At 74.1% G+C, this 57,671-nt stretch carries 48 protein-coding genes (2 of these 48 running past the window's edge); 33 read left to right on the top strand and 15 right to left on the bottom strand.

Annotated elements, in window-relative coordinates:
* A protein-coding gene (locus IF06_RS0103285) for a ribonucleoside-diphosphate reductase subunit alpha (RefSeq protein ID WP_013285789.1) crosses the window boundary here: on the top strand, positions 1 to 1,612 show its 3' portion. It extends 785 nt beyond the left edge of the window; only the last 1,612 of its 2,397 coding nucleotides appear in the window; its start codon lies beyond the left edge, outside the window; it ends in the stop codon at positions 1,610 to 1,612.
* A complete protein-coding gene (locus tag IF06_RS0103280; RefSeq protein ID WP_013285788.1) occupies positions 1,603 to 2,631 on the top strand; it encodes a ribonucleotide-diphosphate reductase subunit beta in 1,029 nt (342 codons plus the stop codon). The genes IF06_RS0103285 and IF06_RS0103280 overlap by 10 nt, the downstream gene beginning before the upstream one ends.
* Positions 2,632 to 2,652: 21 nt before the next feature.
* Here the strand turns inward: IF06_RS0103280 and IF06_RS0103275 are convergent, their stop codons facing one another.
* The 3 genes from IF06_RS0103275 to IF06_RS0103265 are packed head-to-tail and all read right to left on the bottom strand — an operon-like array spanning position 2,653 to position 6,559.
* A complete protein-coding gene (locus IF06_RS0103275) occupies positions 2,653 to 3,888 on the bottom strand; it encodes an MFS transporter (RefSeq protein ID WP_030268872.1) in 1,236 nt (411 codons plus the stop codon).
* A 38-nt stretch (positions 3,889 to 3,926) separates the two neighbouring features.
* Complete coding sequence (locus IF06_RS0103270) at positions 3,927 to 5,366, bottom strand: condensation domain-containing protein (protein ID WP_030268870.1); 1,440 nt, start codon at positions 5,364 to 5,366, stop codon at positions 3,927 to 3,929.
* Between the two features lie 14 nt (positions 5,367 to 5,380).
* Positions 5,381 to 6,559 (bottom strand): glycosyltransferase, encoded by a 1,179-nt coding sequence (locus IF06_RS0103265; protein WP_030268867.1) that lies wholly within the window; start codon positions 6,557 to 6,559, stop codon positions 5,381 to 5,383.
* A gap of 105 nt (positions 6,560 to 6,664) precedes the next feature.
* Between IF06_RS0103265 and IF06_RS0103260 the strand changes: the two genes are divergently transcribed.
* The 13 genes from IF06_RS0103260 to IF06_RS0103200 all read left to right on the top strand — a co-directional run bounded on the left by IF06_RS0103260 (position 6,665) and on the right by IF06_RS0103200 (position 21,626).
* The gene (locus tag IF06_RS0103260) at positions 6,665 to 7,939 is read left to right on the top strand and encodes a DegT/DnrJ/EryC1/StrS family aminotransferase (protein WP_232236609.1); all 1,275 of its coding nucleotides are present in this window, start codon (positions 6,665 to 6,667) and stop codon (positions 7,937 to 7,939) included.
* Between the two features lie 39 nt (positions 7,940 to 7,978).
* On the top strand, positions 7,979 to 9,199 hold the full coding sequence (locus tag IF06_RS0103255) for an inositol-3-phosphate synthase (protein ID WP_013285783.1): 1,221 nt from the start codon (positions 7,979 to 7,981) through the stop codon (positions 9,197 to 9,199).
* 76 nt (positions 9,200 to 9,275) lie between these two features.
* The gene (locus tag IF06_RS0103250) at positions 9,276 to 10,520 is read left to right on the top strand and encodes an acyl carrier protein (RefSeq protein WP_030268862.1); all 1,245 of its coding nucleotides are present in this window, start codon (positions 9,276 to 9,278) and stop codon (positions 10,518 to 10,520) included.
* On the top strand, positions 10,517 to 12,016 hold the full coding sequence (locus IF06_RS0103245) for a class I adenylate-forming enzyme family protein (RefSeq protein WP_013285781.1): 1,500 nt from the start codon (positions 10,517 to 10,519) through the stop codon (positions 12,014 to 12,016). The genes IF06_RS0103250 and IF06_RS0103245 overlap by 4 nt, the downstream gene beginning before the upstream one ends.
* Positions 12,009 to 13,256 carry a decarboxylase gene (locus tag IF06_RS0103240; protein WP_013285780.1) on the top strand — a complete coding sequence of 416 codons (1,248 nt, stop codon included), beginning with the start codon at positions 12,009 to 12,011 and terminating at the stop codon, positions 13,254 to 13,256. The genes IF06_RS0103245 and IF06_RS0103240 overlap by 8 nt, the downstream gene beginning before the upstream one ends.
* A 4-nt stretch (positions 13,257 to 13,260) precedes the next feature.
* Complete coding sequence (locus IF06_RS0103235) at positions 13,261 to 13,515, top strand: phosphopantetheine-binding protein (protein WP_013285779.1); 255 nt, start codon at positions 13,261 to 13,263, stop codon at positions 13,513 to 13,515.
* Positions 13,512 to 14,672, top strand: a complete 1,161-nt coding sequence (locus IF06_RS0103230; RefSeq protein WP_030268858.1) for an acyl-CoA dehydrogenase family protein — start codon at positions 13,512 to 13,514, stop codon at positions 14,670 to 14,672. The genes IF06_RS0103235 and IF06_RS0103230 overlap by 4 nt, the downstream gene beginning before the upstream one ends.
* Positions 14,665 to 15,762 carry an acyl-CoA dehydrogenase family protein gene (locus IF06_RS0103225; RefSeq protein ID WP_030268853.1) on the top strand — a complete coding sequence of 366 codons (1,098 nt, stop codon included), beginning with the start codon at positions 14,665 to 14,667 and terminating at the stop codon, positions 15,760 to 15,762. The genes IF06_RS0103230 and IF06_RS0103225 overlap by 8 nt, the downstream gene beginning before the upstream one ends.
* A 68-nt stretch (positions 15,763 to 15,830) precedes the next feature.
* Positions 15,831 to 17,321, top strand: a complete 1,491-nt coding sequence (locus tag IF06_RS0103220; protein ID WP_030268851.1) for an amino acid adenylation domain-containing protein — start codon at positions 15,831 to 15,833, stop codon at positions 17,319 to 17,321.
* Positions 17,321 to 17,854 (top strand): flavin reductase family protein, encoded by a 534-nt coding sequence (locus IF06_RS0103215; protein ID WP_013285775.1) that lies wholly within the window; start codon positions 17,321 to 17,323, stop codon positions 17,852 to 17,854. The genes IF06_RS0103220 and IF06_RS0103215 overlap by 1 nt, the downstream gene beginning before the upstream one ends.
* A complete protein-coding gene (locus tag IF06_RS0103210) occupies positions 17,851 to 18,732 on the top strand; it encodes an inositol monophosphatase family protein (protein WP_030268849.1) in 882 nt (293 codons plus the stop codon). Before IF06_RS0103215 ends, IF06_RS0103210 begins: the two co-directional genes overlap by 4 nt.
* Positions 18,716 to 19,672 carry a Gfo/Idh/MocA family oxidoreductase gene (locus IF06_RS0103205; RefSeq protein WP_030268846.1) on the top strand — a complete coding sequence of 319 codons (957 nt, stop codon included), beginning with the start codon at positions 18,716 to 18,718 and terminating at the stop codon, positions 19,670 to 19,672. Before IF06_RS0103210 ends, IF06_RS0103205 begins: the two co-directional genes overlap by 17 nt.
* Positions 19,673 to 19,775: 103 nt before the next feature.
* On the top strand, positions 19,776 to 21,626 hold the full coding sequence (locus IF06_RS0103200; protein WP_030268844.1) for an AfsR/SARP family transcriptional regulator: 1,851 nt from the start codon (positions 19,776 to 19,778) through the stop codon (positions 21,624 to 21,626).
* 54 nt (positions 21,627 to 21,680) lie between these two features.
* Here IF06_RS0103200 and IF06_RS0103195 read toward each other — a convergent pair whose 3' ends face one another.
* Entirely contained in the window at positions 21,681 to 22,718 is a 1,038-nt protein-coding gene (locus IF06_RS0103195) for a hypothetical protein (RefSeq protein WP_030268842.1), read from the bottom strand.
* Positions 22,719 to 23,117: 399 nt separating this feature from the next.
* On the opposite strand from IF06_RS0103195, the gene IF06_RS0103190 reads away from it, so the two are divergent.
* On the top strand, positions 23,118 to 24,008 hold the full coding sequence (locus tag IF06_RS0103190; RefSeq protein WP_030268840.1) for an SGNH/GDSL hydrolase family protein: 891 nt from the start codon (positions 23,118 to 23,120) through the stop codon (positions 24,006 to 24,008).
* A 39-nt stretch (positions 24,009 to 24,047) separates the two neighbouring features.
* Here IF06_RS0103190 and IF06_RS0103185 read toward each other — a convergent pair whose 3' ends face one another.
* Both IF06_RS0103185 and IF06_RS0103180 read right to left on the bottom strand, forming a co-directional pair.
* Entirely contained in the window at positions 24,048 to 24,854 is an 807-nt protein-coding gene (locus tag IF06_RS0103185; protein WP_030268837.1) for a cysteine hydrolase family protein, read from the bottom strand.
* A 72-nt stretch (positions 24,855 to 24,926) separates the two neighbouring features.
* Positions 24,927 to 26,210: a glycoside hydrolase domain-containing protein gene (locus tag IF06_RS0103180; protein WP_030268834.1), complete on the bottom strand. Its 1,284-nt coding sequence runs from the start codon at positions 26,208 to 26,210 to the stop codon at positions 24,927 to 24,929.
* Between the two features lie 210 nt (positions 26,211 to 26,420).
* On the opposite strand from IF06_RS0103180, the gene IF06_RS33830 reads away from it, so the two are divergent.
* On the top strand, positions 26,421 to 26,573 hold the full coding sequence (locus IF06_RS33830) for a hypothetical protein (RefSeq protein WP_013285768.1): 153 nt from the start codon (positions 26,421 to 26,423) through the stop codon (positions 26,571 to 26,573).
* Positions 26,573 to 27,538, top strand: a complete 966-nt coding sequence (locus IF06_RS0103170; protein WP_030268833.1) for an N-acetylmuramoyl-L-alanine amidase — start codon at positions 26,573 to 26,575, stop codon at positions 27,536 to 27,538. The genes IF06_RS33830 and IF06_RS0103170 overlap by 1 nt, the downstream gene beginning before the upstream one ends.
* Positions 27,539 to 27,595: 57 nt before the next feature.
* Here IF06_RS0103170 and IF06_RS0103165 read toward each other — a convergent pair whose 3' ends face one another.
* Positions 27,596 to 28,825: an epoxide hydrolase family protein gene (locus IF06_RS0103165; RefSeq protein WP_084588785.1), complete on the bottom strand. Its 1,230-nt coding sequence runs from the start codon at positions 28,823 to 28,825 to the stop codon at positions 27,596 to 27,598.
* 22 nt (positions 28,826 to 28,847) lie between these two features.
* On the bottom strand, positions 28,848 to 29,750 hold the full coding sequence (locus IF06_RS0103160; RefSeq protein WP_013285766.1) for a hypothetical protein: 903 nt from the start codon (positions 29,748 to 29,750) through the stop codon (positions 28,848 to 28,850).
* Positions 29,751 to 29,957: 207 nt separating this feature from the next.
* Between IF06_RS0103160 and IF06_RS0103155 the strand changes: the two genes are divergently transcribed.
* Positions 29,958 to 32,183: a hypothetical protein gene (locus IF06_RS0103155; RefSeq protein WP_030268828.1), complete on the top strand. Its 2,226-nt coding sequence runs from the start codon at positions 29,958 to 29,960 to the stop codon at positions 32,181 to 32,183.
* Positions 32,184 to 32,196: 13 nt separating this feature from the next.
* Here IF06_RS0103155 and IF06_RS0103150 read toward each other — a convergent pair whose 3' ends face one another.
* Both IF06_RS0103150 and IF06_RS0103145 read right to left on the bottom strand, forming a co-directional pair.
* Positions 32,197 to 32,754, bottom strand: a complete 558-nt coding sequence (locus IF06_RS0103150; RefSeq protein WP_030268826.1) for a GNAT family N-acetyltransferase — start codon at positions 32,752 to 32,754, stop codon at positions 32,197 to 32,199.
* Positions 32,751 to 34,793 carry a penicillin acylase family protein gene (locus tag IF06_RS0103145; protein ID WP_030268824.1) on the bottom strand — a complete coding sequence of 681 codons (2,043 nt, stop codon included), beginning with the start codon at positions 34,791 to 34,793 and terminating at the stop codon, positions 32,751 to 32,753. The genes IF06_RS0103150 and IF06_RS0103145 overlap by 4 nt, the downstream gene beginning before the upstream one ends.
* A gap of 229 nt (positions 34,794 to 35,022) precedes the next feature.
* Between IF06_RS0103145 and IF06_RS0103140 the strand changes: the two genes are divergently transcribed.
* From IF06_RS0103140 to IF06_RS0103125, 4 genes are read left to right on the top strand one after another with little or no spacing between them, the layout of a single operon-like run.
* Positions 35,023 to 36,582 (top strand): pyridoxal phosphate-dependent decarboxylase family protein, encoded by a 1,560-nt coding sequence (locus tag IF06_RS0103140; protein WP_030268822.1) that lies wholly within the window; start codon positions 35,023 to 35,025, stop codon positions 36,580 to 36,582.
* 27 nt (positions 36,583 to 36,609) lie between these two features.
* A complete protein-coding gene (locus tag IF06_RS0103135) occupies positions 36,610 to 37,896 on the top strand; it encodes a lysine N(6)-hydroxylase/L-ornithine N(5)-oxygenase family protein (RefSeq protein ID WP_030268820.1) in 1,287 nt (428 codons plus the stop codon).
* A gap of 8 nt (positions 37,897 to 37,904) precedes the next feature.
* Entirely contained in the window at positions 37,905 to 38,489 is a 585-nt protein-coding gene (locus tag IF06_RS0103130) for a GNAT family N-acetyltransferase (RefSeq protein WP_030268817.1), read from the top strand.
* Positions 38,486 to 40,270, top strand: coding sequence for an IucA/IucC family protein (locus IF06_RS0103125; RefSeq protein WP_030268815.1), 1,785 nt, complete (start codon positions 38,486 to 38,488; stop codon positions 40,268 to 40,270). The genes IF06_RS0103130 and IF06_RS0103125 overlap by 4 nt, the downstream gene beginning before the upstream one ends.
* Positions 40,271 to 40,331: 61 nt before the next feature.
* Here the strand turns inward: IF06_RS0103125 and IF06_RS0103120 are convergent, their stop codons facing one another.
* From IF06_RS0103120 to IF06_RS0103100, 5 genes are read right to left on the bottom strand one after another with little or no spacing between them, the layout of a single operon-like run.
* On the bottom strand, positions 40,332 to 41,234 hold the full coding sequence (locus tag IF06_RS0103120; RefSeq protein WP_030268813.1) for a siderophore-interacting protein: 903 nt from the start codon (positions 41,232 to 41,234) through the stop codon (positions 40,332 to 40,334).
* A gap of 45 nt (positions 41,235 to 41,279) precedes the next feature.
* Positions 41,280 to 43,382 (bottom strand): iron ABC transporter permease, encoded by a 2,103-nt coding sequence (locus IF06_RS0103115; protein WP_030268811.1) that lies wholly within the window; start codon positions 43,380 to 43,382, stop codon positions 41,280 to 41,282.
* 5 nt (positions 43,383 to 43,387) lie between these two features.
* On the bottom strand, positions 43,388 to 44,377 hold the full coding sequence (locus IF06_RS0103110) for an iron-siderophore ABC transporter substrate-binding protein (RefSeq protein ID WP_013477211.1): 990 nt from the start codon (positions 44,375 to 44,377) through the stop codon (positions 43,388 to 43,390).
* A 28-nt stretch (positions 44,378 to 44,405) separates the two neighbouring features.
* Entirely contained in the window at positions 44,406 to 45,215 is an 810-nt protein-coding gene (locus IF06_RS0103105; RefSeq protein ID WP_013285755.1) for an ABC transporter ATP-binding protein, read from the bottom strand.
* Positions 45,216 to 45,256: 41 nt separating this feature from the next.
* A complete protein-coding gene (locus IF06_RS0103100) occupies positions 45,257 to 46,711 on the bottom strand; it encodes a PLP-dependent aminotransferase family protein (RefSeq protein WP_030268809.1) in 1,455 nt (484 codons plus the stop codon).
* Between the two features lie 353 nt (positions 46,712 to 47,064).
* Between IF06_RS0103100 and IF06_RS0103095 the strand changes: the two genes are divergently transcribed.
* The 10 genes from IF06_RS0103095 to IF06_RS0103050 all read left to right on the top strand — a co-directional run.
* Positions 47,065 to 48,474 carry an anthranilate synthase component I family protein gene (locus IF06_RS0103095; RefSeq protein WP_232236608.1) on the top strand — a complete coding sequence of 470 codons (1,410 nt, stop codon included), beginning with the start codon at positions 47,065 to 47,067 and terminating at the stop codon, positions 48,472 to 48,474.
* Positions 48,471 to 49,061: an anthranilate synthase component II gene (locus tag IF06_RS0103090; RefSeq protein ID WP_013285753.1), complete on the top strand. Its 591-nt coding sequence runs from the start codon at positions 48,471 to 48,473 to the stop codon at positions 49,059 to 49,061. Before IF06_RS0103095 ends, IF06_RS0103090 begins: the two co-directional genes overlap by 4 nt.
* Before the next feature lie 16 nt (positions 49,062 to 49,077).
* The gene (locus IF06_RS0103085) at positions 49,078 to 49,788 is read left to right on the top strand and encodes an SDR family NAD(P)-dependent oxidoreductase (RefSeq protein ID WP_013285752.1); all 711 of its coding nucleotides are present in this window, start codon (positions 49,078 to 49,080) and stop codon (positions 49,786 to 49,788) included.
* 24 nt (positions 49,789 to 49,812) lie between these two features.
* Positions 49,813 to 51,234 (top strand): phenylacetate--CoA ligase family protein, encoded by a 1,422-nt coding sequence (locus IF06_RS0103080; protein ID WP_030268804.1) that lies wholly within the window; start codon positions 49,813 to 49,815, stop codon positions 51,232 to 51,234.
* A complete protein-coding gene (locus IF06_RS0103075) occupies positions 51,218 to 51,892 on the top strand; it encodes a prephenate dehydratase (RefSeq protein ID WP_225319513.1) in 675 nt (224 codons plus the stop codon). Before IF06_RS0103080 ends, IF06_RS0103075 begins: the two co-directional genes overlap by 17 nt.
* A gap of 5 nt (positions 51,893 to 51,897) precedes the next feature.
* Positions 51,898 to 53,187 (top strand): amidohydrolase family protein, encoded by a 1,290-nt coding sequence (locus IF06_RS0103070; protein WP_232236607.1) that lies wholly within the window; start codon positions 51,898 to 51,900, stop codon positions 53,185 to 53,187.
* A gap of 121 nt (positions 53,188 to 53,308) precedes the next feature.
* Complete coding sequence (locus tag IF06_RS0103065) at positions 53,309 to 54,094, top strand: B3/4 domain-containing protein (RefSeq protein ID WP_013285748.1); 786 nt, start codon at positions 53,309 to 53,311, stop codon at positions 54,092 to 54,094.
* Complete coding sequence (locus IF06_RS0103060) at positions 54,091 to 55,326, top strand: ATP-grasp domain-containing protein (protein ID WP_030268802.1); 1,236 nt, start codon at positions 54,091 to 54,093, stop codon at positions 55,324 to 55,326. The genes IF06_RS0103065 and IF06_RS0103060 overlap by 4 nt, the downstream gene beginning before the upstream one ends.
* On the top strand, positions 55,317 to 56,540 hold the full coding sequence (locus IF06_RS0103055) for an MFS transporter (RefSeq protein WP_013285746.1): 1,224 nt from the start codon (positions 55,317 to 55,319) through the stop codon (positions 56,538 to 56,540). The genes IF06_RS0103060 and IF06_RS0103055 overlap by 10 nt, the downstream gene beginning before the upstream one ends.
* Positions 56,541 to 56,569: 29 nt before the next feature.
* Positions 56,570 to 57,671, top strand: the 5' portion of a protein-coding gene (locus IF06_RS0103050; protein WP_013285745.1) for a TrpB-like pyridoxal phosphate-dependent enzyme. Its footprint extends 203 nt past the window's final position; only the first 1,102 of its 1,305 coding nucleotides appear in the window; its start codon is at positions 56,570 to 56,572; its stop codon lies beyond the right edge, outside the window.

Raw genomic sequence — 57,671 nt, 5'->3', positions numbered from 1 at the left:
CATCGGCATCTCCTGGTCGCGGGTACGCGGCCGGGGCGCGCTGATCCGGGGCACCAACGGGCGCTCCAACGGCATCGTGCCGTTCCTCAAGACGCTCGACGCCGGGGTGGCCGCGGTCAACCAGGGCGGCCGGCGCAAGGGCGCGGCCTGCGTCTACCTGGAGCCGTGGCACCCGGACGTGGAGGAGTTCCTGGAGCTGCGGGACAACACCGGCGAGGAGTCGCGGCGTACGCACAACCTCAACCTGGCCAACTGGATCCCGGACGAGTTCATGCGCCGGGTCGAGGCCGACGGCGAGTGGTCGCTGGTCGACCCGTCGGACGCCCCGGAGCTGCCCGACCTGTACGGCGAGGCGTTCGACGCCGCGTACCGGGCGGCGGAGAAGAACGCGGTCCGCACGGTCCGGGCGCGGGACCTGTACGGGCGGATGATGCGCACGCTCGCGCAGACCGGCAACGGCTGGATGACGTTCAAGGACGCCGCGAACCGGCTGTCCAACCAGACCGGCGAGCCGGGCAACGTGATCCACCTGTCCAACCTGTGCACCGAGATCCTGGAGGTCAACGACGACGCCGAGACGGCGGTGTGCAACCTCGGCTCGGTGAACCTCGGCGCCCACGTCACCGCCGACGGCGTGGACTGGGAGCGGCTGCGCGCCACGGTCCGCACCGCCGTGGTGTTCCTCGACCGGGTGATCGACATCAACTACTACCCGGCCGAGCAGGCGGCGGCGTCGAACCCGCGCTGGCGGCCGGTCGGGCTCGGGCTGATGGGGTTGCAGGACGCGTTCTTCACGCTGCGCCTGCCGTTCGACTCGGCGCAGGCCAAGGAGCTGTCCACCCGCGTGCAGGAGGAGATCCTGCTGACCGCGCTGGAGACCTCCGCCGGGCTGGCCGAGCGGTTCGGGCCGCATCCGGCGTACCCGCAGACCCGGGCCGCGAAGGGTGACCTGCACCCGGACCTGTGGGGCGCGGAGCCGGCGCAGGCCGGACGGTGGGCGGCGCTGCGCGAGCGGATCGCCGTCCACGGGCTGCGCAACTCACTGCTGGTGGCGATCGCGCCGACCGCCACCATCGCCTCCATCGCCGGCTGCTACGAGTGCGTGGAGCCGCAGGTGTCCAACCTGTTCAAGCGCGAGACCATGTCCGGGGAGTTCCTCCAGGTCAACACGTACCTGGTGCGGGAGCTGAAGGCGCGCGGCCTGTGGACACCGCAGGTCCGCGACCGGATCAAGCGGGCCGAGGGCTCGGTGCAGGACATCACCGAGCTGCCCGCGCCGGTGCGGGAGCTGTTCCGCACCGCCTGGGAGCTGCCGCAGCGGGCGCTGATCGACCTGGCCGCCGCGCGGGCGCCCTTCATCGACCAGTCCCAGTCGCTGAACCTGTTCCTGAGCGCGCCGACCATCGGCAAGCTGTCCTCGATGTACCTGTACGCCTGGAAGGCCGGGCTGAAGACCACCTACTACCTGCGTTCCCGTCCCGCCACCCGCATCCAGCAGGCCACCGTCGCGCCGGTGCTCGCCCCGGTCTCCGGCGTGGTCTCCGCCGTGAGCGACGACGAGGCGCTGGCCTGTTCCCTGGAGAACCCCGAGAGCTGCGAGGCATGCCAGTGACCACCACCGCACCGACCCGGCACATGCTGCTCGACCCCGGCATGGACCTGACCCTGCGGCCGATGCGCTACCCGCGCTTCTTCGACCGGTTCAAGGACGCGATCAAGAACACCTGGACGGTCGAGGAGGTGGACCTGCACTCGGACCTCGCCGACCTGGCGAAGCTGTCCCCGGCCGAGCGGCACCTGGTGTCGCGGCTGGTGGCGTTCTTCGCCACCGGCGACACCATCGTCGCCAACAACCTGGTGCTCAACCTCTACCAGCACGTCAACTCCCCGGAGGGCCGGCTCTACCTGTCCCGGCAGCTGTTCGAGGAGGCGGTGCACGTCCAGTTCTACCTGAACCTGCTCGACACGTACGTGCCGGACGAGAAGGAACGGTTCGCCGCGTTCGACGCGGTGGAGAACATCCCGTCGATCGCCCGCAAGGCCGAGTTCTGCTTCCGGTGGATCGACTCGATCTTCGAGCTGCGCGAGCTGCGGACCCGCGCGGACCGGCGGGCGTTCCTGCTCAACCTGATCTGCTTCGCCGCGTGCATCGAGGGCCTGTTCTTCTACGGCGCGTTCGCCTACGTCTACTTCCTGCGCTCCCGGGGACTGCTCAACGGGCTGGCCTCCGGCACCAACTGGGTGTTCCGGGACGAGTCGATGCACATGGCGTTCGCCTTCGACGTGGTGGAGACCGTACGCGCCGAGGAGCCGGACCTGTTCGACGACGAGATGGAGCGGCAGGTGAAGGAGATGCTGGCCGAGGCGGTGGAGTGCGAGGTGAGCTTCGCCGAGGACCTGCTGGGGCAGGGCGTGCCCGGGATGTCACTGGCCGACATGCGCGAATACCTCCAGCATGTGGCCGACCGGCGCCTCGCAGTGCTCGGCATCGCCCCCATGTACGGCAGCGGCAACCCGTTCGCGTTCATGGAGTTGCAGGACGTGCAGGAGCTGTCCAACTTCTTCGAGCGCCGGGTGTCGGCGTACCAGGTCGGGGTGACCGGCTCGGTCACATTCGACGACGACTTCTGAGCGCCGCCCCCGCCCCGGCCGTCACGGCCGGGGCGGGACCGGGCTCTCGCCGGGCAGCGCCGTCGCCCGGACCCGCCCGATCAGCGCCACCACGGCGACCGCCATCACGGCCACCACCACGAACGCGCTGCGCAGGTCCAGGGCGCCGGCGAGCAGGCCGATCACCGGCGCCGCGAGCAACGCGCCCGGCCACTGGCCCATCGCCACCACCGAGACGCCCTCACCCGAGGTGAGGCCGGGCTGCTCGCCGGCGAAGCCGAGCACCGTCGGGGTCACGCACGCCAGGCCGAAGCCGAGCAGTCCGAAGCCGGCCATCACCGCGACCGGATGGGGGTACGCCACCGGCAGCGCCACACCGGCGGTGGCGACGAGCGCGGACAGCCGGACGAAGCGGATCCGCCCGAACCGGCCGGCCAGCCGGTCGCCGAACAGCCGGGCGACGGTGGCGGCCAGCGACAGGCAGGTGTACGTGGCCGCGGCGAGCACCGCGGCAGCGCCCGCGACCTCGGTCGCGTACAGCGCGCTCCACTGTGCGCCGGCCATCTCGATGAACGAGGCGAGGAAAGCGATCACCGCAAGCAGCAGCAGCTGCGGGGTGAACCGGTCACGCAGCCGCCGCCGGTCCTCGCCGTCCTTCGTCTCCTGCCGGGGCGTATCAGGCAGCCAGCGGTGCGTACCGACCAGCAGCGCTCCCAGCAGGACGCTGGTGACAGCCATCTGCGCCGACGGGGACATCCCGATCGCCGCGGCGCCGGTGCCGCAGAGGCCACCGGCCAGCATGCCGATGCTGAAGCCGGCGTGGAAGGTGGACAGGATGGGTCGCCCGTAGCGCTTCTGCACCTCGACCGACTGGGCGTTCATCGGCGTGGCCAGCAGGTTCGCCGCGAAGCCCCAGACCGCCAGCCCGCCGACAAGCGCCACCACTGTGGTGGACGCGGCCAGCAGCGGCGCGTTGACCAGGATCAGCGCGGCCCCGGCCAGCGCCAGCCGGCGGGTGTTGATCCGGCTGATCAGCACCGCCACCACGACCAGGGAGACCAGTTCCCCGGCGTTCGTGGCGATGTTGGCCAGGCCCCAGCCGGTGTTGCCGACGCCTACCGCGTCCCGCACCTCCGGCACGCGGGCCGACCACCCGCCGATGGCCAGGCCCATGATGACGAAGAGCAGCGCCACCGACCAGCGGGCCCGTACGGCCGAGCGTGGCACCGGCGGCGCGGGCTGCTCCGTCGTGTGCTGGTTCGTCGAGGTGTCCGTCATGGTCGTCGTACCTCTCTCCGATCGGTCCGTCGGAACTCCTACCCGATCGCGTGGTCGAGGAAGCACGCACCGTCAGGAAGGTGTACCTCCGCGGGGGTGGTCCCGGGGTCGGTGACGAGTGCCGAGACCACCGCGACGTAGTCGTCGATGAGCCCGCGGACGAGGTCGTCGCCGAAGACACCCCGATTGCGGATCACCACGCCGCCGGCCCGGTCGTCGTCCACCACGACGATCGGTGAGCCCCGCTTGACCCAGACGGGCAGGCATTCGGGCGGCACGTCGGCGGCGACCACCGGCGGCGGTGTGCCGGGCGCGGGCCGGGCGGTGATGTCGACCGGCTCCACCCGCAGCCCCGGGCAGTGCAGCACCGGCGACGCCGACGCGGCGGACTGGAACCAGGCGTCGAACAGGTGGTTGTCCGGCCAGGGGCGGATCGCCGCGAAGTCGGGGCGGACCGCCCGGGCCAGCCGGTGGAACGCGGTGGCGTGCGCGACGGCCTCGGCCAGCGAGGCGTGCGCGGCGTCTACCACCGCGCTCATCGGCGCGTCCGCCGCGACCGCCACGGGCAGGTAGACGTTGTTGGTGAACTGGCCGACGAGTTGCCGCGACAGCGGGCTCTCCCGGCCCAGCGTGGTGGTGCCCAGCACCACCCGGGGCCGGCCGGCCCGCCGCGACAGCAGCACCAGGTAGGCGGCGAGCAACAGCACGTACGGACTGGTGCGGGCCCGCCGGGCGGCCGGGCGCAGCCGCGCGGTGACCTCGGACGGGAACGCGAAGCGGGTGGCCACCTCCGCGCTGAGCGCGACGTCCGGCGCCGGTGGCGACGCCGGGAACAGCTGGTACGGCTCCACCGGCCGCAGCCGGTCCCGCCAGTACGCGGCCCGGGCGGCGGCGTCGACGCCGTTCCCGGCCTGCTCCGCCTCCTGGAGCGCGGCGAGCGCGGTGTGGTCCACGCCCAGCGGCGGCTGCGGATCGGCCGCGCCGAGCCGGGCCGCGTACGCGTGGCACAGGTCCTCCACCACGACGCGGCACGACCAGCCGTCGGAGACCATGTGGAAGAAGCAGAGCGCGAGCACGTGCTCGGTCTCGGAGAGCCGGACCAGGGCGGCCCGCCACAGCGGCGCCCGGCCGGGGTCGAACTCGTCGTTGCGGTGCGCGTACGCGATCCGCTCGACGCGGACCTGCTGCTCGGCCGGCGGCAGGCCGGACAGATCGACGTGCTCCAGCGGCGACTCGACGTGCGGCAGGATCCGCACCTCGGGCTCCACGCCGATGCGGTCGAACCGCATCCGCAGCGCGTCGTGCCGGTCCACCACGTCCTGCATCGCCTGCCGCAGCACGTCGACCCGCAGGCTGCCCCGCAGCCGGCGGAACTCCACCACCACGAGCCGGGCGGCACCGGGACGGGCCGGGTCGAGCGCGGTCATGAACTCCCACATCATCTGCTGGCCGGGGGCCAGCGGAAACGTCGTCGGCACTGCGACTCCCCCCGTCAGGCCGCCACCGGCGGCGCGGCCACCGGCGGGACCGGTCGCCGGTCCACCTCGTCCGGCCGGCGGTCCGTCCCGTCCGGCTGGCAGTCCGTCCCGTCCGGCTGGTAGTCGGCCTCGTCCGGCGCGCGGAAGCCGGTGAAGAGCAGGTCGGGGCGGCCGAGCCGGAGCGAGGTGACGAACGCGGCCCCGTCGAACAGCGTCTCGATCGCCGCGCAGGCCATCGACTCGGCCACCGCGCGCGGTCCCCGGTCACCGCCGAGCCGGCCGGGTGTCTTCGCGGCGATCACGGCGGCCGCGACGGCCGGTACCGCGAGCAGACTGCGCCCCCCGCTGCGCCGGGCGGTGAGCAGCCCGGCCAGGGCGGTCACCGCGAGCGTGCTGGCGGTGTTGAGCACGAACCGGCGCCGGTGCGGGTGGGCGAGGCAGAGCCACTGCTCGGAGCGCCCGTAGGTGGTGAACCGGTAGGCGACCGCGCGGAACGTGTCGGCGACGCCGGTGTCGTGGGTGATCACCCCGCCCGGGTCGGTGAGCAGCGCGTAGCCGGCGTCGGTGAGCAGCAGCCCGAGGTGCAGGTCCTCCCCGCCCAGCGGCATCGGGGAGTCCTCCGGGAATCCGCCGACCGCCTCGAAGACGGAGCGCTTCAGGGCCATGTTCGCCCCGGCGCCCCAGGACACGCGCTCGTAGTGCAGCGGCCGGGTCAGGTCGCCGAGCAGCAGGTACGAGCGGCGCATCACGCGGAAGAACGCGCTGTCGCCGGGCTCGACGACCACCGGGCCGGTGACGCCGGCGACCTCCTCGCCGGAGGCGCGCAGCCGGGCCGCGTACCGGGTGATCAGATCGGCCGGCACCCGGCAGTCGGAGTCGGTGAACAGCAGCAGGTCGTAGCGGGCGTGCCGGACGCCCAGGTTCCGTTTGGCCCCGACGTGCCGGGGGCCGCGCACGTAGCGGGCGCCGTACTCGGCGCAGGCGGCGCGGTGCGCGGCGGCCGCGGCCGGCGCCGAGTCGTCGACGACCACCACCTCCACCGGCTCCGGGCAGTTCGGGGCGGCGTCGCGCAGGCTGCGGAGCTGGCGGCGCATCTCCGCCACCCGGTCCTTGACCGGGATGACGACGGAGACGCCACGCGCGACGGCGCGAGGTTCGGTCGGTTCGCCCACGGGCGATGCGGATCGGCTCATACCCCGAGGTTCGACCACCGGGATACAACACCGATACACGGCTCCGGCCGTCCCGGCTATCGCGTGTGTACCGCTGATGTATCGATGAGCATCAAGGTCGAAGACATGACGACCTCCATCCCTCTCGACCGGCGGCTCGCCGTGGACGGTGGCCGGCCGGTCCGCCCGCCCGACCGTCCATGGCCACGCTGGCCGATCCCCGCGCCGGACGCCGCCGGCAACCTCTCCGCGGTGCTGACCGGCGGCCGGTGGGCGATCAGCAGCCCGTCGGTCGGCGACGCCGTCCTGTTCGAGCGCCGCTTCGCGGCCGACTTCGCCCGCTACGTCGGCACCCGCCACTGCGTACCCGTCGACCACGGGTCGAGCGCCCTGGTGGTGGCCATGGAGTCACTCGGCCTCGGCTACGGCGAGACGGTGCTCGTACCGGCGCTGACCTGGACCGCCTCCGCAACCGCCGCGCTGCGCGCCGGCCTGGTCCCGGTGCTCGTCGACGTCGACCGTGACACCGGCTGCGTCGGGCCGGACGACCTCGACCTGTCGGTGGACCCGCGTGCCGTGGTCGCCGTGCACTGGGCCTCCAACATGGCCGACGTGCCGGCGCTCGACGCGGTCACGAGGCCGCGCGGCATCTCCGTCGTGGAGGACTGCGCGCAGGCCCACGGCGCCACCTGGCAGGGCCGTCAAGCCGGCTCGCTCGGCCGGATCGGCTGCTTCAGCTTCCAGCACGGCAAGGTACTCACCTGCGGTGAGGGCGGGGCCGTGGTCACCGACGACGACACGCTCGCGCCGGTGCTCCAGGAGCTGCGGGCCGACTCGCGCCGCTACCGCGGCGACCGGACGCCCCCGGGGGAACTGGACCTGGAGGAGAGCGCCGGTGTGCAGGGGGCCAACTTCTGCCTGGACGAGTTCTCCGCCGCAGTGGCCTGCGCGCAACTGACCACCCTGGACGAGCAGCACGAGGTACGCAACCACAACTACCGGCTGCTCGGCGAGCTGCTGGACGGCGTGGACGGCGTACGGCTGCTGCGACCCGCGGCGGGGCAGACGCGCATCTCGATCTACGAGGGCACGATCGTCTTCGACCAGTTCCCGGCCGGCATGGACAACGCCGCCGTGGCCGCCGCGCTCACCGCCGAGCTGAGCCGGCGGTTCTACTGCACCGACGAGCCGCTGCACCGCAGCCGGCTGCTCCAGCCGTGGACGAAGCCGCTGCTCGCGCCGCTGGCCGAACGCTTCGCGGCGATCCACCGGGAGCGCACGTACCCCAACACCGAGTGGCTCGCCGCCCACACCGTCCAGACACACCACAGCACCTTCCTCGGCGCCGAACAGGACATGGAGGACATCGCCGCCGCCGTCACCAAGGTGCTCACCCGCTGAACCGCGCCGTCCCGGCGCACCCAGAGAAGGAGTCTTCCCGTGACCGTCACCCAACGCGAGACCTCGCACGCCCCGACCCCGTCCCCCGACACGGACGCGCCCGTCGGCGTGTGGCTCAACGGCGCCCGCGGTTCGGTCGCCACCACCGCGATCACCGGTCTGCTGGCGCTGCGCGCCGGCATGGCCGACTCGACCGGCTGCGTCACCGACACCGGCATGCTGCGCGACGCGCCGCTGGCGAGCTGGAACGACCTGGTGGTCGGCGGGCACGACATCGTCGACACGCCGCTGGAGAAGAAGGCCGAGTCGCTCGTCGACTCCGGGGTCATCCCGGCGCCGGTGCTGGCCGCCGTGCGCGGCAGCCTGCCCGAGGTCGAGCAGAACCTGCGCACCGGTTACGACGCGCGTACCGAGACCGCACCGCTGGCCGAGGTGGTCGACCGGCTGGCCGGCGACATCGAGGAGTTCCGCAGCCGTTACGGGCTGTCCCGGGTCGTCGTCATCAACGTGTCCTCGACCGAGCCGCCGGCCGACCACCGGCCCGAGTACGACGACCTGGACGCGCTGACCCGCGCCATGGCCGACCCGGACGACAAGGCGCTGCCGGCCAGCTCGGTGGTCGCGTACGCGGCGTTCCAGGCCGGTTGCGGCTTCGTCGACTTCACCCCGTCCACCGGCGCCCGGCTGCCCGCGCTGGAGATGATGGCGCAGCGGGAGCGCGTGCCGTTCGCCGGCTCCGACGGCAAGACCGGGGAGACGCTGCTGCGTACCGCCCTGGCGCCGATGTTCACCAGCCGCGCCCTGCACGTGCTCTCCTGGGCCGGGGTGAACCTGCTCGGCGGCGGCGACGGCGCGACGCTGGAGGATCCGCGCAACGCGCGCAGCAAGCTCAGCTCGAAGTCGGGCGTGCTGCCCGCGCTGCTGGGTGAGGACGTCACCGCCCCGCTGCACATTGACAACGTGCCGGACCTGGGCGACCACAAGACCGCCTGGGACCACGTCTCGTTCGAGGGGTTCCTGGGCGTCCGGATGTCCATGCAGCTGACCTGGAGCGGGGTCGACTCCACGCTGGCCGCCCCGCTCGTGCTCGACCTGGCCCGGCTGACCGCCGCGGCGCACCGGGCCGGCCACGTCGGCCCGATCGAGGAGCTGGGGTTCTTCTTCAAGGACCCGATCGGCACCGACGAGCACGCGCTGGCCGAGCAGGCGCAGGCACTCGCCTCCTGGGCCAACGGTCTGGACGGCCGCGCCGGCAGCTGACCTTCGTACCGGCCGCCGGCGCGGCACCCTCCGCGCCGGCGGCCCCGCCCCACGTACCCGCATCGAGGAGTCCCCCATGTCCCACCACGTCCCGAACGCGCCGGACCGGCCGACCACGGATCCGGTGTGGACGCCGATCCTGACCGGCCTGCACGCGACCGCGCTGGACTGTCTCCAGACGAGCTTCGCCCTGCTGGCCGACCATGCGAACGGGTCCGGCAGCCACCTCGCCCTCGGCGCCCGGTACGGGTTCCGCACCCGGGACCAGGACGGCCTGGTCACAGTCGAGGCGACCTCGGACGACCGGGCCGCCGAGGCGGTCGACCTCCTGGGCCTGCGGGTCGAGGGCCGGTGGATGCAGCTCGACGGCCCGCAGGTGCGGCGGCTGTGCGCGCCCGGCCAGCCGCTCTACGTCACCGCCGACGCGTACGACCTGCCCTGGTGCCCCTACCACGAACACGAACACATGCGGCACAGCTTCCTCGTCACGGCCGCCGCGCCGGACGAGGTCACAGTGGTCGACGCGTACCACAACGACACCGCCTGGGGCCCCGCGCGCCCCGGCGTGTGGCGGCTGCCCGCCGCCGCGTTCGACACGGCGCTGGCCGGCGGCGCGCACACCCTGGCGGTGACGGCGCACCCGGCCCCGGAGATCGACGTGCCCGCCATGCTCGCCGGCAACGCCACCCGGGCCGGCCGGGCCCGCCCGGAGATCGACAACTACCTGACCCGCACCGGCGCCGCCCTGGACACCGTGGCCGGGCTGCACCGCTTCGTCCTCGACGTCTGGCTGCTGGCCCGCGCCCGCGACCTGCACGAACGCTGGCTCGCCGCGGTCGCGCCGGAGGCCGCCGCCGCGCTGGCCGGGCAGGCCGCGCGCTGGCAGCAACTCGCCACGCGCAGCTACGTGGCGCTGCGGCGGGCCCAGGCGGGCCGGCCGGCCGCGCCGGAACTGGCGGACGCGCTCGGCGAGCTGATCGCCGACCACCTGGCCGCGCTGGAGTCGATCGCCGGGCCGCCCGGCACGACCGGCGACGCCGCCGCGCCGCCCGCGCCGGAGCGGGCCGGTGACGACGGGGTACGGGCGGCGGTGCTCGGCGCGCTCGGCGACACCCTGGACCTGGACGGCTCGGCCCTGCGCACCACCGACGTGCTCCGGGAACTGCCCGGCTTCGACTCGTTCCGGCTGGTCGACGTCATCGACCGGGTCGAACGCCGGCTCGGCGTCGAGGTGCCGGCCACCGCGCTGTCAGCGGCCGACCTGCGCGACGTCGGCTCCCTGTGCGCCATGTTCGGCGCCGCCACCGGAGGTGCCCGATGAGTACCGAACTGCTGCACGACCTGCTGGACCGCACCGCCGGCGCGCGCCCCGACGCGCCCGCCGTCGGGGACGGGACCGTCGAGTTCACGTACCGTCAGGTGCGGGCCGACAGCCTGCGCCTGGCCGGCTGGCTGCGCGGGCAGGGCGTCCGGCGCGGCGACCGGGTGCTGGTGGCGCTGCCCGCCGACGCGGCCCTGCCGGCGCTGCTGTACGCGGTCGCCCGGGCCGGCGCGGTCTTCGTCGTCCTCCGGACGCCGGCCCCCGAGGTCGCCCTCGCCCACGTGCTCGACGACGCCGAGCCGGGCCTGGTCCTCACCGACGACCCGGTCCTGACCGGCCTGTCCCGCGCCCGCGGCGTCCCGGTGCGCGGCGCGGCCGAGGCGCGCCGCGCCGCGTCCGGCGTGGCCATCGGCGGCGCGCCCGCCGGTCCGGCCCCGCTCGCTGTCGACCCGGTCTGCCTGATCTACACCTCCGGCAGCACCGGCATGCCGAAGGCCGTGGTGTCCACGCACGCCCAGGTCACGTTCGCGGTCCGGGCGATCCAGTCGGAGCTGCGCTACCGGCCCGACGACGTGGTGCACGTCCTGCTGCCGCCGTCGTTCGACTACGGCCTCTACCAGATCTTCCTCAGCACCGTGGCCGGCGCCCGGCTGCGCCTCGGTGATCCCGGGGACACCGGTGGCCGCCTGCTGGCGACCCTCGTCGAGTCCGGCGCCACGGTGCTGCCCTGCGTACCGTCGCTCGCGATCAACCTGCTGCGGCTGCTCGGCCGGGCCGGCGCGCCGCGCCCGCCGCTGCGCCTGCTCACCAACACCGGCGCGGCCATGCCGCCGGAGGTGCTGGCCGGCCTGCGCCGGCTGCTGCCCGGCCTGAGCGTCCAGCTGATGTTCGGCCTCACCGAGTGCAAACGCGCGGCGATCATGCCGCCGGACGCCGACCTGCGCCGGCCCGGCGCCTGCGGGCGGGCGCTACCAGGCACCGAGATCTTCACAGTCGACGCCGCAGGGCGGCGTCAGCCACCGGGCGTCCGCGGCGAGCTGGTGGTACGCGGCCCGCACGTGATGGCCGGCTACTGGCGGCGGCCCGAACTGACAGCGCAGCGCTTCCGCCGCGCCCACGGGCTGTTCCCGCAGCTGCACACCGGCGACCACGGTCACGTGGACGCCGACGGGTACGTCCACTTCGCCGGCCGGCGCGACGACGTCTACAAGGAGAAGGGCACCCGGGTCAGCGCCACCGAGGTGGAGGCCGCCGCGTACCGGGTCGACGGCGTGGACGCGGCCGGGGTGCTGCCGCCGGCCGACGGCCGCGACGGCGCGACGCTGTTCGTGGTGGCCGAGCTGACCCCCGCCGACGTGCTGCGCCGGCTGCGGGAACAGCTGGAGGAGATGAAGGTGCCGGCGCGCTGCGTCGTGCTGCCCGACCTGCCGCTGACCGGCAACGGCAAGGTGGACCGGCGGGCGCTGGCCCGGCTGGCGGGTGAGCACCGTGGCTGACCTGCCCTTCGACACCCCCGCGTACCGCTACGACCTGGCCCGGGTACGCGCCAGCCACGCCACCCTGGTCGCCGCGCTGCCCGCACCCAGCCGGCTGTTCTACTCGCTCAAGGCCAACCCGCACCCGGCGCTGGTCGCGGCGCTGCACACCGCCGGCTGCGACGCCGAGATCTGCTCCCCGGGCGAACTCGCAGCGGCGCTGCGGGCCGGCGTTCCGGGCGACCGGATGCTCTACACCGGACCCGGCAAGCGCGACGCCGAGGTGGCCGGGGCGGTACGCGCCGGGGTCCGCTGGTTCTCCGTCGACTCGCCGGCCGGCCTCGACCAGGCCGACCGGATCGCCGCCGCGCACGGCGTCGAAGTGCACTGCCTGCTGCGCGTGAACGACCGGGTGCCCAACCCGGGCCAGGGGCTGACCATGACCGGCGTCGCGTCGCAGTTCGGCGCCGACGTCGACTGGATCGAGCAGGAACCGCAGCGGTTCCGCTCCCGCCCGTCGGCCCCGGTACGCGGATTCCACCTCTACACCGGCAGCAACGTCGACTCGGTGGACGCGCTGGTGGCCCAGTTCACCGCGGCGGCGCGTACCGCCCGGCGGCTGCGGGACCTGCTCGGCATCGACCTCACCCTGCTCGACCTCGGCGGCGGCTTCGGCGCGCCGTTCGCCCGGCCCGGCCACAACGCGGACCTGACCGGCCTCGCCGACCGGGTCGCCACGGCGCTGGACGACCTCTTCCCCGCCTGGCGCGACGGCACCCCCGAGGTGGCCTTCGAGTCGGGGCGGTTCCTCACCGCCACCGCCGGCACGCTGCTGACCCGCGTGCTGGACGTCAAGCGGTCGCAGGGCACGCCGGTGGTGGTGCTGGAGTCAGGCATCAACCACCTCGGCGGGATGTCCGGCCTGCGCCGGCTGCCGCCGCTCGTACCCGCCCTGCACGCCGCCGACGGCCGCGACGGCGCGCCGCTGGAGGCCGCGATCGTCGCCGGGCCGCTGTGCACGCCGCTGGACACCTGGGCCCGCGCCGCGAACCTGCCCGACGTACGGCCGGGCGACGTGCTCGCCGTGCCGAACGTCGGGGCGTACGGGCTCTCGGCGAGCCTGCTGGCCTTCCTCGGCCACCCCGCGCCGGTCGAGGTCGTCTGCGACGGCGACCGCGTCGTCGAGACGTCCCGGCTGACCCTGACGCGGCACCCGGTCGACGCGCCGGGCGCCACTGCCGAACCCCGAGAAGAAAGGTGACGTCATGAACGCCGAATTCACCGAACTGCTCCGCCCGTTCCTCAAGTTCGCCGGGCCGGACGAGATCACCGAGGACGCCCGCCTGCGCGACCTCGGCCTGGACTCCATGCGCGAGATCGAGCTGCTGTTCGCCATCGAGGACACGTTCGGGGTCGCCGTGCCCGACGACAAGCTCGTCGACTCCACCTTCGCCACCGCCGGTGGACTGTGGAGCGTGGTCGAGGAGCTGCGCACCCCGGTCGGCGGTGGTTCCCGATGACCGCGGCCGCCGGGTACGCCCCGGCCGTCGAGACCGTCGCCGACATCGCGGCGGAGCACGCCCGCCAGTCCGATGAGAACGCCGCCTTCCCCACCGAGGCGCTGACCGCCATGCGCCGTACCGGGCTGCTGGGGCTGCTGGTCCCGGCCGCCGAGGGCGGCGCCGGCGGGACACTGCCGGACCTGGTCGACGTCACACTGGCGCTGGGCCGGGTGGACATGTCGGTGGCGATGGTCTTCGCCATGCACTGCCAGCAGGTCGCCGCGATCACCGCGTACGGCGGGGAGAAGCTGCGTGCCGAGGTGCTGCCGGCGGTGGCCCGGGGCGAGCGGTATCTCGGCTCGGTCACCACCGAGGCCGGCAAGGGCGGCCACCTGCTGACCTCCGAGTCGGCGCTGGAGCACGACGGCGAGATGCTGCGGATCGACCGTCAGGCCCCGATCGTGACAGGCGGCCCGTACGCGGACGCCTTCCTCATCACCACCCGCGCGCCGGGCGCCGGCTCCGCCGCCCAGGTGGACCTGGTCTACGCCGACCGGGAGCAGGTGGAGATCGAGGTGACCGGCGGGTGGCGCCCGCTGGGCATGCGGGCCACGCACAGCGTCCCGATGCGGCTGCGCGGCGCGGTGCCGCAGTGGCAGGTCATCGGCGAGCACGGCGGGTTCCGGGAGATCGCCACCCGGGTCTTCGCGCCGCTGGCCCACGTGGGCTGGTCGGCGGCCTGGATCGGGGCGGCGGCCGGGGCGTACGGCCGGGTGCTGCGGCACGCCCGCAGCGAGGCGGGACGGCGGCAGTTCGCCCCCTCCTCCGAGCTGGTGCTGCTCCGGCTGGCCGGCATCCGCGCCCGGCTGGACGCGGCGCACGCGCTGCTGCGGCACACCGTCTCGGTGGTCACCGACGCGCCGGACATGTCGGCGGCGCCGGTGCAACTGCTGCTCAACACGTTGAAGATCCGGGCGGCCGAGGAGTCCTTCGCCGCCGCCGACGAGCTGGTCGAGCTGACGGGCCTGCGCCACGGCTACCTGACCGACTCGCCGCTGACGCTGGAGCGCACCTTCCGGGATCTGCGCTCGGCCTCGCTGAACTACGCCAACGACCGGCTGCGCCTGGCCAACGGGGCGCTGTCGCTGCGCGACCCGGGGGTGCGTCTTGCCTGAGCCGACGCCCGCCGGGGACGACGCCGCGGTGCGGGCGGCCCTGTCCGGGGTGGACCCCACCGACTCCGGCGCCGTGTGGCGCGCGCTGGGCGTCGCCGGGATCATCGAGGCGCTCTACCCGGACGGCGTCCAGCCGGACCCCCGGCGGCTGTCGGCGCTGCTCACCGAGCTGGACGCCCGGTGCCCGCTCGGCGTGACGCTGTCGGTCTGCGTCCAGGTCGCCACAGTGCTGCCGCTGCTGGCCGGCGCGACCGGCCCGGCGGAGACCGCGCGACGCGGGATGCTGCGCGGCGAGACGGTGGTGGCGCTGGCCGTCACCGACGCCGCCGGGTCGGGCTCGGACCTGCTCGACGCCACGACCGGGGTGAAGCCCGGCGACGACGGCGCCGTCCTGGACGGCGGCAAGGACTGGATCACCAACGCGACGAGCTGCGATGCGGCGCTGGTGCTGGCCCGGCACCGCGAGGCGCGGCACTTCACCAGCTTCTGCTGGGTGCTGGTGCCCGCCGCCGCGCCCGGCGTGACTGCCGAGTCCGCCGGCCGGGCGTTCGCCGGGTCCGGCGCGGGCCACCTGCGCTTCGCCGGCGTCGCGCTCGACCCGGACGCCGTGCTGGGCCGCCCCGGCCGGGCGCTGGCCGGGTTCGCCCGGCAGGTCGGCGTCGAACGGGTCGCCGGAGCGCTGTGGGCCCGGGCGATGTGCCACCGGATGCTTGCCGGCCTGCACGACTGGCTGCGGCGGCGGCCGGCCGGGACGGGCACGCTGTGGGACCGCCCGGCGGTCCGCGAGCGGTACGCCCGGTGCCTGGTCGCCACGCACCAGCTCGACGCGCTGTGCGCGCCGCTGCTGGACGCGCCGGCGGCCGTCCCGTCCGCGGTCACCGGGATGCTGCTCAAGGTCAGCGCCGCCGAGACCGTGGACCGGGTCGCCGCCGAGGCGGTGCGCCTGCGCGGCGCGGACGCGTTCCGCGACGGCGGGGAGGCGCAGCTGCGCACCGAGGCGGCCATGTTCGGCATCGCCGGTGGCGCCACCGGCGCGATGCTCGCCGGCATCGCCGACCACGCCGACGAGCTGGTGGGCGCGGTGACCTGAGCGCGGCGTCCCGCGCGCGGTGGCGCCGGAAGACCGATCGACGACAGCACAGTGAAGGGAGCAACGCCGTGAGTCTCTACTCCTGGTTCGAGCGGACCGTGGCACGCGTGCCCGAAGCGGTCGCGCTGGAGGTCGGCGGGGAGCCGGTGAGCTACCGCCGGCTGCGCGACCTCGCCGACGGCCTCGCCGGGCGGATCCACGCCGAGGTGGGCCACCGTCCGCGTGCGGTCGGCCTGCTGGCCGCCCGCAGCCTGCCCGCGTACGCCGGTTATCTGGCCGCGCTGCGCGCCGGAGCGGTGGTGGTGCCGCTCAACCCGGCCTTCCCACCGGCCCGCACCGCCCGGCAGTGCCGGGACGCGGGCGTGGACGCGCTCGTGGTCGACGACGCGGGAGCGGCGACCGCGGCCCAGGTCGCGGGCGACGCGGTGACGGTACGCCTCGACGGCGCGCCCGCCGCCCCGCCGCCGGCCGCGCCGGTGGCACCGGACGACGTGGCGTACCTGCTGTTCACGTCCGGCTCGACCGGGCGGCCCAAGGGCGTGCCGGTCCGGCACCGCAACGTGGACGCGTTCCTCGCGTACTGCCGGGACCGCTACCCGGTCGGCCCGGGTGACCGGCTGTCGCAGACCTTCGACCTGACCTTCGACCCGTCCGTGTTCGACATGTTCGTCGCCTGGGGCGGCGGCGCCACGCTCGTGGTACCGCAGCCGGACGAGGTGCTGACGCCGGTGCGGTTCGTCAACGAACGACGGATCACGCACTGGTTCTCGGTGCCCTCGGTGGTCTCGCTGGCCCGCCGGATGCGGATGCTCTCCCCCGGCGCCATGCCCGGCCTGCGGCACAGCCTCTTCGCCGGCGAGCCGCTGACGCTGGAGCAGGCGCGGGCGTGGGCCGACGCGGCGCCGGGCAGCGTGGTGGAGAACCTCTACGGTCCCACCGAGCTGACCGTGACGTGCACCGGTCACCGGCTGCCGGCGGATCCGGCGGCCTGGCCGGCGACCTCCAACGGCACCGTCCCGATCGGCGACGCGCACCCCGGGCTGGACGCGATCCTGCGCGCCGAGGACGGCACCGTCGCTGTCGACGACGGTGAGCTGTGCGTGCACGGGCCGCAGCGGTTCGACGGCTACCTCGACCCGGCCGACGACGAGGGCCGGTTCGTCACGTACGCGGACCGCCGGTACTACCGCACCGGTGACCGGGTCCGCCGCGAGCACGGCACGTTCGTGCACCACGGGCGCCTGGACGACCAGGTGAAGCTGCGCGGCTACCGGATCGAGCTGGGCGAGATCGAGATGGTCCTGCGCGGCCACCCGGGGGTGCAGGACGCGGTGGTGCTGGCGTTCGGCACGGGTGACGACGTCTCCCTGCGGGCTGTCTACACCGGCGCCACCGGGATCACCGACGAGCTGACCCGCAGGTGCGCCGAGCGCCTGCCCGCCTACATGGTGCCGGCGCGGATCCACCACGTGGCCACGCTGCCCACGAACGCCAACGGCAAGACCGACCGGCGGCGGGCCGCCGACCTGGTCGGCAGCGCGACGAGAGGAGCACGGTGATGACCGGCACAGGGAACGGACAGGACCAGGAGCGAGCGTTCCGGTCGGTGGCCGGGCGCTTCGCCACCGGGGTGGCGGTGGCGACCGCCGTCGGGCCCGACGGCCCGGTGGGGATGACCGTCAACTCGTTCACCACCGTGTCGCTGTCGCCCCGGATGCTGCTGGTCTGCCTGCGGCGGGACTGCCGGCTGCTCGGCGCGGTGCGTCGTACCGGCCGGTTCGCGGTGACTGTGCTCGGCGACGACCAGCGCGAGGAGGCGGCCTGGTTCGCCAGCCGGGGCCGCCCGGCGGGCGCCGACGGCTTCGCGGGTGTGGCCTACGACGACGAGCGGGCGACCGGCTGCCCGCGGCTGACCGACGGGGTGGCGTACTTCGGCTGCGAGGCGGTATCCGCCGACCCGGCCGGGGACCACGCGGTACTGATGGGCGCGGTCCGCTCGGCGGGCCTGCTCCGGCCGACCCCGCCACTGCTGTTCGTGGACGGCGGCTACGCACGGGTCGCCGCGCCGCGGGAAGCGCAGGTGGCGCGATGAGCATCGGCGCCGCTCCCGGCGACCTGCGCCACCTGAGCCTGCGCGCGGCGCGGGCCGGGGCGGACGCGATCCGCGAGGCGCGGGGCCGGGGCTTGCGGACCGAACACAAGGGCGGCGCGGCCCAGGACCCGGTGACCACCGCCGACCACGCCAGCGAGCGGGCCATCCTCGGCCTGCTCGCCCGGGACCGGCCGCAGGACGCCGTCCTGGCCGAGGAGTCCGGTGCCAGCGCCGGCTGCTCCGGGCTGCGCTGGATCGTCGACCCGCTCGACGGCACGCTGAACTTCAGCCACGGTGCGAGCCGGTACGCGGTGAGCATCGCGGTGGCGACCGGCTGCGACGTGGGCGACGGCCAGGTGGTCGCGGCCACCGTCCTGCAACCGGCCACCGGCGCCTGCCTGGTGCTCGACGACGGCGGCGCGCTCGACGGCGACGCCCCGGTCGCGGTCAACCGGGGGGCCCGGCCGGGGCACGCCCTGGTGGCGTTCGCGGTGCCGAACGCGCCCGGGCCGCGACGGCGGGCGTACCAGGCGCTCGTCGGCGTCGCGCCCCGGGTCGCCGACCTGCGCAACACCGGCTCCACCGTCTGCGACCTGGCGGCCGTGGCCCGCGGCGAACTGGACGCGTTCGTCAGCTTCGACCCCGCGCCGTGGGACATCGCGGCCGGCGCGGCGCTGGTCGAGGCCGCCGGCGGGGTGAGCCGGCGGTGGCGCCACGACGGGTTCGAGGTCTTCGGCACCGGCGCGCCGGCCGTGGTGGCCGCGCTGGCCGGCTGGCTGGGCGACGACGGTACGGACGGCCGCGACACCATCGACGGCCGCGACGGCACCGATGACACCGACGAGGAGAGGGGAACCGACGATGACCGGCAGCGATGAGTTCCGGCTGGCGCTGGTGGGGGCGGGCCGGATGGGCCACCACCACCTGCGCGCCCTGGCCGACCACCGGAGCGTCCGGATCCGGTACGTGGTCGATCCGGTTCCGGCGGCACGGGAGGCGGTCACCGCGGCCGGGCTGCCCGCGTACCCGAGCGTGGAGGACCTGCTCGCGGACGCCGCGCCGGACGGTCTCCTGGTGACCGCGCCCACCGGGCGGCACGGCGCGCTGGTCGCGGCCGCCGCCAAGGCCGGGCTGCCGGTGCTGTGCGAGAAGCCGGCCGGGCTCGACCCGGCCGGGGCGGCCGAGGCGGGGCGGGTCGCCGCCGCCGCCGGGATCCCGTTCCAGGTCGCCTACTGGCGCCGGTTCGTCCCGCAGCTGTGCCGGCTGCGGGAGCGGATCGCCGGCGGCGAACTCGGCGAGGTGCTGTTCGTGGCCGCGGCGCAGTGGGACGGCGAGCCGCCCGCGGCGGCGTTCCGCACCGGCAGCGGCGGGATCTTCGTGGACATGGGCGTGCACGAGTTCGACCAGATCCGGTGGCTGACCGGGCAGGAGATCGACCGGGTCGCGGTGCAGCCGGCCGGTCCGGTAACCGACCCGGCGGTACGCGGCCGGGACGTGGACAGCGCGCAGGCGTTGCTCGGCCTGTCCGGCGGCGGCACCGCGCTGGTCTCGCTCGGCCGGCACCACCGCGGCGGCGACATGGCGACGGTGGAGGTCTTCGGCACCCGCGACCACGAGCGGCTGGCCTTCCTCGACCCGGCCGACGGGGACGCCACCATGTACGCGGCCCTGGCCCGCCAGGCGGAGGACTTCGCCGTGCTGGTCCGGGAGGGCCGGTCGGCGGGCGCCGGGGTGACGGACGCGGTGGCGGTGCTCGACGCGGCGCGGCGGGCGACGGCGCAACTGACTCCGGGTCACGAAGTACACACCGATCAGTGATTACTTGCACCATCTGGGAGCGATGCATTCCCCGGCCGAAGGTGGGAAACCCAGCCTTACACACCACACTGTGGACGGTGCGCCGGAGCGGGGGACGACATCCATGCGGTTCAGTGTTCTCGGTCCGTTGAGCCTGTACGCGGGCGACCGCCCCGTCATGCTGACCGGCACCAAGCCCCGCCTCCTGCTCGCCGTGCTGCTGCTGAGTCCGGGGCGCACGGTCGCCACCTCCCGGCTGGTCGACGGCCTCTGGCCGGAGTCGCCGCCCGCGTCGGCGGTACGCAACCTGCGCACGTACGTGCACCGGTTGCGGCAGACGCTGGACCGCGGCGGTGACTCGGCCGGCCGGCTGGTCCACGACGGCACCGGCTACCACCTGCGGGTCGACGAGGACGAGCTGGACCTGCTGCGGTTCCGTCGGCTCGCCGACGAGGCCCGCCGGGCCGCCCGGAGCGACCGGCCGCAGGCCGCCGCCGACCTGTTCGACCGGGCGGTCGACCTGTGGGGCGGGCACCCGCTGGAGGACCTGACGGATCTGGGCACCGACCTGGGCGCGACCGTCACGGCACTACGGGAGCAGCACCGGGAGATGACGACGGAGCTGATCGACCTGCGCCTGCGGCTGGGGCAGCCGGCGCGGGTCATCCCGTCGCTGCGCCGGATGGTGGCCGAGGAGCCGCTCGACGAACGACGGCAGGCGCAGCTGGTGACCGCGCTGACGCGGGAGGGGCGTGTGGCCGAGGCGCTGGCCGCGTACCAGCAGGCCCGGCGCGGCATCATCGACGAGCTGGGCGTCGACCCCGGCCCCACGCTCCAGGGCGCCCTCCAGACCGCGCTGGACGCGGACTCCGCCGAGGTCCGCCCACCGTCCGGCCGGCCCACGGCCCTCGGCGCCGGGCCCGTGTCGCCGCCCGGCCCGCCGACCAGCCCGCAGGCCCTGCCGATGAAGCCGCCGTCCCTGGTCGGCCGGGACACCACTGCGGGCCAGCTGCGCGCCATCGCCGAGGGGATCGCCGACCCGGCCGGCGCCGACGAGCACGCCGGTGTCGTGCTCGTCTCCGGCGCGCCGGGCGTCGGCAAGTCGTCGTTCTCGGTGAGCAGCGGGTACGACCTGGCCGACCTCTTTCCCGACGGTCAGCTCTTCGTCAGCTTCGACAGCGGCGACGAGCCGCCGCGCGGCAGCGGGCAGCTGATCCGGGAGCTGCTGGTCGAGCTGGGCGTACCGCTGACCGACGTGTCCGAGGACATCCGGGAGCGCTCCGCCGTGCTGCGGTGCGCGCTCGCCGGCCGGCGGCTGCTGCTCATCATCGACGACGTCGACTGCGCGCAGCAGGTGCGCCCGCTGTTGCCCGGGGCGGGCCGCAGCCTGGTCCTGATCAACAGCCGGCAGCGCCTGCTGGACCTGGACGTGGGCTGGCGGTTGACGCTCGGCGCGCTCGACCGGGCCGACGCGGTGGAGCTGCTGGCCACGATCGCGGGCGAGCGCCGGGTACGTGAGCAGCCGGAGGTGTTCGGCCGGATCGCCGCGGCCTGCGACCAGTTGCCACTGGCGCTGCGGATCGTCGGCAGCCGGCTCGTCACCCAGCCCGACGTGGCCCTGCCCGGCTTCGCCGCGCACCTGGAGGACGAGGAGAACCGGCTGTCGGAGCTGGCGGTCGGGGACATCTCGGTGCGCGGCAGCCTGTCGGTCAGCTACCAGGCGCTGGACGTCGACGCCCGCTTGGCGCTGCACGCGCTGGCCCGCGCCGACTCGTTCATCACCCCGGCCAGCGCGGTGGAGATCCTGCGCCTGCCCCGGCAGCAGGCCAACCGGATGGTGGAGCACCTGATCCAGCACAACCTGCTGGTGCCGGTCGACTCCTGCGCCCCGGCCGAGCGCTTCCATCTGCCGGAGTTGCTGCGGCTCTTCGCCCGCGAGTGCGTGGAGGCGCACGGCCGGCCGCTTCCGGCCTGAACACCGATCGCGGTGTGCGGGTCGGTGAGACCCGCACACCGCGATCGGGTGTCGCTACTTGAGGAAGCGGTCCAGCGCGGCCTCGATGGTGCCGCTGTCCGGCGACGCGTACGACTTCATCGTCACCTTGTTGTAGGAGATGAAGCTCGGGCACCGGGCGGCGGGCGCGGTCACCGTGCCGCCGTCGCCGACCTTCTCGCCGGTCTTGGCGGCGTGGAAGGTCAGGGTGTACCGCGAGGAGATGTAGTCGACGGTGACGACCTTGTCCTCGCTGTTCTTGTACTGGCACTTCTTCGGCGTGCCCTCGCTGCCCTCGACCATCTTGAGGCAGCCGATGACGGACACCGTGGCGAAGTCGGCCGACTTCGCGTAGTACGGCTTGGCCGAGCTGACCGTCTTCTGCGACCAGAACGACGGCCGGTCCGGGGAGTTGGAGAAGACGTACGCCTTCGAGCCCGCCGGCGCGGTGTACGGGGCGGCGTTGAGGATCGCTCCCCCGTCGCAGACCGCCGACATCTCGCTGGCGTACCGCGCGGTGATCGAGTTGTTGTTGGAGGGCCCGTCCGGCCCGGTCGACTCCGGGCCGTCCGCGCTGGGGGTCGCGGACGGGCTGGTGTCCGGCCCGGGGGTGGCGCTGCCCGACGCCACCGGCTTCGGGTCCTCCTCGTCGCCGTTGAAGGCGACGTAGGCGAGCCCGCCGCCGCAGCACAGCAGCGTCAGCGTGACCGCGCCCGCGGCGAGGCCGACGATGAGCCCCTTGCTCTTGCCTCCGCTCGGGGGCGGCGGGGTGGGCGCGTACGGCGCCGGCCCGGGGTAGCCCGGCTGCCCGGGGAACGGCGCCGCGGGCTGCGCGCCGTACGGCGCACCCGACCCGGGCTGGGCACCGTACGGCGCACCCGACGCGGGCTGGGCGCCGTAGGGGGCGCCCGACGCCGGGTGCGAACCGTAGGGCGCACCCGACGCCGGCTGCGAACCGTAGGGCGCGCCGGAGGCCGGCTGCGCGCCGTACGGGGCGTTCGGGTCGGGCTGGTTGCCCCACGCTCCGGCGTTCGGGTCCGGATAGCCTCCGTAGGGAGGGTGATTGTCACTCATCTGAGGTTCTTCCACCTGTCGTCCGTGGTTCCGGCGATCAACCACCCCGCAGCGTAATGACGCCTGCAAATTCACGATCGCCGACATTCGATACGTTCTTCACCAGCCGTGCCGGGGTCACTCCGGTGCGTACGTGCCCGGATCCGGCATCCGGCCGCCCATCAGGCGTGACGGGCCGGGGACCGTTGGGACGCAACGGATCGACCGATCGGCGACCGACCTGTACCCGACATCGGCGACGCCGAAAAGTGTGATGTACGCGACACCTCCGGCCGCTCGGCCGGACGGCGGCGGACCACATCCTGGACCGTCATTTAATGAGGTTCATCGATATTGACGCACGTCACAGGCGCGGACAGAATCCCAGCACCACCACCAGGACCCCTCCGGGAGGGCCCCATGAACCGTCCCCGCCTGCCGCTCCTGCGGACCGCCGGCCGGATGACCGCGCTCGTCGCGGCCGCCGCCGGCATGCTGCTCACCGCCGCCGCACCCGCCGTCGCCGCCGCACCCGCCGGTCGCTACGTCGCGCTCGGCGACTCCTACACCTCCGCACCGCTCGTGCCCACCCAGGTCGACCTGAACTGCCTGCGCTCCAACCGCAACTACCCGTCCCTGGTGGCGGCGTCCGCCGGCTCCTCGTCGTTCGCCGACGTGAGCTGCTCCGGAGCCACCACCGAGGACATCCTGTACGGCGGCGACGGGGCGCTGGGCATCGCGCTGCCGCCGCAGGTCAACGCCGTCACGCCAGCCACCGCGCTGGTGACCGTCCAGATCGGCGGCAACGACATCGGCTTCTCCGGCATCATCAGCGACTGCGCCGAGGCGAGCGTGAGCAGCCCGCTCGGCTCGCCCTGCAAGAACCGGTTCACCGCGGGCGGCACCGACCAGTTGCGGGCCCGGATCGCCGCCGCCGCGCCGAAGGTGGCAGCCGTGCTGCGGGCGGTCCGCCAGGCCGCGCCGAACGCGCGCGTGGTGGTGCTCGGGTACCCGGCGATCCTGCCCGACAGCGGCTACGGCTGCTGGCCGGTGGTGCCGATCGCCTACCAGGACGTGCCGTACCTGCGCGGCGTCCAGAAGGCGCTCAACACGATGCTGGCCGACACGGCGGCGGCGGGCGGCGCGAGCTACGCCGACGTCTACACGCCGTCGATCGGCCGGGACACGTGCAAGAGCAGTGGCACCCGCTGGGTGGAAGGGCTGGTGCCGCAGAACGCCGCCGCGCCGTTCCACCCGAACGCCCGGGGTGAGCAGGGCATGGCCACGGCCCTGCTGGCGCACCTGAACTGACCCGGCCGGGTGAGCCGGTCCCGCCGTGTCGGGACCGGCTCACCGCCGGTAGGGCGACGGGTCGGCGAACCGGTCGGTGGTCGTGACGAACCCCCAGCACTGCTTGGTGTTGAACACGACCGCGTCCTTGCAGTACGCCGGGCTGGACGTGGCGGTGGCGTCGGCGACCAGGACCGGGTTGTAGTCGCGGAAGTAGGCGCTCTCGATCGTGGTGCTGACGCACTGGTCGGCGTTGACGCCGCAGACGAACAGCGTGTGGATGCCCTGGGTGCGCAGCACCTGGTCGAGATGGGTGCCGTAGAACCCGCTCATCCGCACCTTCTCGACCATGACGTCGTCGTCGCGGATCAGCGGCTTCAGCTCGTCGACCATCTCGGCGCCCCACTCCCCGGCGGTGAGCACCCGCCCGTGGTCCAGCGGCTGGCCGATGCCGCACTGGTCGGGCGTGTGCTTGAACGAGTGCAGCGTCGGCGCGCCCAGGTTGCGCAGGTCGGGGCGGTTGTGCCAGTACACCCAGATGACGAACATGTCGTGGCGGCGGGCGGCCTCGACCGCGCGGACCACCCCCGGGACGGCCTCCCGGCAGGCCCGATAGTCCAGCCCCGAGCGGTGGGTCCAGCCGCCCTCGGCGCAGAAGTCGTTCTGCATGTCCACCACCGCCAGCGCGCCCCGCCGCGGGTTGTCGGCGAACGGCATCAGCTCCGCGTCGAAGCGGAGCAGGTCCTCCGGCGGGTCGTCCGGGGCGAGCAGGACGTGATCCGGATAGAGGTGCCACCTGTCGGTGCTGGCGGCGAGCTGCACGCCGCCGTCGCCGGTGTCCCCGTAGACCGCCCGTCGCCCCGCCATACCGTCCGTTCTAGCCGCCCGGCGGACCGGCCGGGCGGCTACGGCGGCAGTGCATCCGTACGGGTGCGGGCGTCAGACCCGGGTGATGCGTACCGCGTCAGCGACCACGTAGCCGGTCCCGGCGCTCCAGCGGCTCACCCCGACCTTGTCGCCGGTCCCGGCGGCGAGCGTGAACACGCCGAGCGAGACCCAGCGCCCGCCGCCGGTGCGCTGGTCGACCACCACCGACCGGTTGCCGGTCGTGGTGGCCACCAGGTACGGGGTGCGGTCGTTGTAGCCGGGGTCGGCCGGGTACCACACCGACACCTCGTAGGAGCCGGTCGCGGGCAGGCTCGCCCGGAACCAGGCCACGTCGCTGGACGCCACCGGCGCGGCGAAGCGGTAGTCGGCGCCGTAGCGCTGCCCGGAGTACGCGGAGGTGCCCCAGGCGGCGCCCGCGCTGAACCCGCCCGACGTGGCGTTGTCGACTGTGACGCTCCACGTCGCGGGCGGGGTGCCGGCCCGTACGTCCAGGTAGTTGCGGTCGATCTTCATGGTCACGCCGCCCCACGTCTCGGTGACGTCCCCGGCGTACTGGTGCAGGCGCTGCTGGTCGGCGTAGCGGTCGTCGGCGCAGTACGTGCCCCCGTCGGTGTCCGCGACGCCGTTCCACCAGGCGATCCAGATCTGGTCCAGGCGCAGGTACCGGGTGTCGTGGTAGGCGGCGCAGACGTCGGTGATGCCGGACGAGCCGCTGGAGTACATGCCGGCGAGGTAGCCGCGCGTGTGCAGGCGCTCGACCCAGCCGGAGAGGAAGGAGAGCACCGCGGCCCGGCAGCTCGCGTTCGACGGGTACTGCTCGATGTCGTTGTAGAGCGTGCTGCCGGCGCCGATGCCGAGCGCCACCGCCGCGGCGGCCGCGCTGTCCGCCGCGGTCCTCCCCTGCCCGCGGGCGGTGGCCGGGTCGGCGGACATCTTCGGCGTACGGGTGCCGCACGGCGCCTGGTAGCCCAGCTCGATGGGGATCAGCCGCCAGCCCTTGCGGGTCTGGTCGGCGACCCAGGTCGCGGTCAGGTTGGGTTGGGCGCACGTCCGGCTGCCGCCGCTGATGTAGACGCCGACCGCGCGGTACGGCGACGCGGTCAGCCAGGCGTCCATCGCGGCCTGCGACGGCGCGGTGCAGGTGTCGAAGCCCTTGCCGGTGAAGGTGCCGGGCTGCGGGCCGACCGCGGCGACGGTGGCCGCTGTCCCGGCGGCGGGCTGCGGCTCGGCGACAGCCGGTGTCCCGGCGCGGGCCGGGACGGCCGAAGCCTGCGCCGGTACGGCCGCGGCCGCGAGCACGGCGAGAAGTGTCAGGGCCGTGGCGATCGCTCTCATCGGCGCCCCTCCTGTGAAGGATTCCTCGCTCGACGGCGAGACTTGGGCAGGATTTCTACCACGCATCGACGGATGACGACAGATGGTGATGGCGAAAGTTTTCACGACGAAAACGATCATTGAAGGGTATCGACAGAACGGCAGATGCCGGTATAGCGTGCCCGCACTCACATCCGTCGATCGGTGAAGCGCCGTCACCCGAGGAGCGCCATGCCCACGTCACGATCCCCCCGTCTGCGACGCCGAGGTCTGCTCGGCGTACCCGCCCTGGTGGCCGCCGCCCTCGCGGTGGCCGTCCGTCCCGGTACGGCGCACGCCGCGCCGAAGGCCGAGTGCCTCGCCGACCTGCTCGGGGAGCAGTGATGGCCACCATTCCCTGGCTGGTGGACGTGCTGCGCGGCGCCGGCGTACAGGTCGTGGTCGAGGGCGACTGGCTCAACCGGATGCGCTCCGGCTCGTTCGACCCGATCGGCGTGCTCTGGCACCACACCGCCGCCACGTCCAGCGCCACCAACCCGCACCCGGCGCTGAACATCTGCATCAACGGCCGGTCCGACCTGCCCGGTCCGCTCTGCCAGGCCCTCGTGGACTACCACGGCGTGTTCCACGTGATCTCCGCCGGCCGGTGCAACCACGCCGGCACCAGCGGCGGCAGCGGCCCGATCCCGGCCGGGGACGGCAACACCCTGATGATCGGGTGGGAGATCGACTACAACGGTGTCGACCAGCGGATGACCACCGCCCAGTACAACGCGAGCATCGCGGCCACCGCCGCCGTGCTCAAGCGGCTCGGCCGGGACTCCAGCTACGCCCGCGGCCACCGGGAGACCAGCACCACCGGCAAGATCGACCCGTCCTTCATCGACCTGAACACGATGCGCGCCGACGTGGCCGCCAAGATGGCCGGCGGTGGCACCGGCTGGACGTCGATCGTGGACAACGCGACGGCGGGCCGGTTCACCGCGAGCGCGAGCTGGGGCACCTCGACGTACTCCGGGCAGCGCTACGGCGCCGACTACCGCTACGCGGACCCGGTCGCCGCGAGCGACGCGGCCTGGTACAAGTTCAACGTCCCCCGCACCGGCAACTACCGGGTCGAGGCGTGGTGGCCGGCGAACGCGGGCTACAACGCGGCCACGCCGTACATCGTCGCCACCACCACCGGCAACCGGACGGTCGTGGTCGACCAGCGGGCGACCGGCGGGCAGTGGCGCTCGCTCGGCACGTTCACGCTGCCGGCCGGGGACGCCAACCGCGTCGCGGTCAGCCGATGGAGCTCCGCCGCCGGCCTGGTCATCGCCGACGCGGTCCGGCTGACCGAGGTCTGACCCCGGGCGTACCGACGCGGCCGGGTGGGCGCCCCACCCGGCCGCGTCCGCCGTCGGTCAGCGCAGCGACCGGAAGGCGGCCCGCATCTCCTGGGCGAACAGCTCCGGCTGCTCCCAGGCGGCGAAGTGCCCACCCCGGTCGAGCGTGTTGTAGTGGATCAGGTTCGGGTACGCCCGCTCGGCCCAGCTGCGCGGCGCGAGCAGGATCTCGTCCGGGAACTGGCTCACCGCGGCCGGGACCTGGACGCCCTTGGCGGCGAAGAACGACAGCGCGTTCTGTGCGTAGAGCCGGGCCGAGGACACACCCGTGTTCGTGAGCCAGTAGAGCGTCACGTTGTCCAGGATGTCGTCGCGGCTCAAGCCGCCGGGCCGGCCGGCGAACGCGGCGCAGATCAGGTCCAGGCTCGCGGCGTCGTGGTCGAGCATGAACGTCGCCAGCCCGACCGGCGAGTCGGCGAGCGCGGTCAGGGTCTCCGGGCGGGTGGTCATGATCAGCGCGTACGCGGAGTGCTTCCAGAAGAAGTCGATCCGCTCGCAGGCGGCCCGTTCCTCGGCCGAGAGCCCGGACGGCAGGTCGGCGAGGGGGTTGTTCACGCCGGTGATGCCGGTCTGCAACAGCGCGTCGACGTCCGGCGGCACCACGCACGGCATGTTCGTGTGGATGCCGGCCAGTTCCGGCGGCGCCTGCACGCCGAGCATGTCGGTGATCAGCGCGCCCCAGTCGCCACCCTGGGCCACGAACCGGGTGTAGCCCAGCCGCCGCATCAGTTCGGTCCAGGCGCGGGCGATGTGCTGCGGATCCCAGCCGGGCCGGTCCGGCTTGCCGGAGAAGCCGTAGCCGGGCATCGACGGGATCACCAGGTGGAACGCGTCCGAGGCGTGGCCGCCGTGCGCCGTCGGGTCGGTGAGCGGACCGATGATCTTCAGCTGTTCGATCACCGACCCGGGCCAGCCGTGCGTGACGATCAGCGGCAGCGCGTCGGGGTGCGGCGAGCGTACGTGGATGAAGTGGATGTCCAGGCCGTCGATCTCGGTGACGAAGTTCGGCAGGTCGTTGAGCCGGGCCTCGACCTTGCGCCAGTCGTACCCGGTGGCCCAGTAGCGGGCGAGCGCCTGACTGGTCTCCAGCGGGACGCCCTGCGACTGGTCGTCCACGGTCTGCCGTTCCGGCCAGCGGGTGGCCGCGATCCGGTTCCGCAGGTCCTCCAGGTCCGCCTCCGGCACGTCGACGCGGAAGTCGCGGATGCCGGCGGCGGTACGCGTCGGCGTCATGGTCTTGACGGCCACGGGTTGTCCTCCTCGGGTCGGGTCAGGGACCGAACGTGAAGACGTACGCGCGGAGACCGGGCCGCTCGGCGCGCAGGGTGAGCCGGTGCTCCCCCGGCGTCGCGCCGTCCACCAGCCGGATCATCGCGGCCCGGTCGACGACGGCCGTGCCGTCCGGGTCCACGTCGGCGCCGCGCGCGTCACCGGCCGGTTTCCCGTCCAGCAGCACCCGAACCGCTGCCGGTCCCTCCGGTCCCGGGTCGGCCACCAGGTTCACCTCACCGGCGGTGAACGGCAGGACCAGTTCCGCCCCGGCGCCGCCCGTCTCGACGTACTCGCCCTCGGCCCGCCAGTCGCCGGTCAGCGCGTACGTGCCGGGCACACCCCGGTCGGCGCCGAGGTAGGTCTCCGGGGTGATCCCGGCGTACGTGGGCTGCGGGCTGGTCACGAACGCGGTCACCTCCGCGGTGACCGGCGGCAGCGCGGGCGTGGGCGTGGCGGCCTCGACCAGCCGCCGGATCAGCGCCTCGGTCCGGTCGTAGCCGCCCTCGCCGATCCAGCGGTCGGCCAGCCGCCCGTCGGCGTCGAAGAGGTACCTGGCCGGCCAGGCGTCGTTGCGCAGGGCCCGCCAGAACGTGTAGTCGTCGTCGATCGCGATCGGGTAGGTGAGCCCGTGGTCGCGGATCGCCCGGTCGATGTTCTCCGGCAGCCGGCCGAACGCGAACTCCGGCGCGTGCGCGCCGATCACCGTGAGCCCCAGGTCGCGGTAGTCGCGATGCCAGGCCCGCACGTACGGGGCGGTGCGGATCCAGTTCACGCAGGTGTACTCCCAGACGTCCACCAGGACCACGCGTCCGCGCAGCTCCTGCGGCGTCAGCGGCGCGGAGTTCACCCACCGGTGGACGTCGATCGGCGGCAGCCGGGTCGCCACCGCGGCCCCCGTCATCCGGCCGCGCCGCGCGGTGATGGTGTGCCGGTCATGCGGGCTCCCTTCCGAGTACGTCCGGCGGCGGTTACCCGGAGGGCGCGGCTTCGAACGGGCCGCCCGCCCGGCCCGCGGGCGTTTGCCCCCGGCCCGGCCGGGTAGGACGCTGCGCCACCCGAGGGCGGGCCGTGCAGGCGGCGTGGGCGGCCGGGACGTCGCGGAGGGTCGATGACGGCTGGACCAGGGCGGGCACAGGCGCCGTCGGGCGAGGTGGTGGAGCTGCGGGTGCACGGCGTCTCCGCGGGCGGGGCCGCCGAGGTGCTGGGCCGGCCGCTGGTCCGGCAGGTCGCGGGTGACCGCAGCGCCGGCTTCTACCGTCCCCGTCACGGACACGCCGACGAGCACGGGGCGGGCGGGGTGACGCTGGAGGCGTACCAGTGGAACGACCTGCCGTCCGGCACCGCGCTGCGTACCCTCTCGCTGCTGTTCCTGATGCCCTTCATGCTGCTCAACGTGGCCGTGTGGATGCGGCCGGGGGACGCGGTCGGCGGCGCGGTCGTGCGGGCGCTGTGCCGGGTGCTGGGGTTGAGCCTGACCGCGCTGTACGTGCTCGCCGGCGCCGGGGTGGCGCTGGACCTGGTGGCCTGGCAGTGCCTGTCCGTCCCGGCCTGCATCGCCGACCGGGAGTGGCTGTCCTGGATGGGCGGGCGGCCGGTGGGGCTGCGGCTCGTGGTGCTGGCGCTGGTCCCGGCCGCCGCGGTGAGCCTGGTCTGGTGGGGCGCCCGGCGGCCGGGTCGCTCGTTCACCGCGTTCCGGGCGCCGGAGCGGGCGTCCGCCGGGCCGCCGCTGAGCACGATCGGCCAGTGGGACGCCGAGCCGCTGATGGGCCGGCTGCGTTCGATACACATCGCGGCGGCCTTCGCCACCCTCGACGGCTGTCTGCTGGCCGCCCGGGCCGCGCAGGGTGTCCCGCCCACTGTGGCGGCGCTGCTGGCGGTCACCGGCGCGGTGCTGCTCGCCTGCGTGGTACTGGTCTGCGTTCCGCCGCTCGTCGACCGGGCGCCCAGCGACCCGCGACGTGACCGGGTCGCCCGTGCGCTGCGCGCCACAGCGGTCGGGCTCACCGTCGTGGTGGCCGGGTACCTGCTGTTCGCCCCGGCCCGCTGGCGTACCGGCGGGGGCCTGCCCGGCTACGGCTCGATCCTGACCTGGCTGCTGGTGACGCACGCGGTCCTGCTGGGCGCACTGGGTGCCGTGCTGCTCTGGCACCGCCTGCGGGTACGCGGCCACCGGCCGCCGAACGGGCTCGGCGCGCTCGTGGTCGCGGCGGCGGCGGGCGGGCTCGCGGTCGCGTACTCCGCCGAGCTGGTCCAGCGCACCGCCGACCTGCTGGACCGGGGCGTGTCCCCGGCGGACGACATACCGGGTCCGGCGCGCGCGTACACCTGGGCGATCTACGGTTTCTTCCGGGCGCTGCTGGTCACGCTGGCGGCCGCCGCAGTGGTGGCGCTGGTGTCCCGGCGCGGCCGGACACGGGCCGCCCAGGCGATCGTCGAGCGGGACTTCCCGGCGCCGCCGGCCGAGGCGGCGCCGCGGCTGCGGCAGGTCCGGACGATGATCGTCCGGGCCCGGTTCACCGACCTGATGGTGCCGTTGGCGGTGCTGTTCGCCGTCATGGCCGGGGCGGGCGCGGCGACCACCGCGATGGCGCTGGTCCGTCCCGAGCCGGGCGAGACGCTGGAACGCCGCACGCACGTCCCGGCCGAGCTGGTCATGTTCGGCATCGAGGTGGGCGGGGTGGCGATCTCGGCTGCGGTGCTGGCCCTGGTCGTCGCCGGGGTCTTCGCCTACCGCAGCCCCGGGTTCCGGCACCACGTCGGCGTGCTCTTCGACCTGGCCACGTTCTGGCCCCGGGCGGCGCACCCGTTCGCACCGCCCTGCTACGCCGAGCGGGCCGTGCCGGAGCTGGCCCGGCGGATCACGTACCTGGTGCACAGCGGCAGCGGGGTGCTGCTCTCCGGCTACAGCCACGGATCGGTGCTCGTCGCCGCGACAGTCCTGCAACTGCCGGCGGAGATCAGCGCACGGGTCGCCCTGCTCACCTACAGCTCGCCGCTGCGTCGGCTCTACGCCCGGTTGTTCCCCGCCTACGTGGGCGACGAGATGCTGCGCGGGATCGGCGGCCGGGTGGGGTGGCGGTGGCGCAACCTGTGGCGGGACACCGACGCGCTGGGCGGATGGATCTTCTCCCCGCACCGCGCGGACGAGCCGGCCCGCGTCAGCGGCCCGGAGGCGGCGGTGGATCGCCGTCTCCGGGATCCGGAGAGTTTGGTGGCGCCCGCCTGGGACAGCGTCCCGCCGCCGATCCAGGGTCACCTCCCGTCCGAGGACGAACCGGCGTACGCCGAGACGGTGCGGGACCTGGCCGGGCGGCTGCGCGCCACCGGACCGTGACGCGGGCCGGGTGTCACGCCGCCGGGTGGTCCGCCTCGAACCGGTCCCGGGTGAGGAACGCCAGCCGGGCCCGCTTGTCCGGCATGTCGATCTCGTCGCCGAGCGTGAAGCCCTCGATCCGCAGGCGGCGCAGCATCGCGTCGTTGCGCACGTCCGGCTCGACCACCACACGGCGCGCGGCCGGGTCGCGCAGCAGGAACCGGATCAGGGCCGGGAAGACCGCGCCGGTCAGCGAACCCGGGTACGGCCGGGGCGCGTCGAGCAGCAGGTGCGTCCCCACGTCACCGGGCTGCACGGGGTAGCGCTCGCCGACCGGGTCCGCCTCCGGCTGGTAGGTCTGGAACAGCCCGATCGGCTCGCCGTCGAGCCGGATCAGGTACGCGTGGTGGGTCTCCAGGCCGTCGACGAACGCGTAGATCTCGCGTACCTCGTCGACGGTGTGCGAGCCCATGCCCCAGAACCGGTTGCGGGGCCGGACCACCCAGCCGTGCAGCAGGTCCGCGTGCCGGTCGGGGCGTACCGGCTCCAGCGCCAGCTCGCCGAGGCCGGGGATCCGTTCCAGGTGGATCACGTCGTCTCGTCTCCCGTCAGTGGGCCGTCGGGCACCGGGATCAGCGTCCCGGCGGCCCAGTGGGTCAGTTGGTCGGCGAAGTGCGGATCGTCCGGGCGCCCGGACGCGCCGAAGGGGACGATCCAGCGGCTGGCCGCCCGGTCGGTCAGGTCCCACACGTAGCGGGCCACCGGGCCGCGCCAGCAGGCGTCGGAGATCCCCGGCACGCTGGAGGTGGCCAGCACGCAGTCGGTGTCGCCGCCGAGCGCCACCCGCCGCCGCATCGCTGTCACCGCGTCGGTGATCGCCGGGGCGACGCCGAGGTGCACCGGGTGCAGCAGGTGCCGGCTGCCCCACTCACCGGGCGGAGGGCCGGCGGCCACCTCGGCCAGCGCCTCGGCCGCCGGTTCCGCGAGGTCCGCGCCGAGGGCGGCGGCCAGGTGGTCCAGCGCCAGGCCGATCCGGGCGGCCGGGTCGGTCCAGGGGGCGAACAGCTCGTCGAACCCGCACGGCTCGTCGAGGCCACGCAACCTCGGGTGTACGCGCAACCGCCGGGCCAGCGCCGCCCGCCAGGCCGCGTACGCGCCGGCCCCGGCCGAGCCGGCCGCCATCGCCCGGTCCCATCCGCGCAGCCGCAGCAGCAGCGCGCGGGCGGGTTCGTCGAGCCAATCCGGGTCGAGCCGGTCGAGCAGCCGGTACAGCGGTCCGGCCGGGAGCCGGTCGTCCGTGTGCACTGTGGACGGCTCGGCGCCGTCGGCGAGCAGCGCCCGGATCCGGCGGGCCCGGTGCGGCGGGGCGAAGTCGGCACCGTGCGCTGCGACGTCGTCGCGCCGGTCGTTGGCGCACACCGCCACGCCGTCGACCGGCTCGTCGACCAGCGGCAGGTAGTCGCCCCGCCACCGGTAGGCCGGCTCCCAGGCCGGCACGGGTTCCCGGCGGCACCGCTCGTCACGTACCGGGACAAGGCCCGCGACCAGGCGGCGGACGCCTCCCCCGGTGTCGGCGGCGAGCACGCTGTTGACCGGCTCGACCCAGTGGCGCAGCGCGTCGGCGACGTCGCCCGTACGCCGGGCACGCAGCAGCGGCAGCAACGCCTCGAAGCCGAGCCGGGCCTCGACCCGGCTCGGGGTGCGCAGGGCGATCGCCTCGCCGGTGACCCGGTCGTGGTCGATCACCGGCCCGCGGGGCGTCTCGATCACCTCGACCGTCTCCGGAGCGCCGCCGCGAACCTCGATCTCCTCGACGTGGCGCGCGGCGGGCGTCCAGCCGTCGGCGTCGCGCACCAGCACGCGGTCACCGTCGCGGCGCAGCCGTTCGCGGTAGAGGTCCTGGTAGTCGGCCATCGCGTTGGTGACGGCCCAGGCCACGTGGCCGGTGTGGCCGAAGTGCGGCACGCCAGGCACGCCGGGGAAGGCCAGACCGACCACGTCGAACTCCGGGCAGGCCAGCCGGACCTGCTGGTAGACGCCGGGGAGTTCGAGCAGCCGGTGCGGGTCACCGGCGATCAGCGGGCCGCGCCCGGTGGCCGGGTCGGCGGGCACCGCCCAGGCGTTGCTGCCGGACGAGGCCGGTCCCTCGACCGCGAACAGTCCGGCCGCCTCGGGGCCGAGCGTCCGGGCCACGTGCGCGTGCCAGAGCTTGTTCGGGAACGTGGAGAACAGCACGTGCTGGACGAGGAACACGCCGAGCGGTGACCAGGGGTGCCACGGTTCGGGCGCGGTGCCGGTGGCGGCGAACTCCGGCGCGGCGGCGGCGCCCTCGGCGAGTCCGGAGTTGACCCCGTCGACGTACGCCCCGACCCACCGCCGGGTGTCAGGGTCCAGCCGCTCGTAGCAGCGCCGGGCGGTGTCGTCCAGCCGTACGCGGCGGGCGAACCGGTCCCACGCCAGCTCGGCCGGGCCGACGTGGGCGGCCAGGCGACCCTCGGCGCGCCAACGTTCGACACTGATCTGCCAGGCCCGGTCGGTAGCGGCGACACGCCCCTGCAGACGCGCCAGCGCGTCGACGTCGCCGGCCCACAACTGGGGCACGCCCCACTGATCGCGATCGACGTGTGTCATCGTCTCGCGCCGCCTCGGCGCGCCGGGCGACGGTTCCGTTCGACAGTCAACTTAGGATAACCTCCCCTAACCGAGGGCGACCTTACCGCGACGCGGGCGGGGCGCCAACCGGCGGTACATGCGGGACAAAGCACCCCGAGTCGTGCTTGCTAGTTAGGCCAGCCTAACCTAACCTGATCGCCGCGGCTGATCGCCGCGCGTCCTGTCCGTACGACCGCTGGGAAGTCGCATGAGTTCGATCGGGAGCCCGACCGGCGCCGCGCCCGCCGACACCGGCAGCGCCGCCGCCACGGCACGCGGCCACCTGTTCAACGCCGGCTCGCTCGGTCGGTACCGGGACGTGCTGGCGCGCGGCGTCGACCGGGTCGCCCGCCGGGTGGGCGAGGCGGACCGGCCGTTCACCGGCGTCACGCCCGACGAGCTGGCGCCGCTCATCGGTGCCATCGACCTGGACCGGCCGCTCGGCGACACCGACGCCGCCCTGGACGAGCTGCACGACGTGTGGCTGCGTGACGCGGTCTACTTCCACCACCCGCGCTACCTGGCCCACCTGAACTGCCCGGTGGTCATCCCGGCGCTGCTCGGCGAGGCGGTGCTCAGCGCCGTCAACTCCTCACTGGACACCTGGGACCAGAGCGCCGGTGCGACGCTGATGGAGCGGCGCCTGATCGAGTGGACCGCCGGGCGCATCGGGCTCGGCGCCACCGCCGACGGGGTCTTCACCAGCGGCGGCACCCAGTCGAACCTCCAGGCGATGCTGCTGGCGCGCGAGGAGGCGTACCGCACTGTGGTGGGCGGCGGCGGCGCGACCGGCCGGCCGGACCGGCCGCAGGTGCTGTCCAGGCTGCGCATCCTCACCTCCGCGGCCGGGCACTTCAGCGTGCAGAAGGCCGCCAAGCTGCTCGGCCTGGCCGCCGACGCGGTGCTCACCGTGCCCACCGACGCCACCCGCCGGATGCGCACCGACGAGCTGGCCCGCACGATCGACAGCTGCCACCGCGACGGTCAGGTGGTGATGGCCGTCGTCGCCACCGCCGGCACCACCGACTTCGGCACCGTCGACCCGCTGCCGGAGATCGCCGACATCTGCGCCGCCGCGGGGGTCTGGCTGCATGTCGACGCCGCGTACGGCTGCGGGCTGCTGGTCTCACCCACCCGCCGGCACCTGCTCGACGGCATCGAACGGGCCGCGTCGGTGACGGTGGACTACCACAAGTCGTTCTTCCAGCCGGTCAGCTCCAGCGCGCTGCTGGTCCGCGACGGCCGGGTGCTGCGCCACGCCACCTGGCACGCCGACTACCTCAACCCGGTCCGCGCGGTCGAGCAGGGGATCCCGAACCAGGTCGACAAGAGCATCCAGACCACCCGCCGGTTCGACGCGTGCAAGCTCTGGCTGACCCTGCGGATCATGGGACCGGACGCGATCGGCACGCTGTTCGACCAGGTCGTCGACCTCGCGGCGCAGGCGTGGCGGCGGCTGGACGCCGACCCGCGCTTCGAGGTGGCCGCGCCGTCGCAGCTGAGCACAGTGGTCTTCCGGTACCGGCCGTCCGGTCTCGCCCCCGATCTGGTGGACGAGGCCAACCTGCACGCCCGCGACGCGCTCGCCGCCTCCGGCGCGGCCCTGGTCGCCGGCACCAAGGTCGACGGCGCCCACCACCTGAAGCTCACCCTGCTCAACCCCGAGACCACAGTGGACGACGTCGCCCACGTGCTGGACCTCATCGCCGACCACGCCGCCTGGTACGCCCGGACCGCGGCCGCCGCCGAGCTGTCCTGCCCGGTCTGACCCCCGTCGAGGAGAACGAGAATCCCCATGTCGACCCACGACTTCATCGCCGTCGGGCTGGGCCCCTACAACCTCGGCCTGGCCTGCCTCACCGCGCCGATCGACGACCTCGACGGCCTGTTCCTGGAGGCCCGCGACAGCTTCGACTGGCATCCCGGCATGCTGCTCGAATCCACCCGGCTCCAGACGCCGTTCATCGCCGACCTAGTCACGCTCGCGGACCCGACCTCGCCGTACTCGTTCCTGAGCTACCTCAAGGAGACCGGACGGCTCTACCCGTTCTACATCCGGGAGAGCTTCTTCCCGCTGCGCGCCGAGTACAACGACTACTGCCGCTGGGCCGCCGGGAAGCTGCCGAACCTGCGCTTCCGGCACAGCGTCACCGCTGTCGAGTACGACGAGAGCGACGACCGGTACGTGGTGCACGCGGACACGCCGGACGGGCCGGTCACCCACCGGGCCCGGCACCTCGTGCTCGGCACCGGCACGCCGCCGTACCTGCCGCCCGCCTGCGCCGGCCTGGGCGGCGACATGATCCACAACTCGCGCTACCTGGAGCACCGGGAGGCGCTGCGGGCCAAGGACAGCATCACGATCGTCGGCAGCGGCCAGAGCGCCGCGGAGATCTACCACGACCTGCTCGGCGACATCGACACTCACGGCTACCAGCTCACCTGGGTGACCCGCTCGCCCCGGTTCTTCCCGCTGGAGTACACCAAGCTCACGCTGGAGATGACCTCGCCGGACTACGTGGACTACTTCCACGCGTTGCCCGAGCCGACCCGCTACGCGCTGGAGGCCGCGCAGAAGCCGCTGTTCAAGGGCATCAACGCCGACCTGATCAACGACATCTACGACCTGCTGTACGCCAAGAGCCTGCACGGACCGGCGCCGACGCGCCTGCTGACCAACACCGAGCTGGTCGAGGCGGCGTACACCGACGGCCGCTACCGGCTCGGGCTGCGCCACACCGAGCAGGACCGCGCGTTCACCCTCGACACGGAAGGACTGGTGCTGGCCACCGGCTACCACTACCGGGTGCCGGAGTTCCTCGCGCCGGTACACGACCGGCTCCGCTTCGACGCGCACGGCCGCTTCGACGTGGCCCGCAACTACAGCATCGACCACACCGGCCGGGGCGTGTTCCTCCAGAACGGCGGCACCCACACGCACAGCATCACCTCGCCCGACCTGGGCATGGGTCCGTACCGCAACTCGTGGCTGATCCGGGAGATGACCGGCCGGGAGCACTACCCGGTGGAGAAGACCATCGCGTTCCAGGAGTTCGGCGCCCCGGCCGGAGCGCCGGCATGAGCGCCCGCATGACCACCTTCACCCGCGTCGACGACGCGCTGGGCGAGTTCACGCTGCGCCCGCTGGACCCGGACGCCGACGCCGCGCTGCTGCACCGCTGGGTCACCCATCCCAAGTCCGCGTTCTGGCTGATGCAGGACGCCGACGTGGACGCCGTCGCCGCCGAGTACCGGCGCATCGCCGACCATCCGCACCACGACGCGTACCTGGGTTCGTGGCGCGGCGCTCCGGCGTTCCTGGCCGAGCGGTACGACCCGGCCCGGGTGGAGCTGGTCGGCCTGTACGACCCGGAGCCCGGCGACGTGGGCATGCACTTCCTCTGCGCACCCGCCGACACGCCGGTGCACGGCTTCACCCGTGCCGTCATCACCACGGTGATGGCCTGGCTGTTCGCCGACCCGGCGACGCGCCGGGTGGTGGTGGAGCCGGACGTGCGCAACACCGCCGTGCACGCGCTCAACGCGGCAGTCGGCTTCACAGTCGTCGGCCCGATCCGCAAGCCCGAGAAGGAGGCGCTGCTCAGCGTCTGCACCCGGGACCAGTTCCGGGCCGCCACCGGCGCGCCCACAGGCGAGGAAGGGGCACCGGCGTGAACGCCAGCGCATCCGTGGACCACCTGACCCCCGAGGCGTGGGCGACGGCCAACCGGCTGCTGGTGCGCAAGGCGCTCGCCGAGTTCGCCCACGAGCGCCTGATCACCCCCGAGCCCGACGGCCCGGGACGGTGGCTGGTCCGCAGCGACGACGGCAGCGTCGAGTACCGGTTCGCCGCGCAGCGGCTGGCGCTGGACCACTGGGAGGTCGACGCGGACAGCATCGTGCGCCGCCGCGACGGCGCGGAGCTGCCGCCCGACGCCGTGGACCTGTGCGTGGAGCTGCGCGGCGCGCTCGGCCTCACCGACGCGATCCTGCCGGTCTACCTGGAGGAGATCACCTCCACGCTGGCCGGGACCGCGTACAAGCTCGCGAAGCCCGCGCTGAGCGCCGCCGAGCTGGCCGCCGCCGGGTTCCAGGCGATCGAGACCGGCATGACCGAGGGGCATCCCTGCTTCGTGGCCAACAACGGCCGCATCGGCTTCGGAGTGCACGAATACCACGCGTACGCCCCGGAGGCCGCCGCGCCGGTACGGCTGCTCTGGCTCGCCGCGCACCGCGACCACACCACGTTCACCTGCGCCGACGACCTGGACTACGACACGCTGGTCCGGGCCGAGCTGGGCGAGCAGACGCTGGCCGGGTTCACCGCCACGCTCACCGGGCTGGGCCTGGACCCGGCCGACTACCTGTTCGTCCCGGTGCACCCGTGGCAGTGGTGGAACAAGCTCGCCGTCACGTTCGCCGGTGAGGTGGCCCGGCGCCGGCTGGTCTGCCTCGGCGAAGGGCCGGACGAGTACCTGGCGCAGCAGTCCATCCGTACCTTCTTCAACGTCACCGACCCGGCCAAGCACTACGTGAAGACCGCGCTGTCGGTGCTGAACATGGGCTTCATGCGCGGGTTGTCCGCCGCGTACATGGAGGCGACGCCCGCGATCAACGACTGGCTGGCCGGGCTGATCGAGGGCGACCCGGTGCTCAAGCGCACCGGACTGTCGATCATCCGGGAGCGGGCCGCCATCGGTTACCGGCACCGGCAGTACGAGGCGGCGACCGACAGGTACTCCCCGTACCGGAAGATGCTGGCGGCGCTCTGGCGGGAGAGCCCGGTACCAGGGCTGGAACCCGGGCGGCGGCTGGCCACCATGGCCTCGCTGCTGCACCTGGACCGGGACGGGCGGTCGCTCGCGGCCGCGCTGATCGACGAGTCGGGGCTGGCGCCGGCCGACTGGCTGCGCCGCTACCTGGACGCCTACCTGGTGCCGCTGCTGCACAGCCTGTACGCCCACGACCTGGCGTTCATGCCGCACGGCGAGAACGTCATCCTGGTGCTGCACGACGGCGTGGTCGAGCGGGTCGTCTTCAAGGACATCGCCGAGGAGATCGTGGTGATGAACCCGGAGGCGGACCTGCCAGAGCGGGTGCGGCGGATCCGGGCCGCGATCCCCGAGGACGAGAAGATCCTGTCCATCTTCACCGACGTGTTCGACTGCTTCCTGCGGCACCTGAGCGCCACCCTGCACACCCGGGGCGTCCTCGACCAGGACGAGTTCTGGCGCACCGTCGCCGCGTGCGCCGCCGGCTACGCCGCGACGGTGCCGCACCTGGCCGACCGGATGCGCCGACACGACCTGTTCGCGCCGGAGTTCACGCTGTCCTGCCTCAACCGGCTCCAGCTGCGCAACAACCAGCAGATGGTGGACCTGTCCGACCCGTCCGCCGCGTTGCAGTTCGCCGGCACGCTGGTCAACCCGCTCGCCCCGTACGCACCGCGCGACTGACGGCATCACAGAAGCGGGCCGGCGCATCGCGCCGGCCCGCTTCCGTCGGTGGCGGGGACGATCAGTTCTCCGCGCGACCGGCCCGCCAGTAGCCCATGAACGCCACCGCGCGCCGGTCCATGCCCCGCTCGGTGACCAGGTGCCGGCGCAGGCCGCGGATCACCGCCGCCTCCCCGGCCAGCCAGGCGTAGAGCGCCGCGCCGTCGGGCCGCTCCGGCACCTCCCAGAGGATGTCCCGGTCCACGTCCACCTCGGTCAGCGGCGCGGCGGCCACCGCGACCGGTACCGGCACCAGCCGCCCGGCCAGGCTCGTCACGGCCGGGGTGAGCCGGCTGCCGTGCGGGGCGCCGTCGCGGGGCAGCCAGGTCACGGTGACGCCGGCCGGCGCCCGGCAGGGCAGCTCGTCGCCGGTCTCCGGCACCTCCACCAGCGCGTGCCCGCGCGCCTCGGCGGGCAGCCGCTCCAGGATCGCGCAGATCGCCGGCGCGGCGGTCTCGTCGCCGGCCAGCAGCAGCGTCGCGCCGGCCGGCGGCTGGAACTCGACCCCGCCGTGCGGGCCGTCCCAGCCGGCGTCCGGGCCGACGACGGCGATCCGGTCGCCGAGACGCGCCAGCCGGGCCCACCGGGTGGCCGGGCCGCCGTCGCCGTGCAGCGCCATGTCCACGTCCACCTCGTACGCCTCCGGCCGGACGGCGCGGACCGTGTACGTGCGGATCGGGCTGCGCAGCGCGTCCGGCAGCTCACGCCACCGCGGGAACCAGTCCGGCCCGTCGGGCAGCTCCCCCGGCGCGCCGTCGACCGGCGGCAGGGCCAGCTTGATCCGCTGGTCGTACCCGTTGTCGGCGAACCGGTCCAGGTCCGGGCCGGTCAGCGTCACCCGCAGGAAGGACGGGCCGAGCCGGCGTAGCGCGCGGACCTCGACGGTGAAGACTCGCCAGGGCGCGACGGCCAGGGTGCTGGTCATGCGTCATTCCTCTCACGGCCGGTGGGGGCTGCGTCGGTGAACGGGCTAACGGGCGGCTGCCGCGGCGCGGGAACGCCACAGCAACCAGACGAAGTACGGGGTGCCGATCATGGCGGTGACCAGACCGGCGGGGACCTGGGCGGGAGCGATGACGCTGCGGCCGAGCGTGTCGGCGAGGCTGACCAGGGTGGCGCCGAGCAGCACCGCGACCGGCAGGACGCGGGTGTGCCGCCCGCCGACGAGCGCCCGGGCCGCGTGCGGCGCGACCAGGCCGACGAAGCCGATCACGCCGACCGCCGACACGGCGGTGGCGGTGAGCAACGCCGCCAGGCCGAGCGCGACCAGCCGGGCACGTTCCAGCCGGACGCCGAGCACCCGGGGCGTGTCGTCGTCGAGGGCGAGCAGGTCCAGCTCGCGGCGCACGGCGGCGACCACCGGCAGGGCGATCAGCAGCGCGATCGCCACCGGCAGCACCTGCGGCGCGGTACGCCCGTAGGTGGAGCCGGACAGCCAGGTCAGCGCCTTGCCGGTGTTCCACGGGTCGGACGACACCACGATGAACGTGATGATCGCCGTACCGCCCTGCCAGACCGCGAACCCGATCAGCACCAGCCGGTCGGAGTTGAGCCCCCGCCGCCGGGCCAGGCCGTAGACCAGCGCGAACGCGACGACCGCGCCGAGACCGGCGGCGCCGGACAGGGCGAGCACGCCGGCCATCGGCGCGAACGTCAGCAGCGACACGGCGCCGATGCCGGCGCCGCCGGTGATGCCGAGGATGCCCGGTTCGGCCAGCGGGTTGCGGCACACCGCCTGCACGGTGGTGCCGGCCAGGGCCAGCGCGGCGCCGGCCAGCAGCGCCGCGGCGACCCGCGGCCAGCGGGCGTCCAGCACGAATGTGTACGCCGGTCCGGTGCGGCCCTGCACCCAGTTGACGATGTCGCCCAGCAGCACCCAGGTGTCGCCGGCCAGCATGCCGAGCACCAGCGCGGCGGTGACGACGACCGCGCAGACCGCGACGACGGTGGCGACGAAGCCGCGGGAGCGGACTGCGGCGTGGCCGCCCGGCGCCTGCCGGGTCGGTCCGGCGTCGCGGTGGCGGCGGGCCAGCCAGACCAGCAGCACCGCGCCGAAGAGCGTGGTCACCACGCCGGTCGGCACGTCGACTCCGGCCTGCCCGCCGAGCACGGCGCGCAGCAGCACGTCGGAGCCGAGCACGATGACCACGCCGACGATGCCGGACAGCGGCATCAGGATGCGGTGCCGGTGCACCTCGGGCACCCACCGGCCGAGCAGCCGGACGATCACCGGCGCGCCGAGGCCGACGAAGCCGATCGGGCCGGCCAGGGTGACCGCCGCGGCGGAGAGCAGCACGGCCAGCAGCACGACAGTCAGCCGGGTACGGCGCACGTTGAGCCCGAGCACGGTGGCGGTGTCGTCGCCGAGGGCCAGCAGGTCCAGCCGGTGCCCGAGGGCCACGAGCACCAGCGCGGCGACCCCGATCACGGGGGCGAGCTGGGTGAACGCGACCAGGTCGCCCTGCACGAGCGAGCCGTTGCCCCAGGCGAACAGGCCGATGGTGGCCTGCTCGAACAGCAGCATGAGCAGCATGGTCAGCGAGGAGAGCGCCATCGCGGTGGCCGAGCCGGCGAGGATGAGCCGGGTGGTGGCGGCCTGACCGCCGGCCGAGAGCAGCATGACCAGGGAGGCGGCGGCGAGTCCGCCGCAGAACGCCAGCCCGCCCGCGGGCAGCGCGGGCAGCGCGATCCCGAACGCGGCGGTGGCGACGATCGCCAGGTGGGCGCCCGCGTTGACGGCGAGCGTGTCCGGCGAGGCGAGCGGGTTGCGGGTGGTCGACTGCAACGCCGCGCCGGCGAAGCCGAGCGCGACGCCGACGGCCAGGCCGGTGAGCAGCCGGGGCAGGCGGGAGGCGACGAGCACCCGGGCGGTCTCGTCGTCGCCGCCGGTGAGCAGCCGGAGCAGGTCCAGCGCTCCCACCGAGGAGGTGCCCTGGGTGAGGTGCACCGCGGTGATCGCGACGAGCAGCGCGGCGGCGAGGGCGAACGCGCCGGCCACCCGGCTGCGCCGGGCGGGCGGCGGCCCGACCGGGGCCGGCCGGGTGGCCGGCCCCGGCGGGGCGGGGGCGGTCATCGCGCTCAAGCCGTGTAGACCTTGACCAGCTCGTCGATGTACTGCTTGGCGGACAGCGTGCCGCCGAAGGTCCAGATGCCGTTGGGCATCTTGTGCAGCTTGTTCTGCTGGACGAACGGCAGGGAACGCCAGATCGCGTTGCCGGCGAGGCCGTCGGCGAACACGTCGGTGCCGTCCGAGGCGTTGTAGAAGAAGTGCACGTCCTGGCCCTTGAGGACGGTCATGCCCTCGACGTCGGTCTGGCCCAGGCCCCACATCTCGTCGGTCTTGCCGGTCCAGGCGTTCTTGAGGCCGAGCTGGATGCCGAGCTGGGAGACGAGCGCGCCCTGGCCGAACATCCGGATCGAGACGGTGCTGCCCTCCTTCCAGCCGTCGGCGATGGCGAACTGCTTACCGGCCGCCCCGGCGTCGGCGATCTTCTTCTTGCCGTCGGCGAGCGCGGCGTCGAAGTCGGCGAGCAGCTTGTCCGCCTGCGCGGTACGGCCGGTCGCGGTGGCGATCATCTTCAGGTCCGCGCGCATCCGGCCGATGTTGTCGGAGGCGTCGCTGCCCTTGGTGACCAGCACCGGGACGTACTTCTCCAGCTGGGTGACGACGGCGGAGCCGCGCTCGGCCTCCATCACCACGAGGTCCGGCTGGAGGGCGACGATGGAGTCGACGCTCGGCTCACCCCGGGTGCCGACGTCCTTGACGCTCGCGTCGAGCGGGGCGGCGGTCACCCAGGTGGCGTACCCCTTCGGGTCGGCCACGCCGACCGGCATCACGCCGAGGCCGACGAGCATCTCCACCTCGCCCCACTCCAGGCCGACGACCTTGGTGGCGGGGCTCTTGAGGGTGATGGTCTTGCCCCGGCTGTCGGTGACGGTGACCGGGCCGGTGGACGCGGCGTCGGAGGGGGACGGTGCGGCGGCGGGCTCCTCGGTGGTGCCGCAGCCGGCGATCAGCAGCGCGCTCGCCGCGGCGGCGGCGAGCAGGGTCAGACGGGTACGCAGCATCGGTTTCTCTTCTGTGTGCAGGAGTCGGTCAGGCGGAGACGCGGGTCGTGTGCCGGCCGACGGGACGAGTGGAGAGCAGGTTGGTGACCGGGTCGACGCTCACCTCGACGCGGATGCCGTACGCCTCGGTGAGCGCCTCCTCGGTGAACACCTCGTGCGGCGTGCCGGCGCCGCGGACACGGCCTTCGTGCAGGAGCACCACCTGGTCGGCGACGGCGGCGGCCTGGTTGAGGTCGTGCAGCACCACACCGACGGCGACGCCGGCGGTGTCGGCGAGTTCGCGCATCAGGTCGAGGATCTCCACCTGGTAGCGCAGGTCCAGGAACGTGGTCGGCTCGTCCAGCAGCAGGATCGCGGTGTCCTGGGCCAGGCACGTGGCCAGCCAGACCCGTTGCAGCTCGCCGCCGGACAGCTCGTCGACCGGCCGGCCCGCCATGCCGTCGACGCCCGTCACCCGCATGGCCCGGTCGATCGCGGCCGGTCCGTCGAGGTCGTTCGCGCGCCACCGCTGCCGGTACGGGTGCCGGCCGTACCCGACCACGTCCCGCACCGTCACCCCGCTGGGGGTGGGGCGGCTCTGCGCGAGCAGCGTGACCCGGCGGGCGAAGTCCCGGGCGGACAGCGCCCGGGCCGGCGTGCCGTCGGCCAGCACGATCTCGCCGTGTTCCAGCGGGTGCAGGCGGGCCAGCCCGCGCAGCAGCGTCGACTTGCCGCTGCCGTTGGGGCCGACCAACGCGGTCACCGCCGCGGGCCGCAGCGTGATGGCGGCGTCGTGCACCACCGTCGTGCCGTGGTAGCCCAGCCGCAGGTCGCTGCCGCTCAAGCCGTCGGCTCGCACCGTTCTGCTCGTCACGGAGGTTAGGCTAACCTAATCAACGATCACGCTGTCAAGCCGGTCCTTCGGTCGGAATCGGCGACCCGCCGCGCATTGACACCGGTCGCGTGACGGGCGGTCACGTCGCGGTAGGCAGCGGCGACCCCGGCCAGCCCCCGGCCCAGCTCGGCGCCGCGCACCCCGGCGTACCCGATGACCAGCGCCGGTGGCCGGCCGTCGGCGCGCAGGGCGTAGAACCGGCCGCCGCGAACCAGCACGGACCGGCGCCGCGCGGCGGCCACCATGGACTCCTCAGCACACCAGCGGGGCAGCACCAGGTACGTCTGGAGGCCGCCACTGGCGTCGAGCGGCGCCACGCCGGGCAGGTGGCGCGCGACGTGCTGGCGTACCGCCTGGCCGCGGCGCTGGAACTCGGCGCGCAGCCGGCGCAGGTGCCGGTCGAACGCGCCGGTGTCCACGAGCCGCGCGAAGGCGAGCTGGTCCAGCCCGGAGCAGCCGATGTCCCAGCCGGCCCGGACCCGCTCGATCGAGGCGGCCAGCCCGGTCGGCGCGGCCAGCCAGCCGAGCCGCAGCGCCGGGGCGAGGACCTTGCTGGCGCTGCCCGCGTAGACCACCCGGTCCGGGGCGACGCTCTGCAAGGCGGGCATCCGCTGCGCCGGTGCCACGAACGCGGCGTCGAAGTCGTCCTCGACGACGTACCCGTCCACCGCCCGCGCCCAGTCGAGCAGTTGGTCCCGGCGCCGCCGGCTCAGCGGAGCGCCGGTGGGGAACTGGCTGGCCGGGGTGGTGAGCACGGCGCGTACGCCGGTGGCGGCCAGCTCGTCGACGCGGATGCCCTCCCGGTCCACCGGCACGCTCACCGGCCGCAGCCCGGCGTCGGCGATGAACGCCCACTCCCCCGGGTGCCCGGGATCCTCGACGCCGATCGCCTCGTGTCCCTGGTCGCGCAGCACCCGGCAGAGCAGCGCCAGCCCCTGGGCGAAGCCGGACGTGATCATCAGGTGCTCGGGGCGGACGCGGACGCCCCGGACCCGGCCGAGGTAGCCGGCGAGCGTGCGGCGGACCGGCGGCAGACCGGACGGCGGGGCGTAGCCCAGTTCCCGCGGCCCGGCCGAGCGGAGCACCGCGCCGACGCAGCGGATCCAGTCCTGGCGCGGGAACGTGGACACGTCGGTGCCGCCGGCGCGCAGGTCCCACACCTCCGGCGCGGGCGCCTCGTCGGCGGTGAGCGCGGAGGCGACACCGGCGCGCGCGGAGTCCGCCACCGAGGTGCCGGAGCCGCGCTGCGACGTCAGGTAGCCCTCGGCGCAGAGCTGTTCGTACGCCTCGACGACCACGGTCCGGGACACGCCGAGGTCAGTCGCGAGCTGCCGGGTCGACGGGACGCGCATCCCGGGGCGCAGCGTGCCGTCGGTGATCCGGCCGCGCAGAGCGTTGCGGAGCTGCGCCGACAACGTTTCGCGCGCGTCGCCGTCAATTGACAGATTCAGATGCCACACCGATTGGTCCTCTCCCCGGTCACCGAAGTGGTATGGACAGCGGGAACCGCACTTGGTGAAAGTGTTTCCCGGGACCGCAACCCATTCCCGGCCGAACCCGGGGGGTGCCGCGCGTCCTTTTCAACGGGGGAAGTCCGATCTGTCACCGAACGCGGCCCAGCCGGTCCGCGTGGGGGCATCCGGGCTGCTCAAAGGGGGGTTCCACAGTGTCCTCATTGTCGACTGCGGTGGGTGCGGAAACCACAGACCACCGTTCGGAGACGTCGGGAGGCACGACGCCGGCCGACCGCATTCCGATTTCCGTGACCTCAATCACACTGCCGTCCATCAATCCGCTCGCGTTGTACACCGCATTGACACAAAGCCATGCCGCGCACGACGCGTACCTCTTCGAAAGCCTGGACGGGCCGGCCGCCGACCGGCAGGCCGCGGCGGTGGGCTGGGGCCGCCTCGCCGAGCTGCGGTTCCTGGCCGACAGGTGCGAGCTGACCGCCGCCGGGCCGCTGGGCGACGCGCTGCGCGCGGTGGTCACCGCCGTCCTCGGCGCGCCGGCCCGGCAGCGCGACACCACGTCCGCCTGGCACGTGCCCGGCCCGGCGCAGCTCTGGTCGGTGGTCCGCGCCGTGCAGCGGGCCTTCACCGTCGAGACGCCCGTGCCGGCCGGCCGGTTCGCCTTCGGTTTCCTCACCACCCTGGCCTACGAGGCCGCCCGCGACATGGACGAGCTGACCCTGGACCGGGCCGACGACGACCTCCCCCGGTGCGCGCTGACACTGTTCCGGCACACCGTCTGGTGGGACCTTCGCGCCGGGACGGCGCACCAGCTGCACGCCACCGGCCCGCACCTGCCGCCGCAGCCGGCGCCGCCGGTGACGCGGCTGCTCACCGGCGTGCCCGCCGACCAGCCGCCGCCACCCGCGCCCACGCCGGAACGGGTGCGCGACACAGTCGACGAGGAGACGTTCGCCGAGCGGGTGCGGCGGTGCCTGCGGCACATCCGGGTCGGCGACAGCTACCAGGTGCAGATCGGCCACCGCATCGAGGTGGAGACCACCCTCACCCCGCTGGACGTCTACCGGCGCCTGCGGCACCGCAGCCCGTCGCCGTACATGTACCTGGCGCCCTGGGCCGGGCGCACGGTGATCGGCGCCAGCCCGGAGCTGTTCCTGCGCCTGGACGGCGACCGGCTGTCGATGCGCCCGATCGCCGGCACCGCCGCCCGCTCGGCCGACCCGCTGACCGACCGCCGCCGGGTGGCCGAGCTGCGGGCCAGCGAGAAGGAGCGCGCCGAGCACGTCATGCTCGTCGACCTGTGCCGCAACGACATCGGCCGGGTCTGCGAGCCGGGCACGCTGTCGGTGGACGCGATGCTCGACGTCGAGCCGTTCGCGTACGTGCACCACCTGGTCTCCACCGTGTCCGGCCGCCTCGACGACGGCGCGGACGTGTGGGCGGCGGTCCGCGCCGCGTTCCCGGCCGGCACCATGACCGGCGCGCCGAAGCTGCGGTCGATGGAGATCATCGACGGGCTGGAGGCGGAGCCCCGGGGCATCTACGCGGGCGCCATCGGCCTGGTCGACGTCCGCGGGTTCGCGGTGCTCGCGCTCTGCATCCGCACCATCGTGCACGACGGGCACCGCTACCACACCCAGGCGTCCGCCGGGGTGGTCGCCGACTCCACACCGGCCGCCGAGTGGCGGGAGACGCTGGCCAAGATGAGCGCCGCCTACTGGGCCCTGACCGGCGAGGAGCTACTGCCGTGAAGGTCCTGCTCGTCGACGCGTACGACAGCTTCACCCACATCATCGACCAGTACCTGCGCACGCTCGGCGCGCGGACGGTGGTGGTCCGGTCCCGCGCGCGCAGCCCCCGGCACCTCGCCGCGCTGCGCCCCGACGCGGTGGTGCTCGGCCCCGGGCCCGGCCACCCCGGCGACTCCGGCCACGTCGAGCTGGTCCACGCGTTCGCCGGGCGGGTGCCGCTGCTCGGCGTCTGCCTCGGCCACCAGGCGATCGGCCTGGCGTACGGCGGCACGATCGCTGTGGCCCGGCACCTGATGCACGGCAAGACCAGCGAGGTCACGCACGACGGCCGCGGGGTGTACGCCGGGGCGCCGGCGCCGCTGACGGTCACCCGCTACCACTCGCTCATCGTCGCCGACCCGGTACCGCCCCCGCTGGAGGTGACCGCCCGCTCCGGCGACGACGGCTACGTGATGGGCCTGCGCCACCGCACGCTCGCCGTCGAGGGGGTGCAGTTCCATCCGGAGAGCGTGACCACCCAGGACGGGCTGCGGTTGTTCGACAACTTCCTGCGCGGCGTACCGGCGGCGCTGCCGGTCGCCGGCTGAGCGGCGGAGACGGATCATGTCCGGGTCCGTACCCCCGCTCGCCGTGGTCACCGGCGGGGCCGGCGGCATCGGCCGGGCAGTCACCGCGGCGCTCACCCGCGCCGGTCACCGGGTGCTCAGCGTCGACCGCGAGCCGGCCGCCGACCCGTCCGCGTACGCGGCGCTCGTCGCCGACCTGGCCGTGCCGGATCAGGCGCAGCGGCTGCTGGACGACGTGCACGAGCGACACGGCCTGCCCGCCGTGCTGGTGAACAACGCGGGCGTCTACCCGGCCCGGGACTTCCTCGACTACGACCCGCGCACGTACGCCGAGGTGCTGGACACGAACCTCGGCGCGACGTTCTTCGGCACGCTCGCGTACGCCCGGGCGCTGGTGGCCGCCGGACGTCCGGGCACCGTGGTCAACGTCGCCTCGATCAGTGGCCGGATCGGCAGCCCGGACGCCGCGTACGGCGCCTCGAAGGGCGCTGTCGTCGCGCTCACCCGCAGCCTCGGCCGGGCGCTCGCCGCGCACCGCATCCGGGTCAACGCGGTCGCCCCCGGGCTGGTCGAGACGCCGATGGCCGCCCGGATCCCGGCGGCCCGCCGGGACGACTACCGGGCCCGTATCCCGGCCGGCCGCTTCGGCGCCCCGGACGAGATCGCCGCCGCCGTCGCCTGGCTGGCCGGCCCGGACAGCAGCTACGTCACCGCCTCCGTGCTGGACGTCGACGGCGGCCTGCACTGACGCACACCGAGAGGACCCCGATCCATGTGGCTTCCCACCACCGGCCCGGCGGCCGGTTTCGCCGCCGACTACCTGCGTCTGCACCGCGCGTTCTACGACCGCACGCTCACCGCCGAGCAGCTCGGTGACTGGCGGGACCGGCAGCTGCGCCGGGTGCTCGACCAGGTCGGCACCGGCTCGCCGTTCTACGCCCGGCACCTCGCCGGGATCGACCTGTCCACGATCACCCCGGCCACGCTCGACCGGCTGCCCTTCACCACGAAGGCGCACCTGCGCGAGGAGATGCTCGACGTGCTCAGCCGCCCGCTGGCCGAGGCCGTCTTCTTCTACGAGACCACCGGCACCACCGGGCCCGCCACGCCCTGCCCCCGCGACGGCCGCGAGGTGGTGGCCAGCAACGCCCACGTCACCGAGTCCTGGGCGTCGATCTTCCGCCACCACTTCGGCGACCACGCGCCCCGCGTGGGGCTGATGGGCCCGACCGAGGTGCACTCGTTCGGCGACACGCTCGGCGACGTGGCCCGCAACACCGGCGCGATGAACGCGAAGATCTGGCCGTACTCGCCGGTGATCGGGTTCGCCAAGGCCCTCCAGCTGATGCGGGACCTGGAACTTGAGGTGATCTGCTGCACGCCGGGCGTGGCGCTGATGCTGGCCAAGGCCGCCGAGCACCACGGCTACCGGCTGCGCGAGGACTTCGCGGTCGAGCTGCTGTTCGTCACCGGCGAGATGTGCACGCCGGCGCTGGCGCACAACCTGGAGTCGGTCTGGGGCGCTGACGTCTACAACATCCTGTACGGCTCGCAGGAGGCGTTCGTGATCGCCACCGCCTGCCGCAACAAGCGGATGCACCTGTCCCAGACCAACTACCTGATCGAGGTGGTCGACCCGGAGACGGGCTCGTCGCACGGCCCGCGCGGCACCGGCGAGCTCACGGTGACCATGCTCGTCGACGGCGTGAAGCCGCTGATCCGCTACCGCACCGGCGACGCGGTGGTGGTCGGCGCGTCGGACTGCGACTGCGAGATGCCCGGCGACCTGGTGCAGATCGTCGGGCGCACGCTCGACCGCATCGACCTGGGCGGGCAACGCCGTACCGCCGGGCAGATCGAGAGCGCGGTGCTCACCGGCGTCACCGGCTCGGCCGGCTACCAGGTGGTGATCGACCACGACCCGGCCGGCGGCGACCGGCTCACCGTCCGGCTGGAGCTGCTCAAGGACCTGGTGGACGACCCGGCCGCGGTGGCCGACGGGGTGCGCCGGCGTGCCGCCGCCGCGCTCGGCGTGCCGGTGGAGGTCGAGCTGAGCGACGGGCTGGACCCGATCGTCAGCACCGGCGCGTTCGTGAGCTGGAAGGCCGCGCGGATCGTGGACCGGCGGGTCGCCGACGACCACGAGACCCGGGTGGCCCGGCGGATGGCGGGCAGGCGTGGCTACGACACCTGACACCGCAGCCGCCGCGCCGGTGCCCGCGCTGCCCGGCCTGCTCGCCGGGGCGTACGGGCGGCGGTGGCGGACGGTGGTGGACCGGTGGGCGGATCACCCCGGCACGGCGGTGGCCACGCTCGGGCCGGCCGGCACGTCCAGCCACCTGACCGCCGCGTTCCTGGCCGAGCGGCACGCGCTGCGCATCGAGCTGTGCGACACGTTCGACGAGGTGCTCGGCGCGCTCGTGGAACGCCGCGTCGACCAGGCGCTGGTGCCCAGCGCGTACCAGGGCGCCACCCGCTTCCACTGGCACCGCGACCTGCGCCTGGACGCCTACTTCGCGCAGGCCACCCCGGAGTACGGCATCGCGGCGCGGGAACGGGACGCGCACCCGGGCGACGGCGAGGTCACTGTGGCCGCGCTCTGGGAGGTCCGGCGGATCTTCGCCGACCTGGCCCCGCCCGCGCTGCGCGACCGTCCGATGCGGTGGCTGGACGCCGAGTCCACCCAGCACGCCGCCGAGCTGCTCGCCGCCGGGGCCGCCGACCTCGCGGTGACGAACGCCCCGGGGGTACGCCGGCACGCGCTGCGCTGGGTGGTCCGCCGCCCCGGCGCGGAGATCGTCTGGCTGCTCTTCGGCCACCGCCGACCGCACCTTCGAGGAGAACCGGAGTGACAGCCGTGTCCCGACGAACCTTGCTGCACCGCGCCACCGTCCAGGAAGGGCTGGGGGTGGCGTCCCGGCCGCACCACAGCGTGCTGCTCGACGGGGAGCGGATCGTCGCGGTGCTGCCCGAGGCGCAGGCCCCGCTGCACGACCCGGACGTCGACGTGCTGGACCTGGACGGGCGGACCGTGATGCCGGGCATGACGCTCGGCCACACCCACATCGCCTACCTGAACGTGCTCGACGGCCGGGAGACGCTGTTCAAGCACTCGATCCCGGAGGTGACGCTGGGCGCGGCGGCGAACGCGGCGGCCATGCTCCGGCTGGGCTACACCGCGTTCGTCGGCGCCGGCTCGGTGGCCGGCATCGACATGGCGCTGCGCCGGGCGATCGACGCCGGGCGGCTGCCCGGCCCGCGGATCACGCCGTGCAGCCGGGACCTGATGGTCTCCGGGCCGCCGCAGCGGCGCAACCCGGCGGTCAAGCAGCGCATCCCCACCGACCTGATGCGGCTGGCCGACACACCGGAGGAACTGGTCGAGTACGTCGACACCGAGGTCGCCCAGGGCGCGGAGATCATCAAGGTGTTCTCCACCGGCGACGACACGTTCCCCAACGGCCGCTCGCACGAGCTGCTGTTCACCGCCGAGGAACTGGTGATCGCGGCCCGCGCCGCACACGAGCGGGGGGTACGGATCCGGGCGCACTCACGCGGGCTGGGCGGCATCCGCAACGCCATCGCCGCCGGGGTGGACGTGATCGACCACGCCACGTACGCCGACGACGCGGCGCTGGAGGCGATCGCCGAACGCGGCATCTTCGTGGTGCCGAGCCTGCACCAGCCGCACCGGCTACTCACCACCGGCACCGCGCACGGCAAGACCCCGGAGTACCTGGAGACGCTGGAGTTCCAGGCCGAGGTGGAGAACACGCTGCGGATCCTGCCGCTGATGGTGGAGATGGGCATCCCGATCGTGGCCGGTGACGACTTCGGGTTCGCCTGGACCCCGCACGGCCGGTACGCCGAGGAGCTCGAGACGTACGTGAGCATGGCCGGCATCCCCGCACCGACGGTGCTGACCTGGGCCACCGCCAACGGCGCGCGACTGGCCGGGCGCGGCGGCGAGGCCGGGACGGTGCAGCCGGGCCGGCTGGCCGACCTGGTGGTCACCGACGGCGACCCGGCGCGGGACATCACGGTGCTGGGGCGGCCCGGGGCGATCGAGATGGTGCTGCTGGGCGGGCGGGTGGTCGCCGGGGACGCCGCCGCCTACCGGGACCGCCGGCCGGCCGGGGTCGCCTGATGCGGCCGGCCGCGCGGGCCCGGATTGGCCTCACCGGATCGGCGGGGATTGGCCACAACCGGTGGCGGCGCCGCTTCGTACGGTCGGGGCGACCGTGTGAACCGAACCGACGGGGATGACGATGACCCAGCTCAGCGACGGCGCCGACCGGCTGTCCGTCCGCATCGACGACCGGGTGACGGCGAGCGTGCCGGACTACGTCCTCGGCCTGCTCGCCGTGCCGGCGATCGAGGTCGGGCCGGCCCACCCGGCCGTGGCGGAGCGGCTGACCGCCGCCGAGGACGCGCTGCACCGGGCCGGCCTGGACAAGGCCGGGGTGTCCGAGCTGCCGGGCATCGCCGGGTGGCGGGCGGCGTACCGGGCGGTGGCGGTGAACCCGAACCGGTTCCCGTGCGCCGCCGAGTCGATCGCCCGCCGGGTGGCCCGGGGCGACCGGCTGCCCCGGATCAACGCGCTCGTGGACCTCTGCAACGCCGTCTCGCTGGGCTCGGCGCTGCCGGTGGCCTCCTGCGCGGTGGACGGCATCGGCGCGCTCGCCGTCCGGCCGGCCGACGGCACGGAGGCGTACCTGCCGCTGGGCGCACCTGATGCGCCGGAGCGGCCCGAACCGGGCGAGGTCGTCTACGCCGACGACCACGGGCGGGCCCACTCCCGGCGCTGGAACTGGCGCCAGGGCCACCTGGTCCGCACCGACCTGGGCCGGCGGCGGCTGCTGCTCACAGTCGAGGCGGCCCATCCGGGCGGCCGGGCGGAGGTGGAGGCGGCGCTGGACCGCCTCGACGCCGTGCTCGGCGAGCTGACCGCCGCGCCCCGCCACCGGGCGGTGCTGGACCGGGAGGCCCGGGACGCCGCGTTCCCTGTCGAGGCCCCGCTCAGCCCCGCCGGCACCCCGGGGGTCCGCTCGTGAACCGCGCGATCCTGATCGTCTACCGGCCCGCGGCCGGCCGCTACGCCGCCCAGTTCCGCAGCGTCGTCGCCGCCGCCACCGGCCTCGGCGTGGACAGCGTGGTGCTGCTGCCCACCGGCGGGCCGGCGCCGGAGACCGCCGGGCTGCCCTGCCACCGGGCCGACCTGGACGACCCGGAGGCGGTCCGGGCGGCGGTCGCGGCGATCGTCGCCGACCGTCCGATCGAGCGGATCTTCCCGCTGTTCGAGGGCGACGTGCTGACCGCCGCGCGGTGCCGGCGCGACCACGGCATCCCCGGCCTGGACCCCGAGCAGGCGCTCACCTTCCGGGACAAGAACGTGATGCACCGCCGGGCCGTCGAGCTGGGCGTGCCGGTGGCCCGCTCCTGCCGCCCGGACACCATCGGCGCGGTCGCCGAGTTCGCCGCCGAGGTGGGCTGGCCGGTCGTGGTCAAGCCGTACGCCGGCTGGGCCTGCGGCGACACCCACCGGGTGGACTCGGCCGACGACCTGGCCCGGGTGTGGCCGCTCGTGGCCGACGCGCGCCACGACTACCGGGTCGAGGAGTACGTCCGCGGCGCGGAGTACCACGTCGACTCGCTGCTGCGCGACGGCGAGGTGGTCTTCGAGCAGCTCTCCCGCTACACGTACTCGGTGCTGGAGTTCCGCGACGAGCCGGGCGGCACGATCTCCCGCAAGCACGACCTGACCCCCGCCGAGCAGCGCATCCTGACCGCCAGCGCGGAGCTCCTGCGCGGCTTCGGCATGCGTACCGGGGTCGCGCACGTGGAGTTCTTCCTGCGCGACGACGGCGAGGTGGTCTTCGGCGAGGCGGCGGCCCGGGCCGGCGGCGGATCGATCGTCCCGGCCATCGAGGCCGGGCGCGGCATCAACCTCGCGGGCGAGTGGTGCCGGCTGGAACTGGACCCCGGGCACCGGCCCGCCGCCGCGCTGGGCGCGGAGACCGGCACCGAGTACCTCTGCTCCGACCGGTACGGCCGCATCACCGCGATCACCACCGCCGACGAGCTGCGGGCGCTGGACTCGGTCCTCGACGCCGACGTGTGGAAGGGCGTCGACGACGTGCTCGCGCCGCCGACCGCCTCGAACGACGTGCTCGGCTGGTACGTCTGCGAGGGCCGGGACTTCGACGACGTGCGGGCCCGGTTCAAGACCATCCGGGACGCCTTCCAGGTGCGTACCGAACCGGCCGGGGAGGCGTCATGTGGCTGAGCCGGTTCCGGGCGCTGCCCCGTCCGCTGCGGATGCTGGTGCTCGCCTCCTTCATCAACCGCGCGGGCATGTTCGTCTTCCCGCTGCTCGCGGTATACCTGGTGCGCAGCCGAGGGCTGAGCACCGGCGAGGCGGGTGTGCTGATCTCGGTCGGCAGCACCGGCCTGCTCGCCGGGAGCCTGCTCAGCGGCCCGGTCTGCGCACGCGCCGGCCGGCGGGCCGCGCTGGTGTCCAGCCTGCTGCTCAACGCGGCCGGCTACCTCGGGCTGGCGGTGCTGGACGGCCCGCCGTGGACGTACGCGGCGCTGCTGTTCGTCGCGCTCGTCGGCATGGGCATGTTCGCGCCCGCCGCCAACACGCTGATCGCCGACCTCGCCGAGCCGGAGCAGCGGCCGTTCGCGTACACCGTCAGCTACATCGCCAACAACCTCGGCATGGGCGTCGGGCCGCTGCTGGGCGGCCTGGCCGCGGCGTACTCGTACGGCCTGATGTTCGCCGGGAACATCCTGCTCGGGCTGCTCGCGGCGCTCACCATCCGGCTCAGCGTGCCCGCCGACACCGGCCGCGACGCGGCCGGGACACCGGCGAAGACCGGGCTGCGCCGGGCGGCGCTGCGGCGCGACCTGGACGTCGCGGTGCTGGTGGTGCTCTCGTTCTGCTACGTGGCGCCGCTGATCGGGCTGGAGTACACGCTGCCGCTGGCGGTCACCGGGGTGCTGAACTCGTCGGTGGCGGTGGTCGGCGCGGTCTACACCATCAACAGCATCGTCGTGGTGGGCGCCGGCATGCTGATCGAGAAACGGATCAAGGCGTACCCGACCCGCACACTGCTCGTCGTCGCCGGCCTGCTCTGGTCGGCCGGGATGGCGGTGCTGGTGTTCGCGTTCTCACTGCCCGCGGTGCTGCTGTCCACAGTCGTCTGGACGCTCGGCGAGATCATCGCCTCGGTGGTGGTGCCCACCTACATCGCCGACCACGTCGAGCCGCGCCGGGTCAGCGCCTTCATGGCGCTCAACGGTTTCGTGCTCAGCTCCGCCCGGCTGGTGGTGCCGATGGGGCTGGGCTTCGTCTGGCAGGCGCACGGGCACCAGCCCGTGCTGCTCCTGCTGCTGCTGACCCCGCTGGCCGGCGTCGTCGCGTTCGCAGCGCTGCGGATCCGACCCGAGGCCCGGCCGGTGCCGGAGCCCGCCGCGCCGGCCCCCGCCCGTCCCTGACCCGCCCGACCCCTCACCGGAAGAGGCCCATGACCGCCACGAAGTTCGTCCTGCCCGAGAGTGACATCCCGACGACCTGGTACAACGTGGTTCCCGACCTGCCCAAGGGGCTGCCGCCGATGCTGCACCCCGGCACCCGGGAACCGATCACCCCGGCCGACCTGGCGCCGCTGTTCGCCTCCGAGCTGATCGCGCAGGAGTTCTCCACCGAACGGGACGTGGACATCCCCGGCCCGGTGCTCGACATCTACCGGCAGTGGCGGCCCAGCCCGCTGATCCGGGCCCGCCGGCTGGAACGCGACCTGGACACCCCGGCGCGGATCTACTTCAAGTACGAGGGGGTCAGCCCGGCCGGCAGCCACAAGCCGAACACCGCCGTCCCGCAGGCGTACTACAGCAAGCTCGACGGGGTGCGGCGGCTGACCACCGAGACCGGCGCCGGCCAGTGGGGCAGCTCGCTGTCGATGGCGTGCGCCTACTTCGACCTCGAGTGCGAGGTCTTCATGGTGCGGGTCAGCTACGACCAGAAGCCGTACCGGCGCGGCCTGATGGAGACGTTCGGCGCCTCGGTCACCGCCAGCCCCAGCGACCGTACCGAGGCCGGACGGGCGGTGCTCGCCACCGACCCGGACTCCCCCGGCAGCCTCGGCCTGGCCATCTCCGAGGCGGTGGAGGCCGCGCTGCACAGCGGCGGCGCCGCCCGGTACGCGCTCGGCTCGGTGCTCAACCTGGTGCTGATGCACCAGACGATCATCGGGCAGGAGGCGCTGGCGCAGATGGGGCTGGCCGGCGACTACCCCGACGTGGTGGTCGGCGCGGCCGGCGGCGGCTCCAACTTCGCGGGCCTGGCCCTGCCGTTCCTGCGCCGCCAGCTCGACGGCGGTCCGGCCGTCCGGTTCCTGGCCGCCGAGCCGGCGTCCTGCCCGTCGCTGACCCGGGGCAGCTACGACTACGACTTCGGCGACACCGCCGGGCTCACCCCGCTGGCAAAGATGCACACGCTCGGCCACGACTTCCGGCCGCCCGCGATCCACGCCGGCGGGCTGCGCTACCACGGCATGGCGCCGATCGTGAGCGCGCTGAGCGAGGTGGACCTGATCGAGGCGCGGGCGGTGCCGCAGACCGCCTGCT

The sequence above is a fragment of the Micromonospora globosa genome, from assembly GCF_000717585.1.
In the GTDB taxonomy this organism is placed as follows: domain Bacteria; phylum Actinomycetota; class Actinomycetes; order Mycobacteriales; family Micromonosporaceae; genus Micromonospora; species Micromonospora aurantiaca.
Note: the sequence above shows the minus strand (reverse complement) of the source record. Positions and strands in the feature narration are given on the sequence as shown.

Excerpts from the sequence above, each read along its gene's own strand:
- IF06_RS0103280 (WP_013285788.1), top strand. The coding sequence starts at position 1,603 with ATGCCAGTGACCACCACCGCACCGACCCGGCACATGCTGCTCGACCCC.
- IF06_RS0103275 (WP_030268872.1), bottom strand. The coding sequence starts at position 3,888 with ATGACGGACACCTCGACGAACCAGCACACGACGGAGCAGCCCGCGCCG.
- IF06_RS0103265 (WP_030268867.1), bottom strand. The coding sequence starts at position 6,559 with ATGAGCCGATCCGCATCGCCCGTGGGCGAACCGACCGAACCTCGCGCC.
- IF06_RS0103260 (WP_232236609.1), top strand. The coding sequence starts at position 6,665 with ATGACGACCTCCATCCCTCTCGACCGGCGGCTCGCCGTGGACGGTGGC.
- IF06_RS0103250 (WP_030268862.1), top strand. The coding sequence starts at position 9,276 with ATGTCCCACCACGTCCCGAACGCGCCGGACCGGCCGACCACGGATCCG.
- IF06_RS0103245 (WP_013285781.1), top strand. The coding sequence starts at position 10,517 with ATGAGTACCGAACTGCTGCACGACCTGCTGGACCGCACCGCCGGCGCG.
- IF06_RS0103235 (WP_013285779.1), top strand. The coding sequence starts at position 13,261 with ATGAACGCCGAATTCACCGAACTGCTCCGCCCGTTCCTCAAGTTCGCC.
- IF06_RS0103230 (WP_030268858.1), top strand. The coding sequence starts at position 13,512 with ATGACCGCGGCCGCCGGGTACGCCCCGGCCGTCGAGACCGTCGCCGAC.
- IF06_RS0103215 (WP_013285775.1), top strand. The coding sequence starts at position 17,321 with ATGACCGGCACAGGGAACGGACAGGACCAGGAGCGAGCGTTCCGGTCG.
- IF06_RS0103210 (WP_030268849.1), top strand. The coding sequence starts at position 17,851 with ATGAGCATCGGCGCCGCTCCCGGCGACCTGCGCCACCTGAGCCTGCGC.
- IF06_RS0103205 (WP_030268846.1), top strand. The coding sequence starts at position 18,716 with ATGACCGGCAGCGATGAGTTCCGGCTGGCGCTGGTGGGGGCGGGCCGG.
- IF06_RS0103200 (WP_030268844.1), top strand. The coding sequence starts at position 19,776 with ATGCGGTTCAGTGTTCTCGGTCCGTTGAGCCTGTACGCGGGCGACCGC.
- IF06_RS0103195 (WP_030268842.1), bottom strand. The coding sequence starts at position 22,718 with ATGAGTGACAATCACCCTCCCTACGGAGGCTATCCGGACCCGAACGCC.
- IF06_RS0103190 (WP_030268840.1), top strand. The coding sequence starts at position 23,118 with ATGAACCGTCCCCGCCTGCCGCTCCTGCGGACCGCCGGCCGGATGACC.
- IF06_RS0103185 (WP_030268837.1), bottom strand. The coding sequence starts at position 24,854 with ATGGCGGGGCGACGGGCGGTCTACGGGGACACCGGCGACGGCGGCGTG.
- IF06_RS0103180 (WP_030268834.1), bottom strand. The coding sequence starts at position 26,210 with ATGAGAGCGATCGCCACGGCCCTGACACTTCTCGCCGTGCTCGCGGCC.
- IF06_RS33830 (WP_013285768.1), top strand. The coding sequence starts at position 26,421 with ATGCCCACGTCACGATCCCCCCGTCTGCGACGCCGAGGTCTGCTCGGC.
- IF06_RS0103170 (WP_030268833.1), top strand. The coding sequence starts at position 26,573 with ATGGCCACCATTCCCTGGCTGGTGGACGTGCTGCGCGGCGCCGGCGTA.
- IF06_RS0103160 (WP_013285766.1), bottom strand. The coding sequence starts at position 29,750 with ATGACGGGGGCCGCGGTGGCGACCCGGCTGCCGCCGATCGACGTCCAC.
- IF06_RS0103155 (WP_030268828.1), top strand. The coding sequence starts at position 29,958 with ATGACGGCTGGACCAGGGCGGGCACAGGCGCCGTCGGGCGAGGTGGTG.
- IF06_RS0103145 (WP_030268824.1), bottom strand. The coding sequence starts at position 34,793 with ATGACACACGTCGATCGCGATCAGTGGGGCGTGCCCCAGTTGTGGGCC.
- IF06_RS0103140 (WP_030268822.1), top strand. The coding sequence starts at position 35,023 with ATGAGTTCGATCGGGAGCCCGACCGGCGCCGCGCCCGCCGACACCGGC.
- IF06_RS0103135 (WP_030268820.1), top strand. The coding sequence starts at position 36,610 with ATGTCGACCCACGACTTCATCGCCGTCGGGCTGGGCCCCTACAACCTC.
- IF06_RS0103130 (WP_030268817.1), top strand. The coding sequence starts at position 37,905 with ATGACCACCTTCACCCGCGTCGACGACGCGCTGGGCGAGTTCACGCTG.
- IF06_RS0103120 (WP_030268813.1), bottom strand. The coding sequence starts at position 41,234 with ATGACCAGCACCCTGGCCGTCGCGCCCTGGCGAGTCTTCACCGTCGAG.
- IF06_RS0103115 (WP_030268811.1), bottom strand. The coding sequence starts at position 43,382 with ATGACCGCCCCCGCCCCGCCGGGGCCGGCCACCCGGCCGGCCCCGGTC.
- IF06_RS0103110 (WP_013477211.1), bottom strand. The coding sequence starts at position 44,377 with ATGCTGCGTACCCGTCTGACCCTGCTCGCCGCCGCCGCGGCGAGCGCG.
- IF06_RS0103085 (WP_013285752.1), top strand. The coding sequence starts at position 49,078 with ATGTCCGGGTCCGTACCCCCGCTCGCCGTGGTCACCGGCGGGGCCGGC.
- IF06_RS0103080 (WP_030268804.1), top strand. The coding sequence starts at position 49,813 with ATGTGGCTTCCCACCACCGGCCCGGCGGCCGGTTTCGCCGCCGACTAC.
- IF06_RS0103065 (WP_013285748.1), top strand. The coding sequence starts at position 53,309 with ATGACCCAGCTCAGCGACGGCGCCGACCGGCTGTCCGTCCGCATCGAC.
- IF06_RS0103055 (WP_013285746.1), top strand. The coding sequence starts at position 55,317 with ATGTGGCTGAGCCGGTTCCGGGCGCTGCCCCGTCCGCTGCGGATGCTG.